The sequence below is a fragment of the Streptomyces sp. NPDC001617 genome, assembly GCF_053596855.1.
This window is the reverse complement of sequence record NZ_JBSFHA010000026.1, coordinates 1-52878: the sequence shown is the minus strand read 5'-3', so window position 1 is coordinate 52878 and position 52878 is coordinate 1. Positions and strand designations below refer to the sequence as shown.

Below are 52878 nucleotides of genomic sequence, written 5' to 3'. Positions count from 1 at the left end.
GTCGAAGCCGACGCCAGGCCAGCCCACCGACCCCGAGCCCGAGGAGCCGAGCTACCCCACCCCGGGGCAGCCCACCGACCCCCAGCCCGAGGAACCGACCAAGCCCACGCCAGGCCAGCCCACCGACCCCAAGCCGGAACAGCCCTCCCAGCCCACGCCGGACGAGCCGAGCAAGCCCGTACCGGACGAGCCGAGCAAGCCCGCGCCGGAACAGCCCACTGATCCCACTCCGGGCGAGCCGCCCGTGACGTCCCCGGGAGGAACCGATCACGCTCCCCCGGCTACAGGAGGAGGGGAAAGCGACCCGCAGACTCCGACGGCACCCACGGCACCCACGGCACCCGATGCTCCGACAACTCCGGCCACCCCGAGCACCCCGGACACCCCGAGCACTCCCAGTGCCCCGGACACTCCCAGTGCCCCGGCCACCCCGGACACCCCCAGCACCCCGAACCCCGGCTCCACCCCCACCGATCCGCCCGCCGGAACCGACACCCCCGCCGCCCCCGAACCCACCACGCCCCCGGCCTCCCCACACGACGAGGACGGCTGTGCGGGACAGCACGGTGGTGGAGGACACGACGCGGAGTAGGCGCGAAGCAGCGGCGGGCGGACTTCACCGTGTCCTTGGCATAGGGCACGGTCCCGTACCGCTCAGGGGCTACCCGACCTTCGACATCCGAGCCGTGGGATTCCCCTCCGCCTCGCTCTCCGCCACGTACCTCAGGTCGTCCCCCACCCGGGACAACCGCACCGTGTGGGCCGACGGATCGCACCCCGCGTGGTTGTTCCCGGCGCCCACCGACGTCGTGACGAGCTCCGACTTCGTCACCTTCTTCAGGGTCAGTACGTCGCTGCAGACCCCGCCGAGCTGGTCGGTCTGCCGGAGTCGGCCCAACTCCTCGCCCACGCCCGCCTGATGCACGGTCAACCGGAACGTCCCGTCCGGCAGCGCGCCGTTGAGGGCGGTCGCCTGGCCCTCCCACGTACCGATGTAGGAGGCCGGGACGGCCCCCGACGGGCCGGGGACCTCGCTCGCCGTGCCGCCCGGCGTCGTACTCGAAGCGCTCGAAACCGAACTCGGCGCAGACGAGTAAGCCCCCTGGCCGCTGCTCCCCGACGCGTTGTCGTTGCCCTTGCCCGGCAGCAGGTCGAACAGGAACACCGACCCCACCGTCACCGCAGCCAACGCCCCCGCGACCGCCAGCGCGACCGTGCAGCTCAGCCGCCGCCCCCGCCCACCGTCCCCCGGCGCCGACGAAGCCGCCACGGAAACCGTCAACCTGCCGGGCCGCTGCTCCCCGGGCACCGCATCCCGCGGCTCGGGCACGGAACCGGCCGGAACAGAGGCAGCGGGAACAGCGACAGGCGGAGCTGTCGTCATGATCGGTGCCGGACCGAACATCCCCGGAGCGTCCCCCACCGTCGGCCGCCCGGCACCCTCTCCGCCGACCGTGACCCCGTCCCCCACCGACGGACTGCTGAACCCCACCGGCCCAGACGCCGCCTCCCCCGCCTCCTTCGTCTCCCCCGCCTCAAGATTCAGCAGCCGTACGGCACTCCGGCTCACCTGTTCCACCAACGCCCCCGGCAGCCACCCACCCGCCACCAACCGCGCCGCCCCCTCAGGAGCCAACCGCCGGGCCAGATCCGAGGGAGTGGGCCGCGCGGCAGGGTCCTTCGCCAGGCACGCCTCCACCACCTCCCGCAACTCCCCTACCAGCGGACCGAGTTCGGGCTCCTCGTGGACGACCTTGTAGAGCAGCGCCGCCGACGAGTCCCCGGGGAACGGCGCCTGGCCCGTCGCCGCGTACGCCAGTACCGCGCCGAGGGAGAAGACGTCCGCCGCTCCCGTCGCCCCTCTGCCGAGGATCTGCTCCGGGGACATGTAGCCGGGTGAGCCGATCGAAACGCCTGTCGAGGTGAGGGACGCCGTGCCGTCCGTCGCCCGCGCGATGCCGAAGTCGATCAGCAGAGGGCCGTCCAGGGTCAACAGGACGTTCGACGGCTTCACATCCCGGTGCACCAGGCCCAGTTCGTGCACCGCCGCCAGCGCCTCGCCCAGCCCGGCACCCAGCGCCCGTACGGAAGGAACCGGCAGCGGACCCTGGTCCGCGACCGCCGCCGCCAGCGACGGGCCCGCCGCATACCCGGTCGCGACCCACGGAACGGCCGCCTCCGGGTCCGCGTCGAGCACGGGGGCCGTCCATGCGCCGCCCACCCGCCGGGCCGCCTCGACTTCACGGCGGAAACGAGCGCGGAACTCCTCGTCGAGCGCGAAGTGCGGGTGGACGATCTTCACCGCGACCGTGCGGCCGCCGGCGCTGCGGCCCAGGTAGACGCGGCCCATCCCGCCGGAGCCGAGCCGGCCGAGCAGCCGGTAGGGCCCCACGGCGGTGGGTTCGTCGACTCCCAGCGGCTGCATGCTGCCTCCCCCATAAGGCCCCCGTGAAGTTCAGATGCAGGTTACGGCCGGAGCAGTTCCACCTTCACGTCCCCGGGGAAACCCGTGGTCGGGCCGACGCGGCGGGCGAACTCCGCCACCGCCTCCAACTGCGGGGCGCCGAAGCGGAAGTCCAGCGTCGTGAAGTACTGCTCCAGGGTCCGCTCGTCGAACTCCTCCCAGCGCGCCGCCTGTTCGGCGACCTTGCCGACCTCCTCCAGGGAGAGGTTGCGGGAGGCGAGGAAGGCCTCGTGGACGCGGCGGGTGATGACCGGCTCGCGGTCGAGGTAGTCGCGGCGGGCGGCCCAGACCGCGAAGACGAAGGGCAGGCCGGTCCACTCCTTCCAGAGTGTGCCGAGGTCGTGCACGTCGAGGCCGAAGCGCGGGCCGTCGTGCAGGTTGGCCCGCAGCGCCGCATCCCCGATGAGTACGGCCGCCTCGGCCTCCTGCATCATCAGGCTGAGGTCGGGCGGGCAGGTGTAGTAGTCGGGCTGGACGCCGTAACGCTCGGAGAGGAGCAGCTGGGCCAGGCGCACCGAGGTGCGGGAGGTCGAGCCCAGGGCGACCCGGCGGCCGTCCAGCTGGTCCAGCGGGACCTGCGAGACGATCACGCAGGACATCACCGGGCCGTCGCAGCCGACGGCGATGTCGGGGAAGGCGACCAGGTCGTCGGCGTTGCGCAGGAACTCGACGAGGGTGATGGGGCCGATGTCCAGGTCTCCCTGCACCAGCTTCTCGCTGAGCTTCTCCGGGGTGTCCTTCGTGAGCTCGAAGTCGAGGAGCGTGCCTGTTCTCGCGAGCCCCCAGTACAGGGGCAGGCAGTTCAGGAACTGGATGTGGCCGACGCGCGGCCGGGTGCGAGAATTGTCCACATCGCGACAGTAGACCCCGTGGGGTAGGCTCCGGACTTCGACCCCGGGGCAAGCACTCCGGTCAACCCCTCCACGATCTTCAAACGTCCGGGTGACGTGATCTTGGCCTCTATTGCTTTCGGCTGCCCGCGTGCTAGGCTCGCCGCAAGTTGCAGTTTGGTTTCCCTTGCAGTACAGAGCCTGCGGAGCATGTAACCGCGGGCTCTAGTCGTTTTCAGACGTATGCAGTAGTGCGGGACTTGTTTTCACACTTGCAGGGTTCTGGAGCAGGGCAACCCTTTGGGCCCAAGGAGGGCTTATGGCTACCGGAACCGTGAAGTGGTTCAACGCCGAAAAGGGCTTTGGCTTCATCGCCCAGGAAGGCGGCGGCCCCGACGTCTTCGTTCACTACTCCGCGATCAACGCGAGCGGCTTCCGTTCGCTGGAGGAGAACCAGCAGGTCTCCTTCGACGTGACCCAGGGCCCGAAGGGCCCGCAGGCGGAGAACGTCACCCCCGTCTGATCACACTGATCATTCGGTCCTCGGAGCCTGGTGCTTTGATCCGGAACGAATAGCAGTACCCAAGGAGCCCCGTGCCGCTAGGCAGCGGGGCTCCTGCCTTTCCGCCCGCCGAGTGGACCTACACGTGCTGCATGACCAGCACGAACGTCGTCCCCGGCGCGAGCGCCTCGTACGAGTGCGCCACATCCCCGCGGTACGTCATGTAGTCGCCGGGCCCGAGCTCCTCGGTCTCCCCGGCCGGGCCGGCCTTGAGCCGTCCCGTGGACACGATCAGATGCTCCACCGAGCCCGGGATATGCGGCTCCGATTCCCGTACCGCGCCCGGCTCGGCCCGCAGGTGGTAGATGTCCCGGCGCGCGCCGGGCGGACTCGCGGACAGCAGGGTGGCCGCGTACTCGGCCTTCTCGGAGGCGACCGTCGGGCCCTGACCGGCCCGGATCACCTGTACGGACGAGACGGGCGGTTCGACGAGCACGCTGAACGGCACCCCGAGCGCCACCCCCAGGGCCCACAGCGTCTCCACGCTCGGATTCCCGCTCGCCGCCTCCAGCTGGGACAGCGTGGACTTCGCGATTCCGGCCCGTTTGGCCAGCTCGGAGAGGGACAGCCCGGCACGGGTGCGCTCACGCCGGAGCGCGGCGGCGATCCAGTCCAGGGGAAGCCGGGGTGGTACATCGGACGTCATGTTCGCTCCATCGGTACGACTGTTCGCCTTGACGAACGCAACCTCTCCTGTTCATTGTAGAGAACATGCGTACGGCAGAGCGAACACCTCCCGGCGGGACGGCTCCCACCGGCTACCCGGAACTGATCAGAGACGCCTCCCTCGTGGCACGGGGGCTGAACAACGTGGAGGCGGCGGGCTTGCTGGACTGAGGGGCGGGGCGGTTGTCAGTAGGGGTGGATAGGGTCGCCCGCCATGACCGACTTCATCGCCGAGACACGTACGTTCTACGACGCCGTCGCCGAAGACTATGCCGAGCGGTTCCGGGACGAGCGGCCCGCCACCAGTCCGCTGGACCGGGCGGTGCTCCGGGGGTTCGCCGAACTCGTGGGAGGGGACGGGACGGTGGCCGATCTGGGGTGCGGTCCGGGGCGGGTGACCGGGCACCTCGCCTCCCTCGGGCTGTCCGTCTTCGGGCTGGACCTGTCGGAGTCGATGCTCGCGATCGCGCGGCGGGAGAACCCCGGGCTGCGGTTCGAGCAGGGGTCGATGCTGGAGCTGGACCTTGCCGACGGGGCGCTCGCGGGTGCGCTGTCCTGGTACTCGTCCATCCACACCCCTGTGGATGAACTGCCCTCCCTCTTCCGCGAGTTCCACCGAGTACTCACGCCCGGCGGCCATCTCCTGGTCGCCTTCCAGGCCGGCGACGAGGACCGGCACCACGACCGGCCCTGGGGCCACCCGGTGGCGCTGACCTTCCGGCGGCGCCGACCGGAGCAGATCGTCGAACTGCTCCGGTCGGCCGGATTCGAGCTCGTCTCACGGACGGTGCGCGAACCCGACAGCCGGGAGGTCTCGCAGCAGGCGTCCCTGATCGTCCGCAAGCCGGCTGAGGCCTAGAGCACCCCGGCGACATCCATCGCCGCGATGTACCCGAACGTCATCGCGGGCCCGATGGTCGACCCGGCGCCCGCGTAACTGTGGCCCATCACCGCGGAGCTGGCGTTCCCGGCGGCGTAGAGCCCCGGGATCGCCGTCCCGTCGGCGCGCAGCACCCGTGCCCGTGCGTCCGTCACCAGCCCGCCCTTGGTGCCCAGGTCGCCGGGGACGATCCGGAAGGCGTAGTACGGGGGCAGCCACAGGGGTGCCAGGCAGGAGTTCGGGAGGATCGAGGGGTCCGTGTAGTAGTGGTCGTAGGCGCTGTCGCCACGGTGGAAGTCGCTGTCGGTTCCTTTCAGGGCAAGGGAGTTGAAGCGGTCGACCGTGGCACGGAGGGCGGCGGCCGGGACGCCGATGGAGCCCGCGAGGGAGTCGAGGGTCCAGGCCTTGTAGGCGGCGCCGGAGCTGTACCAGTTGTCGGGGAAGGTGAGGGTCGGGGAGACGTCCTTGAAGAGGTAGCGGTCGCGGTAGTTCTGGTCGACGACCAGCCAGGCCGGGATGTCGGGGTCGGTCGGGTTGCGCCGGTACATGGTGTGGACGACGTCGCTGTACGGGGCGCCTTCGTTGACGAACCGGGCACCGGCGGCGTTCACGATCAGCCCGCCGGGGAGCGTGCGTTCGGCGAGGCAGAAGTAGGGCTGGTCAGGGAGTGGAATGGCCGGTCCCCACCAGGCGTCGTCCATCAGCCCGAGCGCACCGCCGACCGCTGCCCCGGCCCGTATCCCGTCCCCCGTGTTCTCCTTGGCGCCCACCGTCCAGTCGGTCCCGATGGGCTGCTGCTGGTACTGGGCCCGCATGGCCGCGTTGTGCTCGAAGCCACCGGACCCGACGACGACGGCACGCCGGGCGCGCACCAGCCCGGAGGCCCCGTTCTTCGTCACCACGGCCCCCGTGACGGCACCGCTCTCGACGTACAGATCGGTCAGCGGAGTGCCCAGCCACACCGGCACCCCCGCGTCCAGCAGACCCTTCCGCAACCCGGCCGCCAGTGACTGCCCCATCGTCAACGGCGTCTGGCCCAGCACCGCCGCCTTGGTCCCCCGCGCCAGGCACTCGGCGGCGACGGCGGCGCCCTTGACGCTCACCGCGGCGAGGGCGAGCCACTTGTAGTCGGCGCTGAACACGACCATGCCGGACGGCACTTGCATGTACGGCGGGTTGAGGTGGGCGAGTTCGGCGCCGAGGAGGTTGCCGTCGAACTGGTCGGGTTCGATGGAGCGCCCGCCCGGCAGGCCGCCCGGCAGCTCGGGGTAGTAGTCGCTGTACCCCTCCATCCACCGGAAGCGGAGCGGGCTGTTGGCCATGACGAAGGAGATCATGTCGGGGCCGTGGGAGAGGAAGGCACTCTGCCGGGCGGCCGGTACGTCCGAGCCCACCACCGCCGCGAGGTAGGCGGCGGCCTTGGCGGGCGTGTCCGGGACGCCGGCCGCGAGGATCACGGAGTTGTTCGGAATCCAGATCCCGGCACCGGAACGGGCGGCCGATCCGCCGAAGGTGGGGGCCTTCTCCACGACGACCGTGCTCAACCCCTGTTTGGCCGCGGTGAGCGCGGCCGTCATCCCCGCGGCCCCGGCGCCGATGACGACGACGTCGTAGGTGCCGAGGAGGGGGAGGTCGGCGGCGGATGCCGTCGGGGTGACGCCCCCGGCGGCCAGGGCGAGGCCGGTGGCTGCCGTGGTGCCCAGCACCTGTCGCCGGGAGGGAAGTCGGGTCGCTGGTGCTGTACGTCTCGCGGGGTCCGCTCTCTTGGCCATGGCAGGTCGCTCCAACCGCGCTGGGGATGGGGTGAGTTGCTCGGGTGCGGAGGTGCGGGGTGGGGAATGTCGCGCGGGGGTCTTGTGAAGTCAAGAGCCGTGACCGGCGGGGGCCAGCACCGTCAGGCAGTCCTGCCAGGCCGCGGTGGACAGGAGGGGCCTGAGGCGGGTGAAGAGTGCCAGGAGGTCCGGGGCCCAGCGGTCGCGGAAGGCACGGTCCCTGCGGGCGAGGTCGAGTTCGTTGGCCGCGGTCAGTTCGGCGAAGGCCTGCCGGAGGGGGAGGTCGGGGACGTAGGTGCGGCCGGTGAAGCGGTCGCGGAAGGAGAAGACCGCCGCGGAGCCGGGGCCCGCGAGGCAGGGGTAGGTGGCCTTGCGGTCGCAGCTCGCGTAGAAGTACACGATCCCTTCCGCGTCCGGGCCGATCGTCGCGGTGAGTTCGGCGCGGCGGTCCAGCGGGAGCAGGGCGGTGGGGAAGCCGTCGGTGCCGTAGGCGGCGTGGCAGAGGCCGGCGAGTTGCAGGGCGGGACGGGCGCGCCAGAGGGCGAGCCCTTCGCGGACTCGGGCGAGGTGCGTGAGGAGCGTGCCGCCGGGGTGCGGGGTGGTGTCGGCGCCGAGCCGTCGTAGGAGTGCCTCGGCTGAAGCGGTGGACGTGATCTGCACGGGAGGCTCCTTTCGGGGACGGCGCCCATGCGGTCGGCACCCGCTCCCCCACTCCCCCGCCTGGTCCGGACGCCGGCTGGAGGGTGTGGAGCGGGTTGCCGCCTCGGGCTGCCCTGCGAGAGATCGTCGTACGACCGCACGGGGACAGTCAATCCTTGGTATTTGTCGTCAACTCCAAGTGTTAACTTGGGGGTTGTGACCCTTGATGACCTGCGGGTGTTCGTGGCGGTGTGCCGGGCCGGGAGTCTGAGTGCGGTGGCCCGGGACCTGGGCTGCACCCAGTCGGCGGTGAGTCAGCACGTGAAGCGGCTGGAGCGGGAGACCGGGGTCGTGCTGCTGGAGCGGCAGGCTCGGGGGGTGGCGGCGACGGCGGCCGGTCGGGTGCTGGAGGCCGCGGCGACCGAGGGGCTCTCGGGGCTGGATCTGGCGCTGCGCCAGCTGCGCGATCTCGTCGACGGCGAGAGCGGGTACGTACGGGTGGCGACCGGGGCGACGACCGTACGGCACTTCATGTCGGACGCGGTGGTGGAGTTCCGCCGACGCCATCCCAAGGTCAACCTGGAGTTCCGGACGGTGAGTTCGGGGCGCGGCAGCTTCGACGCGCTGATCGACGGCACGCTCGACCTGGCGTGGATCACGCTGGGCCCGCCCGCCCGGGGGATCGAGCAGCGGGCGGTGGCGGAGCTGCCGTGGGTGCTGGCGATGCGGGCGGACGATCCGCTGGCGGGGCGGGAGTCCCTGGAAGCCGGGGAGCTGGACGGCCTGCGGGTGATCCGGCTCCCTCCCAACTCCGCCTCCGCTCTCCAACTCGACAGTGCTTGCCAGGAGTTGGAGGTAGAGCTCCGATACGACACCAGCATCGCCGACTGGGACACGGCCCTCCTGCTCGCCGAGTTGGGGGTCGGACGGGCGGTCGTGCCCGCGCTGTCGGGGCTGGCCGTCCCGGGCGAGGGGACACTGCGGTTGGTTCCACTGCCCGCGTTGCGAGGGTTGCGGGTCGGGTGGGCCGTACGGCGGTGGGACGCGCTCAGTCCGGCGGCGCGGGCGTTCGCGGACACGGTGGCGGACAGACGCGGACGGACGGCCGGGCGGTAGCTCCGGCCGTCCGTTTCGGCGCCTCGCGCTGTCACGGCGGTCACTTCGGGTCGTGGTGGAACTTCGCGGCCGACCAGAAGTAGCCGAGGACCGCGAGGCCCACGCACCAGGCGACGGCGAGCCATCCGTTGTGGCCGATCCCGGTGCCCAGCAGCAGGCCACGCAGGGTCTCGATGGCCGGGGTGAAGGGCGAGGTCGTGACCGTCGACCTGCGCCTGTCCGCCGTCGGCGGAGATCAGCGTGGACAGGATCTGCACGGTGGTGGTCTTGCCGGCGCCGTTGGGTCCGAGCAGGGCGAACACGGACCCCGCCGGGATGCTCAGATCGATGCCGTCGAGGACGAGCTTGTCGCCGTAGGACTTGCGCAGCCCGTCCGCTGCGATGGCCGGATTGCCGGTCATGGTGGTTGCTCCTCGGGGTCTGCGGGTCAGAGGCTGCGGGCGGTGATGTCGCCGTAGGAGGTGGTGGCGCGGATGTCGAGTTCGGCGGTGCCGTCGTTCCTGAGGGCGTTGCTGATCCGGCCGTAGGAGGTGCCGGCGTCCAGGGAGGCGGAGGAGCCGCGGGCGGCGCCGACCGAGATGTCGCCGGACCGGGTGCGCAGCACGACCGCGCCGCGCACGGCCTCGGCGACGGTGAGGTCGCCCTGCTGGGTGCTGATCTCCGCGTCGCCGCCCAGGCGGCCGACCGAGATGTCGCCGTCCTGGAGGGTCAGGCAGGCCTTCCTGGTCTCGTCGAGCTTGACCGGACCCTGCGCGGCCTCGACGGTGACGTCACCGAGCCGTCCCACACCCCGGAACTCGGCGGCGGCCGCCTTGGCCTCGACGCGGGAGCCGGCGGGCAGTCGAACGGTCACCTCCACGGCACCGGAGGGACCGAAGAGCTGGTTCTTCGCGGCCGGGGCCGCGATCCGCAGGACGCCGTCCGCGTAGGCGACCTCGATCTGCTCGGCGGCCTTCACGTCCCGGCTCCTGGAGGGCTTGGCGGGCAGGACCTCGACCACGGTGTCGGACCGGTCGGCGGCGATGAACTGGATGCGGCCGGCGGGAATGTCGAGGACGGCGGCGATCGGGGCGGGGGTCTTGAACTTCTGCATCGTGGTCTCCTGCGACTCGTGGTCGGCTCATGGCCGGCTCGTCGTTTCCGATGAAGGAAAAGCTACGTTGCATTCAAAGAGTCAGCAACATACATGTTGCGCTAGACCACAGTAAGCGCAGGTGAAAGCCAGGAAATCATTGCAACGATTCTCGAAGTTAACGCAACAGCGACCAGGAATCCGTTGCAATGAAATGGAAGTGAACGCTATACTCGACGCACGACGGACCACCACGGGCACGAAGGAGACCGCGATGCCGGGAGGCAGGCTCACTCAGCAGGAGCGCCAGCAGATCGCACTGGGGCTGGGCGACGGCCTCGCCTACGCGGAGATCGCCCGGCGCCTCGACCGCCCGACATCGACCGTCACCCGCGAGGTCATGCGCAACGGCGGCCCGACCTCCTACCGCGCCGACCTCGCCCACCGGGCCACCGAACGCCGCGCGCACCGACGTCGGCAGTCCACGCCCCGGGGGGCCGGGGCACCCGAGCAGGCCTACGGGCGCGACGCCGAGGCGGTGCGCGAGTACGAGGAGACGTTCACGACGATCCTCATGCAGTCGGGTCTGTCCACGATGCAGGCCCGGGTGATGGCCTGCCTCACCCTCACCGACACGGGCATCCTCACCGCCGCCGAACTCGTCCAGCGCCTCAACGTCAGCCCGGCGTCCATCTCCAAGGCGATCGCGTTCCTCGAAAGCCAGGGCCTGGCCCGCCGGGAGCAGGGCGAGGGCCGCCGCGAGCGCTACATCGTCGACGACGACATCTGGTACCAGTCGATGATGGCCAGCGCCCGCGCCACCGCCCAGCTGGTCGGGATCGCCCAGCAGGGCGTCGGCATCTTCGGCTCCGGCACCCCGGCCGGCGTCCGCCTGGAGAACGTCGCCCGCTTCCTGGAGTTCGTCAGCGAGAACACGGCCCGCGCGGCGGAACAGGCCCGCGAGATCCTCCACACGAAGGCGGAGACGCCCGCTGAGAACTCCTGACGGAAGGGGCGGACGCCGTCCGCCCTCGAAGTCACCACCTGACCTGCCTTCTTGCGGACCGGATCGGGCGGGACGGGCCTGGAGACTGCACAGCCCCGTCCAAGAACCGTCGCCGAACCCGCACCAACTCCCCACTCCCGCACCGTACGATCACGGTCGTAACCGCCGGTAACCCTCCAGAAACCCTCCAGTCGCACACCACCGGTGAACGAATCGGTACGCACTGCCCGTATCAACAGCAGAGCGGAACCGAGCTGCATGCCTCAGGGGAGCTGCCATGTCCGTGCCCGTGCCCTACCCGTCCGCGTCCGACTACGACGGTGTGCCCCAGCTGGTACAGCCCGAGATCCGGCGGCTGGACGGCGAGGTGCGCGAGACCTCGGTCCCGCCGCTCGTCCCGCCGCCCACCCACGGCTCGCTCGCCGACCTGCCGTTCGAGAACGCGGAGGCGGCGCCGGACGCACGGGTCCTCAGCCGCCGTTCGCAGGACGGCGACTGGACGGACGTGACGGCGGCGGAGTTCGCGCAGCAAGTGCACGCGCTGGCCAAGGGGTTGATCCAGGAGGGCCTGGTCCCCGGCGACCGTGTCGCCGTCATGGCGCGCACGATCTACGAGTGGACGCTCCTCGACTTCGCGGCCTGGGCCGCCGGACTGGTCACCGTCCCGATCTACCCCACCTCCTCGGTCTACCAGACCCGTTGGATCCTCCAGGACTCCGGCGCGGTGGCGCTGGTGACCGAGACGGCGTCCCAAGCGGCGGCGATGGGCCCGGAGTTGAGCCGCCTGCCGGATCTGCGGCACCTGTGGATCGTGGAGAAGGGGCACCTGGAGCGGGTGGCGGAGCTGGGCGCGCCGGTCCCCGACCAGGAAGTGGCCGTACGCCGCGGCATGCTGGTCCCCGACACCCTCGCGACGATCATCTACACCTCGGGCACGACCGGCCGCCCGAAGGGCTGTGTGCTGACGCACGGCAACTTCCTCGCCGAGGTCGACAACGCCATCGAGCTTCTCTACCCCATCTTCAAGTCCAAGGCGGACGACCCCTCCACCCTCCTCTTCCTCCCCATCTCGCACGTCTTCGGCCGCATGGTGGCGATCGCCTGTATCCGGGCGCGGGTCCGCCTGGGCCACGCGCCGAGCCTGCAGTCCGAGGACCTCCTGGCGGACCTGGGCACCTTCCGCCCGACCTTCCTGCTCTGCATCCCGTACATGCTGGAGAAGGTCTTCAACAACGCACGTGCCAAGGCGGAGGCGGGCGGCAGGGCCAGTGCCTTCGACCGCGCGGCGAGCGTGGCGGTGCGCTACGGCGAGGCGTTGGAGGCACGGGCCGCGGGCACGGGGTCGGGCCCGAGCGCCTCCCTGAGAACGGCCCGGGCCTTCTACGACCCCCTCGTCTACCGCCGTATCCGCAACGCCATGGGCGGCCGCATCCGCCACCTCATCTCCGGCGGCTCCCCGCTGGGCCGTCGCCTGGCGGCCTTCTACGCGGGCGCGGGCATGGAGATCTACGAGGGCTACGGTCTGACCGAGTCGACGGCCGCCGCGACCGTCACGCCGCCGCTCAAACCCCGGCTGGGCACGGTGGGTTGGCCGATGCCCGGCACGAAGGTCCGGATAGCCGCCGACGGCGAGATCCTGCTCGCCGGCGGCCAGGTCTTCCGCGGCTACTGGGACCCGAACGGCGGCGGTGTCATCCCGGCACACACGGACGGCTGGTTCCCGACGGGCGACATCGGCCGCCTGGACGAGGAGGGGTACCTCACGATCACCGGCCGCAAGAAGGAGATCCTCATCACCGCGGGCGGCAAGAACATGGCCCCGGCCCCGCTGGAGAACTGGCTGCGCGCGCACCCGCTCATCTCCCAGGTGATGGTCGTGGGCGACGGCCGCCCCTACATCGCCGCGCTCATCACCCTCGACCTGGAGGGCGTCTCCCACTGGCGCCGGATGAACGGCAAGCACCCCGTCCCCGCGGAACTCCTCGTCGACGACGAGGAGTTGAGGGCCATCCTCCAGCGGGCGGTGGACGAGGCGAACAAGCTGGTGTCCCGGCCGGAGTCGATCCGCCGGTTCGCCATCCTCCCCCGGGACTTCACGGAGGAGGCCGGGCATCTGACGCCGTCGATGAAGCTGCGGCGGGAAGCGGTGATGCGGGACTTCTCCGCGGACATCGAGGTTCTGTACCAGCGGTGAGCCGCCGCTGGTGAATCTTTTCGTACGTCCCTGTGGTCACCATGGCGCCCTGTCGGATGTACCACTCGGTGGACATCGCCCGAGCCCGTGCCGCCGGCGGGAGCGCGGCGAGCCGCCCCGGCAGCGCCCCGCGCACCACCTCACTCCGGTGGGCCATGACCGCGTCCAGCTTCCGCTCCACCCACGGCCCGACGTCCACCACCGCCGACACCCACTCGTCCGGCACCGCGAACATCTCCCGGCCCGGACGGAGCAGGACCTCGCGGCCGAGGGTGCGGACGGCGGACTCGGGATGCGTGGCCAGGTAGAGAGCCCTCGGCTCCCACGGCGCCCCCGCCCCCGGATACAGCCGCCCCCACCCCGCCGCCTGCACCGCGAGCACGGTCACCCGATGGGCGTGCACATGATCCGGATGCCCGGACAGATTGCCGTACGCGTCATGCGTGACCACGATCTCCGGCCGGAACTCCCTTATATGCGCGACCAGTTGCCCTACGGCCTCGTCCAGCGGCGCGTCACAGAAGCGGACGGCGCCGGGCGCGGACTCGGGTACGCGCGCATCGGCGTACCCGAGCATCCGTGGCTCCCCGGCGCCCAGAATCCGTAGCGCCTCCGCCAACTCCCCGGCCCGCCCGGTCCCTTCGGCCCAGGTCGCCGTGACGACCGCGGTACGGGCCCCCGAGGCGGCGTGCTGGGCGAGCACCCCGCCCGCGGCCAGGGACTCGTCGTCCGGGTGGGCGAAGACCGCGAGGAGGCTGGGGAGCGTGGTCATGGGCGCCAGCGTGTCAGCAGCGGCGTAGGTCCTTCGTCAACACGCCCTGCTCGGTCGCGAGGGCATGGTCGTAGCACACACCGTCCCCCCGCAGCCGGTACAGCTCACTCGTCGTGGCCACCGCATGCCGCTCCTCACGGGCCACGCCGAGCGTGAAGGTCGCGTCGCCGCTGTAGGTGTCGTCGAGCCGCGGCCCGTCGCTGTTCCGGGCGTGGTCCCCGAGGGACATGACGACCCGCAGCCGGTTGTCGGCGTCGATCGTGGCGCGCCCGTCGAGGGTGTACGTACGGTCGGTCCGGGTGGCCCGCCCGTTGACGGTGACCTTCTGGTCGTCGGTCCAACGGCCGCTGAGGTCATCGGTGTTCTCGTCGGGCGTCCACTGGTGCGTGATGCCGGTGGTCAGCCTCCGGTCGACGGTGGTCGTGACCCGCCCGTGGGAGGTGTCGACGTACCCGGAGACCTTGAGCCGATGACCGCCGTCGGTCACGAGGTTGCGCAGGGAACCGTCCTGGTACGTGTTCCCGATCGTCGGAGCGCCGCTCTCGTACGACGTCACGGCCCCCGTCACCACAGCCCGATGCGCGTCCTGCCACACGAGGATGTTCGTCGGCGCGCTCCACCCGGTCTGCCCGGCCGGCACCCCGACGACGGTCACGTCCACCGTGTGCGCCTTCCCGTCGTTCAACTCCCCGGCGAACGGGGTCAGATCGAACGTCAGAGGATGCACGTCGAAGGCGCGTGGGGCCGGTATCACGGACCACAGATACGGCGACCACCCCCCGGTCCACACGTTGGGGAAGGGAGACGCGATCCCGGCGACCCGTCCGTCAATGCTGACCTGCACCTCGCGGTACGGCCCGTCGTCCCCGCCCTTGCAGGAGTACGACGCCGACGAGGAGACCGCCGTGTACCAGAACTCCTCGCAGCCGCCGCCCGATCCGGTGGCGTACACCTCGGCGAGGATGCGTTCGGAGTTGCGGGGCGTGGTGAGCTGCGCTCCGGTGGTCACGCTGTCGCCGTCGCTGAGGGGGATGACCTGGTCGGGGGCGTCGGTGGTGCGGTGGCCGGGCTGCGGCGCGTAGAAGGTGAGCGTGACCTTGACGTCCAGCACTCCGGTGTACGTGTCATTGACAACGTTGCCGATCAGCATGTCGACAGCCTGCGGACTGCTGAGCGTCTTCGCGTACTCGGTCACGTCCTTCTCGACGTGCCAGTCGATGCCCTGGGGGGACGGCTCGGGGGTCGAGGTCCGGAACACCTGCACCCCACCGATGTCCAGATACCCGAGCCGGTCGTACTGCCTCCCGGCCACGTTCCCGTCCATCTTCAGCACGACCTTCGACCAACGGCCGGGCGTGCCACAGGAGTTCGGCGGGGTGTACGTCCCCGTGTACGGCGTGAAGTCCTTGAACCGCGCCTGCGCGACAGTGACCGTGCAGGACTTGGTGTGGGGTGTCTCGATGGGCGGGGCCGCGGTGACCGGGTCGTGCCAGTCGGTGCCGAACTCGGTGGGGACGGCGTCGGCGGAGGCGGGGCCCAGTGCGAGGCCGAGGGCGGTGAGGGTGGCGGCGATGACAGTGGCGGTCCGTCTCAGACGGAACGGTGGCATGGTCATGCCGCGCAGTGAACACGCGTGCGGGGGGCTCCGCCAAGAGGGCAGGGAGAGTCTTGACCATGAGTGGCGGCCACTAGCGCGCCTCGCCGACCAACTCCCCTGAGACGAACGCCGACCAGGTGGCGGGGGCGACGGCGAGGTGGGGGCCGGTGGGGTTCTTGGAGTCGCGGATGTGGATGGTGAGAGCGCAGGCGGCGACTTCTACGCACTCGCCGCCTTCGCCGTCGCTGTAGCTGGACTTGAACCAAACGAGCGTCTCGGTTGTCATAGATCCCCCAGCTTCTTCTCGATCAAGGCTCGGGACTCCGCAGGCGGGAGTGCCATCGCCCGCATGATTCCATAGCGGTCGGCGATCTTCCGGACCTCCTCCGGATCGGTGATCAACCGGGGATGCCCCTGGACCTCCGTGTAAGCCACCTGCGGGTGCTTCTTGGGCGTCAGCAGGTTAAACGCGCCGCCCATGTTGGGATGTTCCTCAAGGTTGGTCGGCATCACCTGGATCGCAACGTTCCGCCTGCCCCCGACGTGTAGCAACCGCTCCAGCTGCCCCCGCCTGACCGTGAGGCCGCCAATCGGCCGATCCAGAACGACCTCTTCAAGCACGTAACTACACATGGGAGGCGGCCACCTGTCGAAGATCTGTTGGCGGTCCAGCCGGTCCGCCAGGCGCCTCTCGATGGTCTCGTCGTCCAGCAGCGGTCGGCGATGGGAGAACATGGCCTGCGCGTAGTCCTCGGTCTGCAACAGCCCAGGCACACCCTGGTTGGCGTAGAAGTGCAGCTCCACGGACTCCGCTTCCAAGGCGGCGTAACTCCGATACCACTCCGGATGCCGCGTCCGAGACTTGCTCATCGCCCGCTCGACATCCGGGATCACCTCCTTCAACAACCCCCCGGCATCCAGCAGTTCATCGGCCGCCTCCAGAAACTCAGGCCGAGGCGTCCGCACCCCCCGCTCCATCGCCGAGATCTGATCAGGCCCATACCCCACCAGCTGCCCGAACTCCTTCTGCGTCAGCCCCTTCCGCTCCCGCAGCAGCTTCAGCATCTTGCCGAGCGCGCTGAAGAGTTCCGTCGTCCCCTCGGCCTCCGCGGGCGTCTCCGCCCTGCGCTCCCGCTCCTCCGTCACGTACCGCCACCGCCTTCACGTCCTCGTGGTCACGGCCGACACCCGCACAACCAACCCGCCGCACTCGTACGGTCACCCAGAGTCGCGCGGTCGCCCCTGGCCAGCGTAGATACAACCCACCACGCTCAGTCACGTGAACGCAGAAATCTCCACCCCCACAAACACCCCCGCCCCCAGCGCCGAACTCGCCCAGCGCCTCAGCGCAACCCCTCGCGGCGCCCGCCTGGCGAGGTACCTCACCGCGACCCAACTCGCCACCTGGGGCTACCCCGCCGACACCGACGCGAACGACACCGCCCAGCACCTCGTCGCCGAACTCGCCGCCAACGCCGTCACCCACGGCCGTGTTCCGGGACGGGACTTCGAACTCCGCCTGCTCCTCCTCCCCGACCACACTCTCCGTATCGAAGTCAGCGATCCCCGCGCCGACCGCCCGCTCCGCTTCCTCAACCAACCCGACGGCGAACACGGAAGAGGTCTGATCCTGATCACCCTTCTGGCCCGCACCTGGGGGGTGGCGGAGCGCACCGTCGGCAAGACCGTCTGGGCGGAGATCAGCCTGAGGTAGCCGTAGCCCGCAGCCCGTCAGGGACCCAAGGCCCCGTAAGGGTCGTACAACGCCTCGATCCGCTCCCCGAACTCCTCCGCGATCGCCTCCCGCCGCAGCTTCATCGACGGGGTGAGATGCCCGGCCTCCTCCGTGAAGTCGACGGGGAGGATCGTGAAGCGGCGGATCGACTCGGGTCGGGACACCAGCTTGTTCGCCTCGTCCACCGCCCGTTGCAGGACCTGCCTCAACTCGTCGTCGTCCACGATGAGTTCGGCGGTGACGGCGGGGTGCTTGCCGTGCATCCGGCGCCAGTGGGCGATGCCCTCCATGTCGAGGGTGATGAGGGCGGCGACGTACGGGCGGCGGTCGCCCACGACCATCGCCTGGGAGATCAGGGGGTGCGCGCGCAGCCAGTTCTCCAGCGGGGCCGGCGCCACGCTCTTGCCGCCCGCCGTGATCAGCATCTCCTTCTTGCGGCCGGTGATGTAGAGATAGCCCTCCTCGTCCAGGCGGCCGATGTCGCCAGTGGGCAGCCAGCCGTCGGCGGTCGCGGGGACGACCCCGCCGGCGTTCGGGTCCCAGTAGCCGCGCAGGACATGGCCGCCGGAGAGCAGGATCTCGCCGTCGGCGGCTATCCGGACCTTCGTGCCGGGAAGCGGCCAACCGACCGTCCCCAGACGGGGCTTCAAAGGGGGCGTCACGGTCGCCGCGCCCGTCGTCTCCGTCAGGCCGTAGCCCTCGTAGATCTCGATCCCCGCGCCCGCGTAGAACGAAGCCAGCCGCCGCCCCAGCGGTGAGCCGCCGCAGATCATGTAACGGACCCTGCCGCCCATGGCGTTGCGGATACGGCGGTAGACCAGCGGGTCGTAGAAGGTGCGGGCCGCCTTGAGTGCGGCGCCGGGGCCGGGGCCCGTGCCCGCCGCGCGGGCCTCCCGTGCCTCGCCGTAGCGGCAGGCCACGCCCACCGCGCGGTCGAAGGCGGTGACCCGGCCGCCGGTCTCGGCCCGCGCGCGGGCCACGTTGAAGACCTTCTCCAGCATGTACGGGATGGCGACCAGACACGTAGGCCGGAAGCTCGCCAGGTCCGGCAGCAGCTCCTCCGACTTCAGGCTCGGCGCGTGGCCCAGGCGGACCCGCGCCCGGATACAGGCCACCGCGACCATCCGGCCGAAGATGTGCGACATGGGGAGGAAGTGCAGGATCGCCGCCTCCTCGCTGGTCCGCGCCCGGAAGACGGGGTAGAGCAGCTCGATCGCGTTGTCGACCTCGGCGAAGAAGTTGCCGTGGGTGATCACACAGCCCTTGGGCCGGCCGGTCGTGCCGGAGGTGTAGACGACGGTGGCGAGCGTGTCGGGGCCCAGCATCCCGCGCCGTACGTCCACCTCGTGCTCGCGCACCTCCGCCCCGCGCTCGGCCAGTCGCTCCACATGCCCCTTCTCGATGACCCAGAGGTGGCGGAGGTCGAGCAGTCGGCTCAACTCCGGCCCGAGCGCACCGGCTTGGGCCGAGGTCTCGGTCACCAGCGCCACCGCGCCGGAGTCCTGGAGGATCCAGCGGGTCTGGAAGACGGAGGAGGTGGGGTAGATCGGGACGGTCACCAGGCCGCAGGCCCACGCGGCGAAGTCGAGGAGCGTCCACTCGTAGACCGTGCGCGCCATGATCGCGATCCGGTCCCCCGGCACCAGCCCCTCGGCGATCAGCCCCTTCGCCGTCGCCAGCACCTCGGCGGCGAACTGCGCCGCCGTCACATGGGTCCACTTGCCCGATTCGGCACGACGGCTCAGCACCCGGTCCTCGGGCGCGGTGCGCGCGTTGTCGAACGGCAGGTCGGCGAGCGAGCCGTGCGTCAGCGGCGGGACGAAGGGCGGCACGGAGACCTCGCGCACCTCCCCGTCCAGCCGCCGCACCACGGGCTCCACGAGAACCGGGGTGCCGTCGTACGTCGTGGAGTGGACCGCCATGGCGACGGCGGGTGCGTGGGGGGTGGACACGGGCGACTCCAGAGGTTCAACGGAGCTGCCCTGCGGGGGAGTTGCCGCAGGTCAAGGGAGGAGATCGTACGGCGCCCGCGTGATGGGTCGGTGAGGGTTCGGAGGTCGTCCGGTGGCGGGGATGCGTCGGGGATGTGCAGCATCGTCGCTTTTCTGGCCGACAGTACCCTACCGACCGGTTTGCTGAACAATTTTCACCTCCTGACCTAGCCTTACCTCGGGTAACCTGACTCTGGAGTAAGCACGCATTCGCCTGGGGAGTATGGACATGGCCGACGGCTATCTGCGTTTCACCGGCACCGCACCCGGCCGCTTCCTGACCCGCAGACTCGGGCTTCCGCAGCCGGCTCCGCTGCAACGCGAGTCGCTGACCGGGCAGTTGCTCCACGTCACCGCCGGCAAGTCCGATCTCGATCTCGAACCCGTCCTCTCCCGCACCGGGCTCCCCGCGGGCGGCGACTCCCCCGTCGCCGTCGTCCTCGACGCCACCGGCGTCCGTGACGTCGACACGCTCGCCGAGGTGCACGCGGCCCTCCACCCCGTCGTGCGGTCGGTCGCCGAGAGCGGGCGCGTGGTGGTACTGGGCGCGCCGCTCGACCCCGGGGACCATCACCAGGCCGCTGCGCAACAGGCGCTGGAGGGGTTCGTGCGCTCCCTCGGCAAGGAGATCGGGCGCGGGCGGACGGTGAATCTCGTACGGCTGACGGAGGCGACGGCAGCCGAGTCCACGCTGCGGTTCCTGCTCTCACCGAAGTCGGCGTACGTGAGTGGGCAGGTGATCGGCGTCGGGGAGACCGCCGCTCGGGAGGCCGAGGTCGAGGTCGAGGTCGAGGTCGAGGTCGAGGTCGACTGGGAGCGTCCGCTCGCCGGGCGCACCGCGCTCGTGACCGGTGCCGCGCGCGGTATCGGGGAGGCGGTCGCCGAGACCTTGGCGAGGGACGGGGCCCAGGTCGTCGTACTGGACATACCGCAGGCCGAGGAGGATGCGCGGCGGGTGGCGGAGCGGATCGGGGGCATGGCCCTGGCGCTCGACATCACCGCCGCCGACGCGGGCGAGCGGATCGCCGCCGAACTCCCGGACGGGCTGGATGTGTTGGTCCACAACGCGGGGATCACGCGTGACCGGCGGCTGGTCAACATGCCTGCGGAGCGCTGGAGTTCGGTGCTCGACGTCAACCTGGCGAGCGTGCTGCGGACCACGGACGCGCTGCTGGGGGCGGGGGTTCTCAGACGGGGCGGCCGGATCGTGGCCACCGCCTCCATCGCGGGACTGGCCGGCAATGCGGGCCAGACCAACTACGGGGCCGGCAAGGCCGGGATCGTCGGGCTGGTGCGCTCGCTGGCGCCGCGGGCGCTGGCCGAACACGGGGTGACGGTGAACGCGGTGGCACCGGGGTTCATCGAGACGAGGATGACGGCTTCGATCCCGCTCCTGATCCGTGAGGCCGGGCGCCGTATGAACTCCCTCGCGCAGGGCGGTCTTCCGGCCGACGTCGCCGAGACCACGGCCTGGCTCGCGCATCCGGCGTCGGGTGCGGTGAACGGGCAGATCGTACGGGTCTGCGGGCAGAGCCTGCTGGGGGCGTGAGGTGACCGTCGTACTCGCGGGATCCCCCGCCCTCGCCCCTCTCCTCGCGCGCGGCGCCCTGCTGTCGCCCTTCAAACGGCCGCGTCCGGACGCCGAGTTCCCTCGCGACCGGCTGGTCCTGCCCGCCCTGCGCATCGATCTGGCGCGGTTGGCCGCGTACGAGCGTGTGTGCGGCTTCGCGACCGGCGAGGACGCGCTGCCACTGACGTACCCGCATGTCCTGGGCTTCCCGCTGGCCATGCGGCTGATGAGCTGCCGGGACTTTCCGCTGCCGCTGCTCGGGCTCGTCCACACGTCGATCGAGATCACCCGACGCCGGGAGCTGACGGCGACCGGGGAGTACGAACTCGCCGTGTACATCGGCGGGTTGGAGCCGCACCGACGCGGGACGGAGGCCGCGGTGATCACCGAGATGCGGGCCGACGGGGAGGTGGTGTGGGAGTCGCGGAGCACGTATCTGGCGCGGCATCGGACGGTGCAGCGGATCGGTGAAGCACCCGCCGGCGAGCCGGAACTCGTGGCCACCGACAGCACGGGGCGGCCGCGCGCTGACGAGAGGGACCGGCCGGGCGCCGCCACCAGGAATCAGCCGAACCCCGACACCGAGAACCGGCCAGACGCCGACGCCGGGCAGCGGCCTCCCGCGCGCGCCGGACAGCGACCGGACGCCGACGCCGACGCGGAGCCACACACCGACGCCGAGAAGCAGCCAGGCACCACCACCAGGAATCAGCCGGACCCCGACACCGAGAACCGGCCAGACGCCGACGCCGGGGAGTGGCCTCCCATGCGCGCCGGACAGCGACCGGACGCCGACGCCGAGCCGGGGCCACACACCGACGCCGGAGAGCGGCCTGCCGCGCGCGCCGGGCAGCGACCGGACGCCCACGCGGGGCCGCACGCCGACGCCGAGAAGCAGCCAGGCGCCGCCACCAGGAATCAGCCGGACCCCGACACCGAGAACCGGCCAGACGCCGACGCCGGAGAGCGGCCTCCCGCGCGCGCCGGACAGCGACCGGACGCCCACGCGGGGCCGCACGCCGACGCCGAGAAGCAGTCAGGCGCCGCCACCAGGGATCGGCCGGACCCCGACACCGACAATCGGCAGGACGCCGATGCCGGGGAGTTACTGCCCGTCGTCGCCGAGTGGCGGCTCGCGGCCGATATCGGGCGGCGGTACGGGACCGCGTCCGGAGACCGCAACCCCATCCACCTGCACCCGCTCACCGCCCGTCTCTTCGGCTTCCCGCGCGCCATCGCCCACGGCATGTGGACGGTGGCCCGCTGCCTCGCCGCACACGGGACACCCCAACAGGCGTACGTGCGGGTCGAGTTCAGGGCACCGGTACTGCTGCCGGGGACGGTCACCTACGCGGCGGAGGGTGGGCGGTTCGAGCTGCGCGGAAGCGAAGGGCGCCGTTTGCATGTGAGCGGGATCGTGGACGGGCTCCGGCGCGGCTGAGGTCGGCGGGGCCCTGGGCGGGCTCAGCCCCGCGTGACGCTCACCCCGCCCACCAGCCCCCACGCGTCGATCCGCACCGTCGGTCCGCCCGGCTCGCTCGGGCCGTCGTCCTTCACTCCGCCCAGGCGGATGCCGTGGACCTCCACGCGGACGTCGGGGCGGACCTTGAGGCTGACGCCGCCGATCAGGCTGAGCTTGGTGATGCGGAGTTCGGCGCCGTCGGGGATGTCGATGTCGGTGAGGTCGATGTTCGCGCCGCCGATGAGGGACGCCGCGAGGGTGCGCTCGTGGAGGGTCTCGCCCTTGAGGCGGTGGCCGCCGATCAGGCTCACCTTGATGTCGGTCTTCCGCGGGTCCGTGCCCTCGCTCTTCGTCATGGCAAGGACGGTACGGGCCACGGCATACGCTCCCCCAGTGCCCGGCGTCCGCCTTCGCGCATGACAGTTGTCATGCGAGGGCCCCTTCTACCCACGGGTTCGGCGAGCACCCGTGAACATCAGGCGAACACTGGGCGACACGCGCTCCTCGGCCGATCGCGAACTCCCAGGAAGAAAGGGGATGTCAAGAAAACGCTCACAGTGACCCCCCAGCTTGCCCAAGGCTCCTTCAAGGGATCACTCATCCGACACTTAGACACGGTCCTTACCCTCGGCTCACCTTCCCCCACTTCCTGATCCCCTGCACGAAGGGCGCCGAGAGCCATGCCTCCCAGACGTATCGCCGTACTCGCGGACTCGGACACCCGTTGGAAGTGGGGCGCGTCGGTGGCGCGGCAGATCGCCCCCGGGCACGCGCTCGACGCCTACTTCCTGCGGGGCCGGTCCACGCCGACCGAACGGCAGCTCGCCGAGGTCGGGATCGAGCCGGACACCCAGCGCGTGGTGTCGGCGACCGAGCTGGTCGACGACCCGGAGCTGGCGGAGGCCGACGTCGTCGTCCTGGCCGTCCTCGGCGGTACGGTCCTGGCGCTCACCCACAGCCTCGGGCTGGCGTGGGAGGGGCGGGAACACAGGCCGGTCACGGTCAGCGGGTACGTCGGGGTCGTCTACGAGAAGATGGTCGACGGGCTCATGACCCGCGCGGGCACGGACCTCGTGCTCGCCAACTCGGCCTACGACGCCGGGCGTTTCCGTGCCGTCTTCGAGAACGTCGGGATCGACCCGGAGTCGGTGGTGGAGTGCGCGCTGCCGTTCCTGGGCGGTGAGCCGTACCGGCCGTCCCGGGACCGCCCGTTCACGGTCACCTTCGCGGTCCAGCCGTCGGTGCCGAAGGAGCGCAGCGGCCGCCTGAAGCTCCTGGAGCGCGCGGCCGGTCACGCCCGCCGCCACCCCGAGCGCCGGGTGCTGATCAAGCTGCGCAGCCTCCCCGGCGAGCAGACCACCCACGTCGAGTCGGATCCGTACCAGCTGCTGGTCGCCGACCTCGCCGAGCCCGCCCCGCCCAACCTCCAGCTGGTCTACGGCAACATGGGCGAGGTTCTCGACCGCACCGACCTCCTGGTCACCGTCAGCTCGACGGCCGCCCTGGAGTCCATGCACCGCCGTATCCCCACCGCGATCCTCACCGACATCGGCGTCCGCGAGGCCCACGGCAACCACTACTTCGTACGCTCCGGCTGCCTGGCGTCCTGGGACGACATCGACGCGGGCGCCCTTCCGCAGCCGGACCCCGCGTGGGCGGCGGCGCAGGGCATAGGCAAGTCGGACCCGTACGCGGCGGCCCGCACCCGGATCGCCGCACTGCGCGCCGCCGGCCCTCTGACCCCGCTACGGCCGTACTACTCCCCGCAGACCGCCGAGATCTACCTCACCAACATCCTCCGCAACAACGGCTTCGACGAGAAGGGCCGCCCCCTGCCGCTCCCGCTGGGGGCGGGAGGTTCGGGGCGCGCCAGGCGGGTCGTCCGGAAGGTCGCGGGCCGGGGCGCCATGAAGCTGTACCGCATGGGCCATCAGCGGGTGGCGCCGGCGCTGCGTCGGTGGGGTGCCGTATGACCACGGCCGGCAGCGGGACGGTGCTCTCATGAGCCGCGTCCTCGCCCTCGTCGAATCCCCCGCCCAGCTCCCGTACTCGCCCCCGCCCCCGTTACCGTCCCGTCGGTGTGGACGGCGGGGTCCAGGGCCGCCCCTCCATGAGGTTGCCCAGCCCCGCCCAGGCGAAGTTCATCAGAGTGGCCGCCGCCTGCCGGGCCGTGATGCCCGGGGTGGCGTTGGCCCAGGCGGCGAGGGACTCGGCGGCGCCGACCAGCGCCTCGGCGAGCCCGGCGACCTCGCGCTCGGGCAGGTCCGGGTCGCGGTGGGCCTCCCGTGCCGCGACCACGATCAACTCCGTCACGAACGCGACGATCTCCTCGCGCATCGCCGTGACCTCGGCGGCGAACGGTTCGCGGGTACGGGCCTGGAGGTGCAACACCGCCCAGCCGTCAGGGTTCTGCCCGGTGTGCGTGAAAAACGCCCGCAGCCCTTCCCAGAGTCGGCGGTCGGCGGGCAGCTCGGGCTGCACACCGGCGCGCACCGCGCCGACCAGCGCGGTGGCCTCACGGCGGATGCAGGCCGAGAAGAGGTCTTCCTTGGAGTTCAGGTACAGATAGACCAACGGCTTGGACACCCCGGCGAGTTCGGCGATCTCGTCCATGGACGCGGCCATGTACCCCCGCCGCCCGAAGGTCTGCACGGCGGCGTCCAGCATCTGCTGCTCACGGACCGCGCGCGGCATGCGCTTGGTCTTCACGGCACCCATGGGGGCAAGACTAGATGCTGTCCGCAGGATCAGTACGGCCGAGGACTGCCCCGGGGCCGCCCCGGACCGTCGGACCGCCGGTGAACTAGGAGGTCTGACCCTGCGCCCGAGCCGCCGCCTCGTCGATGACCTCGTCCTCCTGGGACCGGTTGGCCTCGATGTTGGCCTTCATCCGGTCGACCCGCTGCGCGACCTTGACGGACGCCCGGTCCCGCTCTCCGCGCAGCACCACGAAGCTGATCGGGGCGGAGACCAGCAGGGCGAGCAGCACCATCCACATGCCGTTGGAGGCGCCGAAGCCGCGCGGGACGATGCCGAAGTAGACGAGACCCCAGACAGCCACGAAGCAGCCCGCGAAGATCCCGAGGCGCATCAGCGTGTAGCGGAACATCTCAATCCACTCTTCCGTAACGAACAGTCCCACCCAGTGAAGCACGCACCGCGGGGGATCTTGGAGGGGGGTGCGGGGCTCACGTCAGCGGCAGCAGCATGAAGATGTCGTCCCGGTCGTCACCGGGGGCCACCCGTATGGCATCCGGCACCCGCCCGACCTCCTTGTACCCGCAGGAGCCGTAGAACCGCTCCAGGCCGTTGCCGCCACGGCAGGTCAGCCGGATCGCCTCGATGCCGTCGAGGGAGCGCGCGGCCTCCTCGGCGGCGGCCAGCAGGTCACGGCCGTAGCCCTTGCCCTGGTGCCGTGGGTGGACCATCACCGTGTACAGCCACAGCCAGTGGGTCATCAGCCGGTGGGTGTTGAAGGCGAGGAAGGCCGTCGCGGCCACCCGCCCGTCCTGATCATACCCGACCAGCAGCCGAGTCCGCCCCTCCGCCATGCCCACCATGTGCTTCACCAACTCGGGGCGGACCACTTCCCGCGTCACCGGCGGCACGAAGCCGACGGATCCACCGGCGTTGGACACATCCGTCCACAGGTCGAGGAGGCCGTCACGCAGGTCGGGAGTGACGGCGGGGTCGAGAGTAAACGTAAGGGACACGCGGCCATTGTAGTTATTACCTCGGCTCACACCCTCATCGGCTGCGGCGCCTCCCTGCGCGCCGGGTCCGGACCCTCGTACTCCCGGATGATCTCGTACCGAGTGTTCCGCTCCACCGGCCGGAACCCGGCATCCCGGATCAGGTCCAGCAGGTCCTCGCGGGTCAGCTTGTTCGGGGTGCCGAAATTGTCCGCGTCATGGGTGATCTTGTACTCGACCACCGATCCGTCCATGTCATCGGCGCCATGCTGCAACGCCAACTGCGCGGTCTGGACGCCGTGCATGACCCAGAAGACCTTGACGTGCGGGACGTTGTCGAACAGCAACCGGGACACCGCGAAGGTCTTCAGCGCCTCCGCGCCCGTCGCCATCTGGGTGCGCGCCTGCAGACGGTTGCGTACCTTGCCGTCCTTCATGTCCACGAAGTCGTGCTGGTAGCGCAGGGGGATGAAGACCTGGAAGCCGTTCGTCTCGTCCTGGAGTTCGCGCAGGCGCAGGACGTGGTCCACGCGGTGCCGCGGCTCCTCGATGTGGCCGTACAGCATGGTGCACGGGGTCTTCAGACCCTTCTCGTGCGCCAGCCGGTGGATACGGGACCAGTCCTCCCAGTGGGTGCGGTGGTCCACGATGTGCTGCCGGACCTCCCAGTCGAAGATCTCGGCGCCACCGCCGGTCAGCGACTCCAGCCCCGCGTCGATGAGCTCATCGAGGATCTCGGACGCCGACAGGCCGGAGATCGTCTCGAAGTGGTGGATCTCCGTCGCCGTGAAGGCCTTCAGCGAGACGTTCGGCAGCGCGGCCTTCAGCTCCCGCAGGGACCGCGGGTAGTAGCGCCACGGCAGGTTCGGGTGCAGCCCGTTGACGATGTGCAGCTCGGTGAGGTTGTCGCTCTCCATCGCCTTCGCGAGCTTCACCGCCTCCTCGATGCGCATCGTGTACGCGTCCTTCTCCCCCGGCTTGCGCTGGAAGGAGCAGTAGGCGCAGGAGGCGGTGCAGACGTTCGTCATGTTGAGGTGGCGGTTGACGTTGAAATGAACCACGTCGCCGTTCTTGCGCGTCCGCACCTCGTGGGCGAGACCGCCGAGCCACGCCAGGTCGTCCGACTCGTACAGCGCGATGCCGTCCTCGCGAGTCAGCCGCTCGCCGGCCCTGACCTTCTGCTCCAGCTCGCGCTTGAGCCCGACGTCCATGCCCACACCTTTCTACGAAACCCGACCCCACCGTACGCCTAAGCGCTCACACCTCTTCGGGCAGCTCTCCGACGCGGTTCTCCCATTTGGTGGAGAGCACGATGGTGGTACGGGTCCTGGAGACCCCCTTGGTCCCGGACAGCCGCCGGATGATCTTCTCCAGCCCGTCCACGTCGTTCGCCCTCACCTTGAGCATGTACGAGTCGTCGCCCGCGATGAACCAGCAGTCCTCGATCTCGCCGAGGTCCTTCATCCGGCGGGCCACGTCCTCGTGGTCGGCCGCGTCGGAGAGCGAGATGCCGATCAGCGCGGTGACGCCGAGTCCGAGCGAGGCGGCGTCGACGGTGGCCCGGTAACCGGTGATGACGCCGGCCGCCTCCAGCCGGTTGATGCGGTCGGTGACGCTGGGTCCCGACAGGCCGACGAGGCGCCCCAGCTCAGCGTAGGAGGCCCGGCCGTTCTCCCTCAGGGCCTGGATGAGCTGCCTGTCCACCGCGTCCATGCGATTCGATGCCTTCCGCTGAAAGTTTCCCGAAGTGATGCGAAGTACTGGATTACTGCCGAACTACTGCTGGGATGCGCCCAGTTCGCCCTGCCACCGCCGGTACAGCCCATGCCCGACACCCGCCGCGTCCAGCACGCGCCCGGCGACGAAGTCCACGAGGTCCTGGATATGGGTGGCACCGGCGTAGAAGGCGGGCGAGGTGGGGACCACGGCGGCGCCCAGGTCGTCCAGGGTCACCAGATGACGCAGGGTCTGGCCGTTCAGAGGGGTCTCGCGTACGGCCACCACGAGCGGGCGGCGCTCCTTGAGCGTGACGCTCGCCGCCCGTTGCAGCAGGTCCTTCGACAGGCCGAGCGCGACGCCCGCCACGCACGCCGTCGAGGCCGGCACGATCAGCATGCCCTTCGTGGGGTACGAGCCCGAGGACGGGCCCGCGGCCAGGTCACCGGCGGCCCAGTACCGCACCCGGTCGAGTCCCTTGCCGGCCTCGAAGACGCCGGGCTTTCCGTCCGCCCCCCGCGACAGCCATTCCCGCAGGTCGTCCCGCCAGTGCGCGTCCCGGAAGGAGATCCCCGTCTCGTCCAGCAGGGTGAGCCGGGAGGCCCGGCTGACGACCAGGTCCACGCTCTCGCCGGCGTCGAGGAGTGCGCGGAGCACCGACGCGGCATAAGGCGTGCCTGAAGCGCCGGACACCCCTACGATCCAAGGTGTACGCGGCGTCTCTCCTGGCTTGACTGGGTTCACGACACCGAGCCTATCCGGCGTCGCAGGGTGGGAACCGGCCGAGGGGGCCCGACCGTTCCTTATGAGGGACGGGCGAACACTGGGGGACGTCATGTCGGAAACCGGACTCGAGTGGTCACGCGGCGATCGTGCGAAGGCCGCGGCCAAGCTCATGGTGGGCTGGGTCGCACTGTTGTGGCTGCTGGAAGTGGTCGACGCGGTCAGCGGCCACGCCCTGGACAGCCTGGGCATCATGCCGCGCCGGGCATCCGAGCTGGTGGACATCGTCCCGGCCGCGTTCATCCACTTCGGCTTCGCCCATGTGGCCGCCAACAGCATCCCGTTGCTGGTCATGGGCTTCCTGGCGGCCCTCGCCGGCCTGCGCCGCTTCCTCGCCGTCTGCGCGGTGATCATCGTGGCCGACGGCCTGGGCGTCTGGCTGATATCGCCGGCCAACAGCAACACGGCGGGCGCCTCGGGCCTGATCTTCGGCCTCTTCGGCTTCCTCCTGATCACCGGCTTCGTGGAGCGCCGCCCCGTGGGCATCGCGGTGGGGCTCCTGGTCGGCGCCGTCTGGGGCACCTCGATCCTGCTGGGCCTCTCCCCCCTCCAGACGGGCGTCAGCTGGCAGGGCCATCTGATCGGCCTGCTGGCGGGTGTGGGGACGGCGTTCTGGTTCCGGCGCCGCGGTGGACGTGCCGTCGTTCAGGCCTGAGAGCGGGCTTCCGGATCCACGGGAAGCCGGTCGGTGTCGATGGTGAGCCGACCGATCTTGGTCTCCACAGCGACCTTGCCACCGTACGGAAGTGTGTCGCGTCCGAGGTAACCCTCAGGGCCCGGATTCCAGAGCGTGACGACATGCCCCTTCCGGGGATCGAAGATCAGGTAGTTCGGAATACCGCGGGCGGCGTACTGCCTGTTCTTGACCTCGTAGTCGTTGCGGACGCTGGCCGGTGAGACGACCTCGATGGCGAGCTCGATGAGGTCAGGCGCATAGGCCGTCAGATTCCGGTTCTTCTCCGCTGCCGGGATCAGCGCAAGATCGGGGCAGAACTCGAAGTCGTCGCTGAACGGGATCGCGACATCGCTGATGAAGCCCCACTCCTGGCCGAGCTGCGTTTCCAGCTGGGTCCAGAGCCTCACGATGGTCTCGTTGTGGAACGGCCTGAGCGGACTCATCACGATGTTGCCCTCGACAATCTCCATCCGGTAACCGCGGAACATGTCCTCGTACCGGGCGAGCTGCGAGTGCAGGCGGTCGCTGTCCGAGATGGTCACGTCGGCCTCCCTCTCTCTGCACTCGATGGTAGGCCGCACCGTAGTCACACGGTCAGACCCCGAACCAGAAGATCGAGCAGCGCACACACGAACAGGGCAATCCCGATGAAGCCGTTGACGCTGAAGAACGCCCTGTTCAGCCGGGACAGGTCATGGGGCCGCACGATGTTGTGCTCGTACACGAACGCGCCCGCGACGATCATCAGGCCGATCCAGAAGAAGGCGCCGGCATCGGTGGCGACGGCGTACCAGACGAGCAGGGCCATGGTCGCCGTGTGGCAGACGCGGGCGCCCCAGATCGCCGCCGGGATGCCGAAGCGGGCCGGGACCGACAGGACGCCGATCTCTCGGTCGGTCTCGACGTCCTGGCAGGCGTAGATCAGGTCGAAGCCGCCGATCCAGATGCCGACGGCGAGACCGAGCAGCACCGCGTCCCAGGACCACTCACCGGTGATGGCGAGCCAGCCGCCGACCGGGCCCATGGCCTGGGCGAGGCCGAGGATGGCCTGGGGGAAGTTCGTGAAGCGTTTCCCGTAGGGGTAGACCACCATCGGGATCACCGCGACGGGCGCGAGGGCCAGGCACAGCGGGTTGAGCAGGGCCGCCGAGCCGAGGAAGATCACGACCGCGACGAGGGCACCGGTCCAGGCGTGCTTCACCGACATCGCACCGGTGACCAACTCCCGGTGCGCCGTGCGCGGGTTCCTCGCGTCGATCTCCCGGTCGATGATCCGGTTGACCGCCATCGCGAAGGTGCGCAGGCCGACCATGCAGATGGTCACCAGGAGCAGCCGGCCCCAGTGGATGTTCCTGTCCCACTCGAACATCGCGGTCAGCGCGGCGATATAGGCGAAGGGCAGCGCGAAGACCGAGTGCTCGATCATCACCAGGCGGAGAAAGGCCTTGGTGCGTCCCGGCTGCGGGATCGCGGCAGACGCAGAACTCACAGGCCGTACTCCTTCCAGCGGCGGTCGACCTTCGCCGCCGTCTCGGGGTCGGACAGAACCATGTCGGGCCAGCCGCCGTCGCGCGTATAGCCCTCCTCGGGCCACTTCTTCGTCGCGTCGATGCCCGCCTTGCCACCCCAGAACTGCTGGTAGGAGGCATGGTCGAGATGGTCGACGGGGCCTTCGACGACGCTGAGGTCACGGGCGTAGTCCGTGTTGCCGAGGGCGCGCCAGGCGACCTCGTGCAGATCGTGGACATCGCAGTCGGAGTCCACGACCACGATCAGCTTCGTCAGGGACATCATGTGCGCCCCCCAGACAGCGTGCATCACCTTTTGGGCGTGCTTGGGGTATTTCTTGTCGATCGAGACGATCGCGCAGTTGTGGAAGCCCCCCGCTTCGGGCAGGTGGTAGTCCACGATGTCCGGCACGATGATCTTCAGCAGCGGGAGGAAGAACCGCTCCGTCGCACGCCCCAGCGGTCCGTCCTCGGTCGGAGGCCGTCCTACGACGATCGACTGAAGCAGCGGCCGCTTCCGCATCGTCACGCAGTCGATCTTCAGGGCGGGGAAGGGCTCCTGCGGGGTGTAGAACCCGGTGTGGTCGCCGAAGGGTCCCTCGGGCAGCATCTCGCCGGGCTCCAGCCACCCCTCGATGACGACCTCCGCCTGCGCCGGGACCTGCAGCGGCACCGTCTTGCAGTCGACCATCTCGATCCGCTTGCCGGCGATGAACCCGGCGAAGAGGTACTCGTCGATGTCGCCGGGGAGGGGGGCCGTGGAGGCGTAGGTGACCGCGGGCGGGCACCCGAAGGCGATCGCGACCGGCAGCCGCTCGCCCCTGCGCGCCGCGACCTGGTAGTGGTTCCTGCTGTCCTTGTGGATCTGCCAGTGCATGCCGATGGTGCGCTTGTCGTGGCGCTGGAGGCGGTAGAGCCCGAGGTTGCGGATGCCGGATTCCGGGTCCTTGGTGTGCGTCAGACCCAGGTTGAAGAAGGAGCCGCCGTCCTGCGGCCAGGTGAACAGCGCGGGAAGAGCGTCCAGGTCCACGTCGTCCCCGGTCAGCACGACCTCCTGCACCGGCGCGTTGTCGGACTTCACCTTCTTCGGCGGTACGTGCGTCATCGCGCCGAGCTTCCCGAAGGCCTCGCGCACGCCGACGAACCCGTGCGGCAGCTCGGGCCGCAACAGCCCGCCGATCTTGTCGGAGATCTCCCCGTACGACTTCAGCCCCAGCGCTTTGAGCAGCCGCCGGTCGGTCCCGAAGACATTCATCGCGAGGGGCATGGCGGAGCCCTTCACGTTCTCGAAGAGCAGCGCGGGCCCGCCCGCCTTCTGCACCCGGTCGACGATCTCCCCGACCTCCAGATACGGGTCGACCTCGGCCTTCACGCGCTTGAGGTCGCCCTCGCGCTCCAGGGCCCTGAGCAGGGAGCGAAGATCGTCGTAAGCCATGCGTCCCAGTATCTGTCACCCGCTACCCTGACCCCGTCACCGGGGCCGCCGAGCCCCCGTCACCGTCTCCTGGGGGATCGCACCACCATGTTCCGGTATCTGCCGTTCCTGCTGGTCCTGGCGCTGTGGATCTACGCCTTCATCGACTGCCTGAACACGCCCGAGGAGCAGGTGCGCGGGCTGCCCAAGGTGGTCTGGGTCATCATCATCCTGCTGTTCGGCGAGGTGCTGGTCGGTCCGATCGCCTGGCTGGTCGCCGGCAAGTACCGCGTCGCCCCGCCCTCTGGGGGAGGTTCGACACCCTCCGAGTGGCACCGCGACCACCGCACGGAGTTCGTCGCCCCCGACGACAATCCCGAGTTCCTGAAGTCCCTCAAGGAAACCAACAAGAAGGACGAGGCGCTGCTCAAGGACTGGGAGGCCGATCTGCGGCGCCGGGAAGAGGAGTTGCGGCGGCGGGAGCGCGGGACGGACAGCGACCGCTGATGGAACTGCGGCTGCTCGTCACCTTCGAGAAGGTCGCGACCGTGCTGAGCTTCACGCGGGCCGCGGCCGAGCTGAAGTACGCGCAGTCCAGCGTGACCAGTCAGGTACGGGCCCTGGAGTCGTCCCTGGGTGTCGAGCTGTTCGACCGGCTCGGCAGCCGTATCCGGCTGACCGAGGCGGGTGAGCGGCTGCTCCCGTACGCCCGCCAGATCATCGAGCTGACACAGGAAGCACGGGCCGCGGTCACCGGTACCGAGGAGCCCACCGGTTCGCTGGTCGTCGGGACGATGGAGTCGCTGACCTCGTACCGGCTGCCCCCGCTGCTGGAGCTCTTCCACCACCGCTATCCCAGGGTGCGCCTCTCCCTGCGCACCACCATCGGCGACGAGACCCGGCAGGCGCTGCGCCAGGGCACGTACGACCTCGGCTTCCTGATGGAGGAGGCGACCGAGCACCCGGGCCTGGAGAGCGTGACGCTGTGCGTGGAGCCGCTCGCGCTGGTCGCCGCACCCCGACACGCCCTCGTGGGGCGGGCGTTCGGCACCGCCGATCTCGTACGGCAGCCCCTCCTCGCCACCGAACCCGGCTGCGCCTACCGGGACCTGTTCGAGCTGGAGCTGAAGTCCCCTGACGGGCCGGTCGACTTCATGGAGTTCGGGACCATCGAGGCCACCAAACGCGCGGCGGCGGCCGGTCTCGGGATCTCCTTGCTTCCCGAGGTGACGGTCGCCGCCGAACTCGCGGAGGGGTCTCTCGTACGGCTGCCGTGGGAGCCGCCGTTCACGCTTCGCACGCAGCTGGCGTGGCGGGCCGGGAAGCGGCTTCCGGCGCACGTACGGCTGTTTCTGGAGCAGGCGCGGAGACTCGCGGACGAGCGAGGGTGACCTTCAGGCTCGCCAGCACGATCAGCGGCACGCCCAGCGCCTGGACGGGGCCGATGTGGTGGCCGTACACCGCCCAGTCCATGACCATCGCGACCGCCGGGTAGACGAAGGCCAGGACGGCGATCTTCGAGGTCGGCAGCTTGGCGTAGGCGGCGTACATGAGGACGTACATCACGCCGGTGTGGAGGAGACCGAGCCCGACCAGCCAGCCCCAGTCCCACCCCGTGCCGGCCATCGCGCCGAAGTCGGCGAAGGGGAGCAGCAGCGGGATGCCGACCAGGACCTGGACGAGGGCGATGAGGTGCGGGCGAACGCCGGTGACGCGCTTGGTGACCAGGGTGGACAGTCCGTACAGGAGGGCGGCGAGAAGGGCCTGGCCGACGCCGAGCAGATACGTCCCTCCGCTCGCGAAGTCGGCCGGTGTCACGCCCGAGACCAGGATCAGGCCCGCGAAGGCCAGGGCGATCCAGCCGACCTTGGCCGCGGTGAGGCGCTCGCGGAAGAGGAGGGCGCCGAGCAGGACCACGTAGAACGGCTGGGTGTGGTAGACGACCGTGGCGACCGAGATCGACGTGTTCTCGTACGACTCGAACAGGAACACCCAGTTGAAGACGATGAACACACCGCCCAGGACGGCGAGTCCGAAGGTGCGCGGGGTGAAGCCGTGGTCGCGGAGCCAGCCGCGGGACAGGACGTAGGTGCCCAGCGCGAGGGCGCCGAAGACGACGCGGAAGAAGACGACGTTGAAAGGCGAGGCGCCCGACTCGACCACGAAGACGCCGAGGGTGCCGGACAGCACCATCGCGGTCATCAGCTGGGCCGTGCCCTTGTTCTCTGAGGTCATGCCCATGAAGCTAGGAGCGAGCGCCGTCGCGGGTCCACGCGCCGGTGGGGCGTCCTGCCGATGCCCCCATCGGCCCCGGCGATGACCCCAGGTCGCTACCGGGTGCCTACAGGTTGTACGCCGTCGGGGCTCAGGAAGCGGACAATGCGCCCCTGTGCCCGGACCGGCGGGAGCCGGACACTTACCTCGCATGACGACTGCACCCGCCGACTCCTCCGGCACCCTCGCGCCCGCCTACGGTGACAAGGTCATCGCCGTCGAGACGGCGGGCTCCGAGCCCATCCCCGATGCCGAGCGCCATGGCTCCCCGCTCCAGCTGCTGTGGACCTGGGCCTCCCCGAACATCGAGTTCGCGACCGTCTTCATCGGCGTGATCGCGGTCCTGTTCTTCGGGCTGAGCTTCTGGGAGGCGACCGCCGCCATCGTCCTCGGCACCGCCGTCGGCGCGATCACCCAGGGCTACCTCTCCCTGGACGGCCCGCGCTTCGGCGTCCCGCAGATGGTGATCGGCCGGTTCTCCTTCGGCTACTTCGGCAACATCCTGCCGTCCGCGGCCAACGGCCTGATCGCGGGTGTGGGCTGGTTCGCGGTGAACAGCGTGAGCGCCGCCTTCGCACTCAACACGCTCACGGGTCTGCGACCGCTCCCCTCCCTTCTCCTGGTCGTGGTCGCCGAGATCGTGATCGGCTTCATCGGCCACAACTTCGTGCACACCTTCGAGAAGTACGCGTTCCCCGCGCTCGCCGTGATCTTCCTGCTCGCCGGGGTGTGGACCTTCAAGGACGCGCACCTGAGCGGGGGCGGCTCGGGCGGCGGCATCGGCGGCTTCCTGCTCGCCTTCAGCGCGGCCTGGGGCTACGCGGCCGGCTGGAACCCGTACGCCACGGACTACTCCCGCTACCTGCCGCGCACCGCGAACCGGATCAAGACGATCATCTATCCGGCGGTCGGCCTGTTCGTGTCCGTCGCGGTGGTGGCGGTCATCGGCGCGGCCTCGGCGACCATCGTGGCCCCGAAGGACGCCACCCCGACGGCGGCCTTCACCGGTCATCTGCCCGGCTGGCTGGGCGACCTGGTGCTCCTCGCCATCATCCTCGGCGCCATCTCCGCGAACGCCCTCAACATCTACTCGGGCGCGATCTCCATCGCCTCCTTCGGCCTGAGGCTCCCCACCTGGCTGAGCCGCAGCGTGCTGGTCGTGGTGTCGGGTGTGGCCGGTACGGCGGCGGCGTGGGCGTCGCTCGACGACGCGGGGTCGGCCTATGAGGCGTTCCTGCTGGTGATCGCGTACTGGGTGGCGCCGTGGCTCGGCGTGGTCCTGGTCGAGCGGTGGCTCCAGACCCGTACGGCCACGGACGCGGAGCTGTCGGCCCGCCTGACCGACCGCACCTTCGCCAACTGGCCCGGTGTGGCGGCCCTGTTGATCGGCGTCGCGGTGTCCGTCCCCCTCTTCTCCAACCAGGAGGACTACGTCGGCTACGTCCCGAAGCACTGGCCGTCCTTCGGCGACATCACACCGCTGGTCGGTTTCGTGGTGGCCGCGGTGCTGTACGCGGCGCTGCGACGGGGGCCGAAGGGTCAGCCGACGTCGGCGGCCGAGGCCTGATCGACGACCTCGACCTTGACCTATCTGCTGTCGGCCGTGGGGGGTGCGCTGCTGCTCAGGGTGAATCGCTGGGCAACTCGGTGGTGCAGGTGAGTGGTTGGTCCGTGGGTACCAGCCGCTCCACGGAGCCGGGGCGGCCGCCGGTGATCGCCAGCTGGGCGGAGTCGAGATACCCGATGAACAGCTCGGTGTGGGCGGGCATCGCGTCCGGGAAGAAGTCGAAGGTGACCTTGTCGTCCGCGACCCGGCGGCCCTTCATGACCTGGTCCACACCGGTGCCGACCCCGTGCTCCAGTTTCCCGTCGTCGTTCGGCCCCTTGCAGAACTCCCCGACCTTCATCTGCACCGGGAACCCGGCCTCGTGCAGGGCCTTCTCCAGCCCCGCGTGGTCGTCGAAGTAGGCCTGCTTGTCCCAACTCACCCGCAGCGCCCCGCTCTTGAGGCTGTCGATGGTGTAGGCGGCGGTCCGGATGTGCACGGTCCCCGCGCCGGTCGCGAGCGCGCCGGAGGAGGTCGGCGGCGCCGTGGACGGATGGCCGTACGACGGCACACCGAGCGCGAGTCCGGCGGCCACGGCCGTGGCCCCGGCGGTGAGGGCGATACGGCGCCCGCGCCGCCGGGCACGTCCGTCGGCGACGATCGTTTCGAGGGGCGTGTCGAGGGTGACGTCGGCGAGCGATGCCCGCAGTGCGTCGAGTACGTCCGTGTCGTGCTCGTTCATTTCCCGGCCTCCGGGGTGTTCTTGGCGTCGGCGGTGACGAGGTGGCCGCGCAGGGTCGCGACGGCCCGTGCGAGGTGGGCGGTGACGGTGCCCGGCGCGATGCCGAGGGCCTTCGCGGTGGCCTCGGTGTCGAGGTCCAGGAAGACCCGGAAGGCGATCACCTCCCGCTGGCGGCGCGGGAGTCGGCGCAGCAGCGCGAGCAGCGCCGGGTCGAGACCGGGCTCGGTGACCGGCGGTACGACGACGTCGTGTCCGTCGGCCAGGGCGACCTCGCGTCGGCGTCGCCGCCACCAGGAGATCCGGGTGTTGAGCGCCGTACGCACGACCCAGGCCCGTGGCGCGGGGTGCCGGGCGACCTTCGGCCAGGCGACCCAGGCCCGCGTGAACGCCTCGGCGACCAGGTCCTCGGCCAGCTGCCGCTCGCCGACCCCGGCGAGCACCGCCCGCAGGCACACGTCCCGGCTGCTGCGGTAGAACTCCGCGAACTCCAGCTCCTTCACACCCCCTATACGCCGGGGGCCGGGGATTCGCTTACCTGCTCCGCCTGCCCACGGCGTCCACTGCCGGGACCAGTGCTGCGTCGATGTCGACGGCTCGCAGGTCGAGAAGGCCGGCCAGGTGGCGCTCTCGTCGAGGAACATGCTGTTGTGGAGGTTCACGAGCGTGGTGCTGGTACCCGTACGCCAGTCCTGACCGGATCCGGAACCGCAGTCCGTCATGGCCAGTTGGTTGACGTTCGCGGTCAGGCACTGGCCGGTGTACTCGTTGTACAGCTTGTAGCCGCCGTTCGACCCGGCCTCGGTGGTCCAGTTGGTCGTCGGGCTGTCGGTGGAGGTGCCGCTTCCGGTGGAGCCGGAGGAGCTGCCCGAGCCCTTGGAGCCGGTGCTTCCGGAGCCGCCGCTGCCTGAGCCGGCAGAACGCCCCGAGCCTTGGGAACCTGCCGTTTCCGGCCCCCGCGGCCCGAGCCCCGCCCGCCTCATGGCCCGAAGCCGACGCAGGATGCGGGAGCCGCGCCGTTCCCACTTCTCGGGTTCCGCCTCAGGCCTCTCGTCCTCAAGAGGCGACGTCGGCACGGACGCGGGTCACGCCTCCTCCGGGTCGACCTCCAGCCACGTCAGCTGCATGTCGTCGAGCAGGGCCTCCAACGGCCGCCCCGATGTATGCGCGTTGATCTCGACCTGGACCGTCGCCCAGCAGGTGAGGCTCATGACGAGGACGCGGAGCCCGTCCGCGCCGTACCGCTCCAGGACGTCGTCGGCGCAGTCGAGGGCCTCCTGGGCGACGCGTTCGGCCGGGAAGGTGCCGACGGAGCGGCGCAGAAGCGCGATGGAGAGCCGGGACACCTCAGGGGCGAGGGCGGCCAGCCGCCGGTCCTCGTCGTCCCCGTCCTCTTCGTCCACACAGTTCAGCCTATGCCCCGGGGTTCGGCCTCGTACGGGTTCCCACCCGAATCCCCCGTTCGTCGGCTACGGCGTCCGGGCCGCGCACGCGGTCATCGCCCTCGCCGCTCTCCCGCGCCCCGTGGACGGCCGCCCTGAACAGCCCTCGACTCCTGGACAGATCCCGGCGGATTTTGACACGGTGGGCCTCACCGACCCGTATTCGAACACGTGGTCGACGACGCCCCCAGGGAGGCCGGCCTTGTCCCTCGACTTCTACGCCGCCCAGAGCCCCTTCTCGGACCCCGGCGAACTCACCCACCTCTACGCCGCCTTACCGCGCGACCCCGCCCAACTGGCCCGTATCGCACGGGACTTGCTGATCCACCGGTTGGAGGGCGAACAGTTCGGCCACACCCATCCCACCGACCGCCTCCACAACGACGCCGAGACCCGCTACATCGACGACATCCTGCGCCTCCTCGTCGACCGCAACGACGCGCCTCTGGAGCGGCGTCGTGAGCCGGCCGACCGGTTCGTCGGAACCTGCCGGGACTTCGCGCTGCTGCACTGCTCGTTCCTGCGGCACGTCGGCATCCCGGCCCGCATCCGCTCCGGCTTCGCCGACTACTTCGACCCCGGCGGCCGCAGCGACTTCCACTGCGACCACGTCGTCACCGAGTACCGGGACGAGCAGCGCGGCGCCTGGCTGCTCGCGGACGCCCAGCTCGCCGACCCGTCCGTCACCGCCCGCTGGAAGACCGCCTTCGACCCGATGGACGTACCCCGCGACCGCTTCCTCGTCGCCGGCGAGGCCTGGCAGGCCATCCGCGCGGGCGAGGCGGACCAGCGGAGTTTCGGACTGCACCCGCCCGAGGAAGGCCCGTTCTGGGGCGAACGCTTCGTGGCCGGCAACATCCGCCTCGACCTCGCCGCCCTCAACAAGGTCGAGACCCTGCTGTGGGACGAGTGGGGGCTGGACGAGGGCCGCCCGGGCACGCCTCTCTCGGAGACCGCCCGTGAGCTCTACGACCGAGCCGCCCTGGTCTCCGGCAACGAGGTCCCCTTCGCGGCCGCACGCGCACTCTTCACCGAGGACGCCACCCTGCGCACCCCGGGGACGGTCCTGTGCTCGGCCCCCTACAACGGCCCCAGCCAGGTAACCCTCCGCCGCTAGGGTTCCTAGGCCACCGTCCTGAGCCCCCGCACGGCCGCCGCCCCCATCCCCCGTACCACCCGATGCGCACAAGCCGCCGCCAGCAACTCCCCCAGCAGATCAGGGTCGTCGATCTCCAGGCCGAGCAACGACTCGATGCGTTCCAGGCGTTGGTAGAGGGACTGGCGGCCGATGTGGAGCAGGGCGGCCGTGCGGGTCGGGGAGCAGCCGTTGCGGAGGTGGACCTCCAGCGTCCGTACGAGATCGCTCGGGTGGGCCGCCTCCCAGGCCAGCAGTGGGCCGAGGGTGTGCTCGACCAGTCGGGCGAGGCGGTCCCGGTTGGTGTCGACACCGCCCCGGGTCAGCTCCCGTTCCAGCGCGAGCGCTCGGGCGGACGTCACCAACGGGCCTTCGGGGACGGAGGGTTCGGCGGCCGGCACGGTCAGGGCCAGCTCCAACGTCGTACGGGCCGCACGCAGTGTGTCGCTCCAGCGCAGCCATCCGCCGCCCGCGTCGACGGCGTGGCCCACGGCGACGGTGAGACCGGGCTCGGCGGCGGCACGGAAGGCTTCCTGGACGGCGCGGATGGGGTCACCGGAGCGTGCGCGGGTCGCCGGGCCGGAGCGGGAGGCCGGGCGGGAGCCGGAGCCGGCACCAGGGCCGCTGCCGCTCGGCAACGCGATCAGCGCCAGCACATCCCCCGGGAACGCCGCCCGCATCACCCCCGCCCCGCCCAGCACCCGTACCGCCCGGTCCACCGCCCCCACCTCGCGCGTCCCGTGCACCGACACGCCGATCAGCCGGGCCCCGGGGCCGGGATGGAACCCGGCGAGGGCGGACCGCGCCTCCACCTCCGGCTGGTTCAGCGCCGCCCGGTCGGCGAGGTCGGCCAACAGTGCCGCCGTATGGTCGTCGCCCCATGGCCGTACCACCGAACGACCCGACAGCCCGCGCGCGACGATCGCCCGGTTCGCCGCCTCCGTGATGCGGACGAAGGGCACGACACGGTGCAGGGCGAACAGGGGCAGGCCCAGGCGCCGCGCCTCGTCGGTCACCTCGTCCGGCATCCGCGGCAGCGACCGCCCCACCTCCACCGCCAGCCCCGCCGCACCGCGCGCGGCCAGTTCACGGACGTACCGCCGCCGGGTCTCCTCGTCGGCGTCGGTCAGGCCGAAACCGTTGGTGAGCAGGAGCTCGCCGCCGTCGAGGTAGTTCGCGCCCTCGTAGACCTCGCTGGAGTGCACCCAGCGCACCGGGCGGTCCAGCGCGCCCTGCCCGGCCAGCAGCTCGGGCTCGGAGGCCCGTACGGGATCGAGGTCCAGGACCTCGCGGAGGGTGAGGGCGGCCACGGGCACCTCCAGGGACAGCGCGTGGACAGTTCGTCCGGCGGCGGGATCCCCGGAGAGTACTTTCCGCACGTTGCCCTCGTGTTTCGGCCACAGGAGAGTGGGACGTATGGATCAGGCACAGGCACGCACCTGGCTCGCCACCGCCGTCGCGGAGGCCCGCGCCGGCCTCGCGGCGGGCGGCATCCCGATCGGCGCCGCGCTCTACGGCGCCGACGGCACCCTTCTCGGCCGCGGCCACAACCGGCGCGTCCAGGACGACGACCCCTCGATGCACGCGGAGACCTCGGCGTTCCGGAACGCGGGACGGCAGCGTTCGTACCGCGGGACGACCATGGTCACCACCCTCTCCCCCTGCTGGTACTGCTCCGGTCTGGTCCGGCAGTTCGGCATCTCCCGGGTGATCGTCGGCGAGGCGGCGACCTTCCACGGCGGCCACGACTGGCTGGCCGAGCACGGTGTGGAGATCGTGCTGCTCGACGACCCCGAGTGCGAGGCCCTGATGCGCGACTTCATCAAGAACAATCCGGCCCTGTGGAATGAGGACATCGGTGAGTAGCAGTCCCAGCAATCCGCGTATCCCGACCATCGATCTGCGCCCCTGGCTGGACGGCGACGAGCAGGTCCGCGCCACCATCGCCCGCACGGTCGACGAGGCCCTCCAGACGGCCGGGTTCCTGCTGGTCACCGGGCATGGCGTGGACCCGGAGCTGCGTTCCGCGATCCGGGAGGCGGCCCGCACCTTCTTCCGGCTTCCCGTCGACGTCAAGCAGCCCTACGAGGCGAAGGTCGGCGGCCGCGGCTGGCTCGGGCCCGGCGCCGAGGCCAACGGCTACTCGGAGGGCACCGAGACCCCGCCGGACCTCAAGGAGTCGCTGACCTTCGCGACCCACGAGCCCTTCGAGGACCCGGTGACCAACGCGGAGTGGTACGCGCCGAACGTCTGGCCGCAGGAGGTTCCCGAGCTGAAGACGCTGTGCGAGGAGTACCTGGACCGGATGGGTGAGCTGGAGAAGCAGCTGCTGTCGCTGCTGGGCGAGGCCCTGGGCCTCGACCCCGACTTCTTCTCCCGGCACATGGACCATCCGACCTACGGCTTCAACATCAACTGGTACCCGGGCACCGAGGTCATCGGCGAGCCCCAGCCGGGCCAGTTCCGCATCGGCCCGCACACCGACTTCGGGACCGTCACCATCCTCGACCGCCAGGCCGGCAAGGGCGGCCTCCAGGTCTACACGGACGAGGGCGGCTGGGAGGACGCGCCCTTCGACGCGGACGCCTTCACCATCAACATCGGTGATCTGATGGCCCGTTGGACCGGTGACCGGTGGCGGTCGGGCCGACACCGGGTTCTCCCGCCGCCCGCCGACGTGCCCGCCGAGGAGCTGATGTCCCTCGTCTACTTCGGCGAGTGCACCCCGGGGACGACGGTGGAGTCGGTGCCCGCGCCGGTGGGGCGGGTGGCGTACGAACCGGTGGACTCGCACGTGTACTTGCGGGCGAAGCTGGACTCGATCACCGTCGACTGACGAGCCGCTCGAAGCGGGAGCGCCAGCTCGGCTCGGTGTCACCCTGGTACTCATGGGTGAAGCGGAGGGTCGTGGCGTCGTCCCCGTCCCGCTCCAGATGGAACCGGACACGGTCGCCGCCCTCCACCGTGTACTCGGCGACCCGGTCCACGTCCCAGGCGGTGACCCGCCCGCTCCCCAGCTCACGCAGCGTGACCGCGCCGCCGAGCCGGGGTTCGAGGACGTCGGCGGCGGTGAACCACTCCGCGAGCCCCTCCGGGGTGGCCACCGCCTGCCAGACCTCGCCCATGGGACGGGGGACCCGCACCAGGAAGTGCAGGATGGAACCAGTCATGACACCAGCGTGACCCGAAGGGGCGACTTCCGCACCCGTCAGGGCCGCTGACCTGCACGATCGACGACCGCCCGGTCCAGGATCGCGTCGCTGCCCGACAGCTTCCCGTCGGCGTCCAGCTCGCGCTCGCCCAGGAACACATACGTCTTCGGGTCGAAGACCAGCTCCTCGCGCTCGCCGTCGGTCCCGTCCCGGGTCACCGCGACGCCCTCCCGGCCCACCGCGTCCTTCACCCGCGGGACCACCGTCACACCCGGGATCTTCGCCGCCGCCCGGTACAGCGCCGCCGTCACCTCCGGCGGCATCAGGGACTCACGGATCAGATCGCCGAAGAGCGTGAAGGCGGCGGCGTCCTTGTCGGGACGCTCGGCCTCGACGTTCCGGGCACTCATCCGGTAGAGCCAGGCGAGCATGCGGTCCGGGTCGGTGGGCAGCTCGGACAGGGCGCGGTAGTTGGTGGGGGTCTTGTTCTTCGGGTTGTCGGGGCGCAGCTTCTCGTGCCGGTTCCCGTCCCGGTCCTCCTCCAGCAGACCCCAGCGGGTGCCGTCGACCGAGAGCCAGATCTCCCGGTCGTGGACGGGGTCGAGCTTCGCGGGACCGCCGATGACCTGGGTCGTGTAGGCCCCCCGGCTCTTGATGTAGACGAACTGGTCGTCACGGATCGTCCTCGGTACGGCGTCGGAGTGCTCGGCCGCCAGCGCGATGTGCTCCAGGAGCGCGGTCGCGCCGCTCTGTGACGGTGCGCCGGTGGCGTCGCCGTGGGACGGCAGGACGGCCACCGTGACCACGGCCGCCGTCGCGATCGCCGCCGCGGCCATCGCGGGGCGCAGCCAGGCGGCACGGGCACGCGCCGGCTGCTCGGGTTCCCGCCGGATCTCGGTCAACAGATGCTCCTTGAGGAGTCGGTGACGGGCCGGCGGAAGGTCCTTCTCGGGCAGTTCGTTCATCGGTTTCCCTCCTTCGGGGGCCCGACCGCGGGAGTGCGGTCACCTCTCATCTGTCCGGCGGATTCGGCTGGTTCCATATATTTCGCGAGCTTCGCTCTGGCCCGGGACAGCCGTGAGCGCACGGTCCCCACCGGCACCCCCAGCGCCTCCGCCGCGGCCGCGTACTCCAGCCCCGACCACACGCACAGCGCCAGCACCTCCCGCTCGGCCCGCCGCAGCCTCGCCAACGCCGTTCGTACGACGGCCAGTTGCGCGGCGTCGTCCAGGCGCCCGGCGACTTCGTCGGCGAAGTCGCGCACCGTCTCGTCACGCGGTAGGCGGGCGACGGCGGCCGTGTGTCTTCGGGCGGCGCGGCGGGTGTTCCGGGTGACGTTGGTGGCGATGCCGAGCAGCCAGGGGCGCAGCGAACCGCCCTCCTCGTCGAGCCGCTCGCGCAGCCGCCAGGCGTCCAGGAAGGTCAGCGAGACGACGTCCTCGGCCACCGACCACTCGCCGGTCAACCGGAAGGCATGGTTGTAGACGGAGCGTGCGTACGCGTCGAAGAGGTCACCGAAGGCGTCGTGGTCCCCCGCGCGGATGCGTTTCCGCAGAGTCGTGTCCACGCCCCTCTATCTGTCCGTACGACGAAGGCCGGTTCCGGTGACCTGAGTCACACGGAACCGGCCTCTGCCGGAACGCGGTCTACACGCCCGCGTAGGAGTGCTTGCCGGAGACGAAGATGTTGACGCCGTAGTAGTTGAACAGCCAGCAGCCGAAGGCGATCAGGGCCAGGTAGGCGGCCTTGCGGCCCTTCCAGCCGGCCGTGGCGCGGGCGTGCAGGTAGCAGGCGTAGGCGACCCAGGTGATGAACGCCCAGGTCTCCTTGGGGTCCCAGCCCCAGTAACGGCCCCAGGCCGACTCGGCCCAGATGGCGCCCGCGATGATCGTGAACGTCCACAGCGGGAAGACGGCCGCGTTGAGGCGGTAGGAGAACTTGTCCAGGGACGAGGACGCGGGCAGCCGCTCCAGGAAGGACGTGGCGAAACGGCCGGGCGTGCCGCCGTTCTCCAGCTTGGACTCGTAGGAGTCCTTGAAGAGGTAGAGGAACGTGCCCGCCGCGCCGACGTAGAAGACCGCGCCGCACAGGATGGCGGTGGAGACGTGGATGTAGAGCCAGTACGAGTGAAGGGCGGGAACCAACTGGTCGCTGGCGGTGTACAAGACAGTGACGGCGATGCCGAGATCGAGGAGGACCGTCGTGACCAGGAACAGTCCGAGCCAGCGCACGTTCTTCTTCAGCGCGAGCAGCGTGAGGTACACCGCGACCGCGACCGTCGAGAAGGTGATGTTGAACTCGTACATGTTGCCCCACGGCGCCCGCTCCACCGAGGCCGCGCGGGCGACCACCCCACCGAGGTGGATGAGGAAGGCGAGCACGGTGAGCGAGATGGCGATACGCCCGTAGAGGTCACCCTGCTCGTCCCCGCCGTGCGCCCCGGGCCCGTCGGGCACGTCCCGCGACCCGGCCGACGTCCGTACGACGACCTTGGGCCGCTCCAGCACGGCGGTCCCGCCGGCCGTCTGCACGGTCACAGCCGGTGCCTTCGCCGCCTTGGCCTTCGCCTCGGGGGTGAGCGCGGCGGCGGTCCGTCCGATCTTGCTGCGGCTACCGAAGATCCACTCGGCGATGTAGGTGAAGAAGGCCAGGGTGTAGACGGCCATCGCGGAGTAGATCAGCGTGTTGCTGATGTTCGCGAGGTGTTCGTTGGTGGCCGTGGCCAACGCGGTTCCGGCGGCGAGAGTCACTTCTCAGCCCCTTCGGCAGGCAGGACTTGGGGGTCGGGGGTGGTGGTGTCGTCTTGGTCTGCGGAGCCGGCGTCGGAATCGGCGTCGGTGTCTTTGGGATCGCTGTCTTCGGAATCGGTGTCTTCGGAATCGGTGTCTTCGGAATCGGTGTCTTCGGGATCGGGCGCGCCCGGCGTCCGGTCGTAGAGGATTCCGGCGAGGTCGCCGAGTTCCTCGGGCACCTTGGCGGACTCGCTGCGGCCGAGGCCGGCCATCTCGACGACCGTCACCCCGTCGGCGCCGCGCACTGCCCGCACCCAGACGCGGCGGCGCTGGATGAACAGGGAGCCGGCCAGGCCGAAGATGGCGACGAGGGCGCCGCCGAGGGCCCAGGTGGTGCCGGACTGCTGGACGACCTGGAAGTTCGCCCACTCCTTGGTGGACTCGTAGGTGATGGAGCCGGCGCCGTTCGGGAGCTTCATGGTCTGACCGGGCTTCAGGTTGTCCCGAAGCTGCTGGCCCTTGGCGTCCTTGTATTCCTTCACATGCGACTTGTCGAGCTGGTACACGCTCTGCGGGATACCGGAGTCGACGCCGAGGTCGCCGTGGAACGGCGTCAGGTTGAGGACCGGGTTGTTCAGCGCCGGGAAGGTGGACGCCGTCTCGCTGCCCTTGGTGTAGGTCGGCAGGAGGAAGGCCGAGATGCCGATCTGCTCACTGACGCCCTTGGCGTTCTTGTAGCCGTCGAGCACCTTGACCACACCGGTGGAGGTGACGTTGGAGTCGAGCGGGAGGAGGGGCACGGCATCGCGGTAGACGACGTTGCCCTTGCCGTCGCGGACGGTGATGACGGGGGCGTAGCCGTGGGCGGTGAGGTAGACCTTGGCGTCGCCGATGTGCAGCGGCTCGTTGACCTTGACGAGGTCCGTCTTGTCCTTGCCGTAGGCGCCCTTGGCGTAGGTGAGGGCGGCCTGGTAGGTGCGGGGGGTGCCCTTGTTCGGGCCGCTCGTCTCGTACGTGCCGGTGAACTTGTCCAGGACGAAGCTGAACGGCACCAGGTCGTCGGTGGTGAAGAGGTTGCCGGACTTGAAGTCGTCGTACTGGGTGATGGTGTTGGAGAAGCCGTCGCCCTCGACGATCAGCTTGTTGCCCTCGGACTTGTAGAGCTGGCCCCAGGCGAAGGCGATCAGCATCACGATCAGCGCGATGTGGAAGGCGAGGTTGCCGACCTCGCGCAGATAGCCCTTCTCGGCGGCGACGGCGTCACCGGCGAGGTGGGCGCGGAAGCGGCGCTTCTTGAGCAGGGCGAGCGCGGCCTCGCGGACCTGCTCGGGCTCGGCGTCGGTGCGCCAGGTCGTGTAGGCGGGCAGCCGGGTCAACCGCTTGGGGGCGCCCGGCGGGCGGCCGCGCAGCTGGCCGACGAACTGCCAGGTGCGCGGGATGATGCAGCCGACGAGGGAGACGAACAGCAGGATGTAGATCGCGGAGAACCACACCGAGCTGTAGACGTGGAAGAGGCCGAGCTTGTCGTAGACCGGCGCCAGGAAGGTGTGGGACTTACGGAAGTCGGCGACCTTCGTCGCGTCGATGCCGGACTGCGGGATGAGCGAGCCGGGGATCGCGCCGAGGGAGAGGAGCAGGAGCAGCAGCAGCGCGACCCGCATCGAGGTCAGCTGCCGCCAGAACCAGCGGGCCCAGCCGATGACGCCGAGTGAGGGCAGACCCGGCAGCTCCTCCTTGGGGGCGGTGGACAGCTGCGAGCCGGCGGCACCGAGGTCCGGGTCCTCGGCCCGCTCGGCGGGCGTGCCGGTGGCTGTGGTCTTGCTCATCGATCAGATCCCCACGGTGAAGCCGGCGGACCAGGACTGCATGTCCTGCACGAGTTGGTCCCAGACGCCGGTGAGCAGCAGCAGACCGGTCACGATCATCATCGTGCCGCCGATCCGCATCACCCACACATAGTGGCGCTTGACCCAGCCGAAGGCGCCGAGCGCCTTGCGGAAGGCGACCGCGGCGAGCACGAAGGGCACGCCGAGGCCGAGGCAGTAGGCGATGGTCAGTACGGCCCCGCGGCCGGCGCTGCCCTGCTGGGAGGAGAGAGTCAGCACGGAGCCGAGGGTCGGGCCGATGCACGGGGTCCAGCCGATGCCGAACAGCGCGCCGAGCAGCGGAGCGCCGACGAGTCCGGTCGCGGGCTTCCTGTGGAAGCGGAACTCCCGCTGGGTCATCCAGGGCATCAGGCCCATGAAGAAGACACCCATGAGGATCATGAGCGCGCCCAACACCTTGTCCAGGATGCCCTTGTTGTCCTGGAGGGTGTCGCCGAAGTAGCCGAACAGCGCACCGCTGGAGACGAACACGGCGGTGAAGCCGAGCACGAAGAGCGAGGCCCCCGCGACCATCCGCCCCCGACGGGCCTCGGCCAGATCGGTGCCGGCGACTCCAGTGACGTACGACAGATAACCGGGGACGAGCGGGAGGACGCAGGGGGAGAAGAAGGAAACGAGTCCGCCGAGCAGGGCGATGGGCAGGGCGAGCAGCAGGGCGCCGTTGAGCACCGTGTCGTTGACGCCCGCGGCGGCGAGCGTGGTGACTGAGGTCACGTCACTTCTCCGCGAGGACCGGGGCGATCATCTTGCGCAGCTTGTCCTCGCTGAGCGCGGCCAGCGATCGGGCGGCGATCTTCCCCTCGCGGTCGATGACCAGGGTGGAGGGGATCGCCTGCGGGTTCAGCGTGCCCTTCTTGAAGCGGAGCATCAGCTTGCCGGTGGGGTCGTACAGGCTGGGGAAGCTGACGCCGTACTGCTTCTCGAAGGCTTGGGCGTTGGAGGTCTTGGTGTCACGGGTGTTGATGCCGACGAACTGGACGCCCTTGGACTTGAGGTCCGAGTAGACGGTCTCCAGGTTGGGTGCCTCGGCGCGGCAGGGTGCACACCAGGAGCCCCACACGTTCAGGACGACGATCTTGCCCTTGTAGTCGGCGGCGACGTCGAGCTGCTTGCCGTCGACGGTCTCGCCGGACAGGTCGGGCGCGTCGGCCCGCTCCCCCTTCTTGACGGTGGAGATGCCGTCCTTGCCCATGACGAAGTTGGTGTCACCGCCGCCACCCGAGGTGCCGCCCGAACTGCACGCGGACAGGGTGAGAGCGGAGGCCGCCGCCACTGCGGCGAGCAGGGTGGCACGGCTTCGGTTCGAGCGCAGGGGGGTGCGGCTGATGGCACTCATGTGAAAAGTTTCGCATGCCCGTTCTGAGGATCTTGGCCACCCCCCTCAAGGGCGCCCGAGGGGCCGAAACCCGCATTTCAGGCGGCCTGCCCGGTGGGCGAGGAGGAGCTGGACGGGGAGGTCGAGGAGCTCTCCCGCAGGAACGTCTTCCAGCCACCGGCCGGCGCCTGCCCGACATCGAGGGTGCGCAGCTTGGCGAGCACCTCCGGCTTCTGAACGTCCATCCAGTCGACGTACTGCCGGAAGGAGACCAGCCGCACGTCCGCACCCTTCTCCTTCTCGGCGGCGATGTGCTTGAAGGCGGCCTCGACGGCGTCCATGTAGATGCCGCCGTTCCAGTGCTCGAAGTGGTTGCCGACGAAGAAGGGGGCGCGGTTCGTCTCGTATGCCCGCCTGAAGCCGGATATGTAGGCCTGTGCGGACTGGGTGCGCCAGGCCGGGTAGTTGTAGGCCGGCGCCTGGGTCGAGTTGATCGACTGGTTGGCGAGCATGTTGTAGTCCATCGAGAGCACCTCGAAGGACCGCCCGGGGAACGGTATCTGCTGCAACGGCAGATCCCAGATGCCCAGCTTCTTCTCCGGCCAGACCTGGCGGCCGCCGGGCGAGGAGGCGTCGTAACGCCAGCCGAGCTCCTTGGCGGTGGGCAGCAGGTTGTTCTGGCCGAGGAGACAGGGCGTACGGCCGCCGACGAGTTCCTTCTCGTAGTCGAAGGGCAGGGAGGGCATGTCGGTCCAGCCGGTGTTCGTCCGCCACTCCTTCACGAACGCCTTCGCCTGCTGGATCTCGCTCTGCCACTGCGCGGCCGTCCAGTTGCCGACGGTGCCGTAGCCGGAGCAGAAGTGGCCGTTGAAGTGCGTGCCGATCTCGTGGCCTTCGAGCCAGGCGCGGCGGACGTTGGTCAGCGTCGCCTTGATGTGCTCGTCGGTGAGGTAGCCGATGTCGGAGGCGCCGCGCGGGTTGTTCGGCGGGTTGTAGAGGCGCTTCTTCGACTCGGGGAGCAGATAGAGGCCGCTCAGGAAGAAGGTCATGGATGCGCCGTGCTGCTTCGCCAGGTCGAGGAAGCGGGGGAAGAGGCCGTTGCCGACCTCACCGGCGCCGTCCCAGGAGAAGATCACGAACTGGGGCGGGGTCTGGCCGGGCTCCAACGGCTCGGGGTGGGACGGCTGGTGGGGCTGCTTGCCGGTGAAGGAGGTGGAGCCGTCGCCGAGGGGCTTGGCTGCGGAGTGCGACTTGCCGCCGCTTTTACCGCTGCCCTTGGAACCCGAGGAGTGGGTCGACCCCTCTGACGGCTTGAGGGTGCCGCAGCCGACGAGTCCGGCGGCCGCCGCGGCACCCGCGCCCAGACCGAGCATTCCCCTGCGCGAGAGAGCGCTACGAGTGCGCATTCCAACCCCGATTCGTCATGTGCTCTGGTGGTCACCCATTCAGAGGACATGACGAAGGGGGAGGTTCCTCTCGATCACGGCGATCCAGTAACAAATGTAACGAACACAACTCGGGCCTCGGTAAGGCCTTCTTGTGCGGCCGTCCTAGGCGCCGAAGGCCTTGTCCTTGCCCTTCACCGGCTTGGCGCCGGCGTGCAGATGGGCGGGGACGAGGTCGATGGCCGGTTCGCCGTAGCCGACGGACACGAGCCTGTCGCCCTGGTACGTGAAGGACGTGAGCGAGGCGAGCGTGCACTGCCGCTTGCGCGGATCGTGCCACAGCCGCCGCTTCTCGACGTACGACCGCACGGTCCAGATCGGCAGCTGATGGCTGACGAGCACGGCCTCGTGCCCCCGCGCCTGCTCCTTCGCGGCGTCCAGCGCCTGCATCATCCGTACGACGATGTCGACGTACGCCTCGCCCCAGGACGGCTTGAACGGGTTGGTGAGGTACTTCCAGTTCCCGGGATTGCGCAGCGCCCCGTCGCCGACGCCGAAGGTCTTGCCCTGGAAGACGTTGTCGGCCTCGATGAGCCGCTCGTCGGTGGCGAGGTCCAGCCCGTGCGCCTTGGCGATCGGCGTCGCCGTCTCCTGCGCCCGCTCCAGCGGGGAGGAGCAGACGTACGTGATGTCGCGCGACGCCAGATGCTCGGCGACCCGGTCGGCCATCTGCCGTCCGAGCTCGGACAGGTGGTAGCCGGGCAGCCGGCCGTACAGCACCCCGTCCGGGTTGGCGACCTCACCGTGCCGCATGACGTGTACGACGGTGATGTCGCCGTTGGTGTTCTCGCTCACGCGGTTGCCTCCGCCGCCGCTCGGGCCGCCGCCGGGAGGGCGTCGGCGATGCGCTGTACGGCCTGTTCGTCGTGGGCCGTGGACACGAACCAGGACTCGAAGGACGAGGGCGGGAGGTAGACGCCCTGCGCCAGCATCGAGTGGAAGAACGCGGTGAAGCGGAAGGACTCCTGCTTCTTGGCGTCCTCGTAGTCACGGACGTCCCGGTCCGCGAAGAAGACGGAGAACATGTTGGAGGCGTTCTGCAGCCGGTGCGCGACGCCTTCCTTGGTGAGCGCCTCGGTGACGAGCGCCCGGATCTGCTCCGAGACCGCGTCGACCTTGTCGTAGGCGGCGTCGTCGAGGAGCCGGAGCTGGGCGAGGCCGGCCGCGGTGGCGATCGGGTTCCCGGAGAGGGTGCCGGCCTGGTAGACGGGCCCGGCGGGGGCGAGGTGCCCCATGACGTCGGCGCGACCACCGAAGGCGGCGGCCGGGAACCCACCCCCCATGACCTTGCCGAACGTCATGAGATCGGGCCTGACCCCGTCGATGCCGAACCACCCTGCCCGGCTGGTCCGGAACCCGGTCATGACCTCGTCGGAGATGTAGAGGGCGCCGTTCTTGGAGCAGGCGTCCTTCAGTCCCTGGTTGAAGCCGGGCCGGGGCGGCACGACGCCCATGTTGCCGGGCGAGGCCTCGGTGATCACGCAGGCGATCTCGCCGGGGTGCCGGTGGAAGGCCTCGTTGACGGCTTCGAGGTCGTTGTAGGGGAGGACGATGGTGTCGCCGGCCTGGGCGCCGGTGACACCCGGGGTGTCGGGCAGCGCGAAGGTGGCGACGCCGCTCCCCGCCGCGGCCAGAAGCGAGTCGACGTGGCCGTGATAACACCCGGCGAACTTGATCACTTTGCTGCGCCGGGTGAACCCACGAGCAAGCCGGATGGCACTCATCGTGGCCTCGGTCCCGCTGCTGACGAGCCGCACCTGCTCCACGGGCTCGACCCGGGCGACGATCTCCTCGGCGAGCGCGACCTCTCCCTCACCGGGCGTACCGAAAGAGGTACCGCGCGACACGGCGTCCTGGACAGCGGCGATGACGTCGGGGTGCGAGTGCCCGAGGATCATCGGACCCCACGAACAGACGAGGTCGACGTACTCCCGGCCATCGGCATCCGTCAGATACGGACCACGACCGGACACCATGAACCGGGGCGTACCCCCCACGGCGCGGAAGGCGCGCACCGGGGAGTTCACACCGCCGGGCGTGACGGCGGACGCACGGTCGAACAGCGCCTGCGAGACAGGGGCTTCATAGGAATATGGCAGTTCGCTCATGACCAGCGACGTCTCCGACCTTCTCTGACTTCTCGGACTCCGGTTGGCTGTGACCTCCTCAGGGTAGGCCAGGGGGCACGGACGGCAGGGGGCGCCGTTCCCCACCGTCACCGGCGGTCACTGCTGACCCGAGGAACAGTGGCGTCCTCCGCCGATCTGCGAAACTGGGACGTGAAACACACAGCTCGAACGGCCTTCTCGTACGTATGCATGTACGGAAGCTTGTTCAGAGACTGCGAAGATCCTGCGGACAGGTGTTTCAGCGCACGTTTCGGCGGGCGGCCGCGGGGGAGGTCACTGACACGATGATCGGGTTGCGCGGCGGGGGCCACGCGTCCTAGAAAAGCAGTCGGGTGGAGATATGCATCGCGGTGGCGGACTGGGCGAGGGGACCGATGACCTCGGTCCTCGTCGTGCCCGGCAGGGCAGGCACCGACGCGAGGCGGAGGAAGCGACCGAGACACGTCAGGGCCAGGGTGTACCGAATGAACCCGAACGGATCGACCGGCGAGTCGACCGCCGGGTCGATCGCCTCCGGGCGGGGAGCAGGAATGGTGGTCGGGTGGGGGTGACGTACAAGTACTTCGGCGCGCCGGACGGCGCGACCGCGGCCCGCGTCCCGATCTCGATGCGCCCCGAGGAACTCGGCGGCGACGAGCTCGGCATGAACGGCATGTTCACCAAGATCAAGCCGGAGACGATGGCAGCGATGGTCCTCACGGGCATCGAAGGCGTCCCCCTCCACAAGGTCCCGCCCCTCGAACTGGTCGTCCTGCACCCGGACTACGCGGTGGTCAAACTCCCCATGACGGTCGTCGACCCCCTGCGCGGCATAGGCGAGGAGGCGGTGGGCGCGGCGGCGTTCATCTGGTCGACGGTGCCGGACCGGGGTGGGCCTCGGGACGCGTTCAACGTGTATCAGCTGCTGCACGAGTGGCAGGACTTCTCGCACCGGCTGCATGAGGCGGGGCATCAGCCCTATTGCCT

Annotated in this window: 53 protein-coding genes and 5 pseudogenes; 20 read left to right on the top strand and 38 right to left on the bottom strand. The window is 70.1% G+C overall.

Annotation, left to right across the window (positions count from 1 at the left end):
* Positions 1-592: pseudogene (locus ACWC09_RS20995) on the top strand (hypothetical protein); the annotation flags it as partial.
* A 69-nt stretch (positions 593-661) separates the two neighbouring features.
* On the opposite strand, the gene ACWC09_RS20990 reads toward ACWC09_RS20995, so the two are convergent.
* Both ACWC09_RS20990 and ACWC09_RS20985 read right to left on the bottom strand, forming a co-directional pair.
* The gene (locus ACWC09_RS20990) at positions 662-2425 is read right to left on the bottom strand and encodes a serine/threonine-protein kinase (RefSeq protein ID WP_450852067.1); all 1764 of its coding nucleotides are present in this window, start codon (positions 2423-2425) and stop codon (positions 662-664) included.
* Between the two features lie 41 nt (positions 2426-2466).
* Positions 2467-3315 (bottom strand): menaquinone biosynthetic enzyme MqnA/MqnD family protein, encoded by an 849-nt coding sequence (locus tag ACWC09_RS20985; RefSeq protein ID WP_450852066.1) that lies wholly within the window; start codon positions 3313-3315, stop codon positions 2467-2469.
* Between the two features lie 298 nt (positions 3316-3613).
* Here ACWC09_RS20985 and ACWC09_RS20980 point away from each other — a divergent pair, with 298 nt between their 5' ends.
* Entirely contained in the window at positions 3614-3817 is a 204-nt protein-coding gene (locus ACWC09_RS20980) for a cold-shock protein (RefSeq protein WP_003992177.1), read from the top strand.
* Positions 3818-3935: 118 nt separating this feature from the next.
* On the opposite strand, the gene ACWC09_RS20975 is transcribed toward ACWC09_RS20980, so the two are convergent.
* On the bottom strand, positions 3936-4502 hold the full coding sequence (locus ACWC09_RS20975; protein WP_450852065.1) for a helix-turn-helix domain-containing protein: 567 nt from the start codon (positions 4500-4502) through the stop codon (positions 3936-3938).
* 65 nt (positions 4503-4567) lie between these two features.
* On the opposite strand from ACWC09_RS20975, the gene ACWC09_RS20970 reads away from it, so the two are divergent.
* Together ACWC09_RS20970 and ACWC09_RS20965 are read left to right on the top strand one after the other, a co-directional pair.
* Entirely contained in the window at positions 4568-4693 is a 126-nt protein-coding gene (locus tag ACWC09_RS20970) for a hypothetical protein (protein WP_450852064.1), read from the top strand.
* A gap of 43 nt (positions 4694-4736) precedes the next feature.
* The gene (locus tag ACWC09_RS20965; protein ID WP_450852063.1) at positions 4737-5381 is read left to right on the top strand and encodes a class I SAM-dependent DNA methyltransferase; all 645 of its coding nucleotides are present in this window, start codon (positions 4737-4739) and stop codon (positions 5379-5381) included.
* Here ACWC09_RS20965 and kstD read toward each other — a convergent pair.
* Positions 5378-7174 carry a 3-oxosteroid 1-dehydrogenase gene (kstD, locus tag ACWC09_RS20960; protein WP_450852062.1) on the bottom strand — a complete coding sequence of 599 codons (1797 nt, stop codon included), beginning with the start codon at positions 7172-7174 and terminating at the stop codon, positions 5378-5380. The genes ACWC09_RS20965 and kstD overlap by 4 nt on opposite strands.
* A gap of 90 nt (positions 7175-7264) precedes the next feature.
* Positions 7265-7834 (bottom strand): DUF6817 domain-containing protein, encoded by a 570-nt coding sequence (locus ACWC09_RS20955; RefSeq protein ID WP_450852061.1) that lies wholly within the window; start codon positions 7832-7834, stop codon positions 7265-7267.
* A gap of 195 nt (positions 7835-8029) precedes the next feature.
* Between ACWC09_RS20955 and ACWC09_RS20950 the strand changes: the two genes are divergently transcribed.
* Entirely contained in the window at positions 8030-8929 is a 900-nt protein-coding gene (locus ACWC09_RS20950) for a LysR family transcriptional regulator (RefSeq protein WP_450852060.1), read from the top strand.
* Positions 8930-8969: 40 nt separating this feature from the next.
* On the opposite strand, the pseudogene ACWC09_RS20945 reads toward ACWC09_RS20950, so the two are convergent.
* From ACWC09_RS20945 to ACWC09_RS20935, 3 genes and pseudogenes are all read right to left on the bottom strand, one after another.
* Positions 8970-9119 (bottom strand): annotated as a pseudogene (locus ACWC09_RS20945) (ABC transporter permease); the annotation flags it as partial.
* Positions 9109-9330: pseudogene (locus ACWC09_RS20940) on the bottom strand (ATP-binding cassette domain-containing protein); the annotation flags it as partial. The pseudogenes ACWC09_RS20940 and ACWC09_RS20945, both read right to left, overlap by 11 nt.
* 26 nt (positions 9331-9356) lie before the next feature.
* Complete coding sequence (locus ACWC09_RS20935; RefSeq protein WP_450852059.1) at positions 9357-10022, bottom strand: DUF4097 family beta strand repeat-containing protein; 666 nt, start codon at positions 10020-10022, stop codon at positions 9357-9359.
* Positions 10023-10275: 253 nt separating this feature from the next.
* Here ACWC09_RS20935 and ACWC09_RS20930 point away from each other — a divergent pair, with 253 nt between their 5' ends.
* Positions 10276-11007: a helix-turn-helix domain-containing protein gene (locus ACWC09_RS20930; protein ID WP_450852122.1), complete on the top strand. Its 732-nt coding sequence runs from the start codon at positions 10276-10278 to the stop codon at positions 11005-11007.
* 277 nt (positions 11008-11284) lie between these two features.
* The gene (locus ACWC09_RS20925; RefSeq protein ID WP_450852058.1) at positions 11285-13201 is read left to right on the top strand and encodes an AMP-dependent synthetase/ligase; all 1917 of its coding nucleotides are present in this window, start codon (positions 11285-11287) and stop codon (positions 13199-13201) included.
* Here the strand turns inward: ACWC09_RS20925 and ACWC09_RS20920 are convergent.
* The 4 genes from ACWC09_RS20920 to ACWC09_RS20905 form a co-directional block, all read right to left on the bottom strand.
* Complete coding sequence (locus ACWC09_RS20920; protein WP_450852057.1) at positions 13101-13973, bottom strand: PIG-L deacetylase family protein; 873 nt, start codon at positions 13971-13973, stop codon at positions 13101-13103. The genes ACWC09_RS20925 and ACWC09_RS20920 overlap by 101 nt on opposite strands.
* A 13-nt stretch (positions 13974-13986) precedes the next feature.
* Complete coding sequence (locus ACWC09_RS20915; RefSeq protein ID WP_450852056.1) at positions 13987-15588, bottom strand: peptide-N4-asparagine amidase; 1602 nt, start codon at positions 15586-15588, stop codon at positions 13987-13989.
* Between the two features lie 73 nt (positions 15589-15661).
* Positions 15662-15856 carry a DUF397 domain-containing protein gene (locus ACWC09_RS20910; protein WP_450852055.1) on the bottom strand — a complete coding sequence of 65 codons (195 nt, stop codon included), beginning with the start codon at positions 15854-15856 and terminating at the stop codon, positions 15662-15664.
* A complete protein-coding gene (locus ACWC09_RS20905) occupies positions 15853-16716 on the bottom strand; it encodes a helix-turn-helix domain-containing protein (RefSeq protein ID WP_450852054.1) in 864 nt (287 codons plus the stop codon). The genes ACWC09_RS20910 and ACWC09_RS20905 overlap by 4 nt, the downstream gene beginning before the upstream one ends.
* A gap of 133 nt (positions 16717-16849) precedes the next feature.
* Between ACWC09_RS20905 and ACWC09_RS20900 the strand changes: the two genes are divergently transcribed.
* A complete protein-coding gene (locus ACWC09_RS20900; RefSeq protein WP_450852053.1) occupies positions 16850-17284 on the top strand; it encodes an ATP-binding protein in 435 nt (144 codons plus the stop codon).
* A gap of 17 nt (positions 17285-17301) precedes the next feature.
* Here ACWC09_RS20900 and ACWC09_RS20895 read toward each other — a convergent pair whose 3' ends face one another.
* The gene (locus ACWC09_RS20895; RefSeq protein ID WP_450852121.1) at positions 17302-19227 is read right to left on the bottom strand and encodes an AMP-dependent synthetase/ligase; all 1926 of its coding nucleotides are present in this window, start codon (positions 19225-19227) and stop codon (positions 17302-17304) included.
* A 298-nt stretch (positions 19228-19525) separates the two neighbouring features.
* Here ACWC09_RS20895 and ACWC09_RS20890 point away from each other — a divergent pair, with 298 nt between their 5' ends.
* The 3 genes and pseudogenes from ACWC09_RS20890 to ACWC09_RS20880 all read left to right on the top strand — a co-directional run.
* Positions 19526-20845 (top strand): 3-oxoacyl-ACP reductase, encoded by a 1320-nt coding sequence (locus tag ACWC09_RS20890; RefSeq protein WP_450852052.1) that lies wholly within the window; start codon positions 19526-19528, stop codon positions 20843-20845.
* A 1-nt stretch (position 20846) separates the two neighbouring features.
* Positions 20847-21443: pseudogene (locus tag ACWC09_RS20885) on the top strand (hypothetical protein); the annotation flags it as partial.
* A gap of 525 nt (positions 21444-21968) precedes the next feature.
* Positions 21969-22307: pseudogene (locus tag ACWC09_RS20880) on the top strand (MaoC family dehydratase); the annotation flags it as partial.
* Positions 22308-22330: 23 nt separating this feature from the next.
* Here ACWC09_RS20880 and ACWC09_RS20875 read toward each other — a convergent pair.
* Positions 22331-22684: a hypothetical protein gene (locus ACWC09_RS20875; RefSeq protein ID WP_450852051.1), complete on the bottom strand. Its 354-nt coding sequence runs from the start codon at positions 22682-22684 to the stop codon at positions 22331-22333.
* Positions 22685-23008: 324 nt separating this feature from the next.
* Here ACWC09_RS20875 and ACWC09_RS20870 point away from each other — a divergent pair, with 324 nt between their 5' ends.
* A complete protein-coding gene (locus ACWC09_RS20870) occupies positions 23009-24301 on the top strand; it encodes a DUF6716 putative glycosyltransferase (protein ID WP_450852050.1) in 1293 nt (430 codons plus the stop codon).
* Between the two features lie 91 nt (positions 24302-24392).
* Here the strand turns inward: ACWC09_RS20870 and ACWC09_RS20865 are convergent, their stop codons facing one another.
* From ACWC09_RS20865 to ACWC09_RS20840, 6 genes are all read right to left on the bottom strand, one after another.
* Positions 24393-25046 carry a TetR/AcrR family transcriptional regulator gene (locus ACWC09_RS20865; RefSeq protein WP_450852049.1) on the bottom strand — a complete coding sequence of 218 codons (654 nt, stop codon included), beginning with the start codon at positions 25044-25046 and terminating at the stop codon, positions 24393-24395.
* Positions 25047-25131: 85 nt separating this feature from the next.
* Positions 25132-25437, bottom strand: a complete 306-nt coding sequence (locus ACWC09_RS20860; protein ID WP_450852048.1) for a DUF4229 domain-containing protein — start codon at positions 25435-25437, stop codon at positions 25132-25134.
* Positions 25438-25516: 79 nt separating this feature from the next.
* Entirely contained in the window at positions 25517-26041 is a 525-nt protein-coding gene (locus tag ACWC09_RS20855; protein WP_450852047.1) for an N-acetyltransferase family protein, read from the bottom strand.
* Between the two features lie 26 nt (positions 26042-26067).
* Entirely contained in the window at positions 26068-27231 is a 1164-nt protein-coding gene (gene mqnE, locus ACWC09_RS20850) for an aminofutalosine synthase MqnE (RefSeq protein ID WP_450852046.1), read from the bottom strand.
* A 46-nt stretch (positions 27232-27277) separates the two neighbouring features.
* Positions 27278-27733: an Lrp/AsnC family transcriptional regulator gene (locus tag ACWC09_RS20845; RefSeq protein WP_353697563.1), complete on the bottom strand. Its 456-nt coding sequence runs from the start codon at positions 27731-27733 to the stop codon at positions 27278-27280.
* A 63-nt stretch (positions 27734-27796) separates the two neighbouring features.
* Positions 27797-28480 carry a UbiX family flavin prenyltransferase gene (locus ACWC09_RS20840; protein ID WP_450852045.1) on the bottom strand — a complete coding sequence of 228 codons (684 nt, stop codon included), beginning with the start codon at positions 28478-28480 and terminating at the stop codon, positions 27797-27799.
* Between the two features lie 91 nt (positions 28481-28571).
* Between ACWC09_RS20840 and ACWC09_RS20835 the strand changes: the two genes are divergently transcribed.
* A complete protein-coding gene (locus ACWC09_RS20835; RefSeq protein ID WP_450852044.1) occupies positions 28572-29174 on the top strand; it encodes a rhomboid family intramembrane serine protease in 603 nt (200 codons plus the stop codon).
* On the opposite strand, the gene ACWC09_RS20830 is transcribed toward ACWC09_RS20835, so the two are convergent.
* Genes ACWC09_RS20830 through ACWC09_RS20820 form a run of 3 tightly spaced genes read right to left on the bottom strand, consistent with a single transcriptional unit; the run spans position 29165 to position 32138 of the window.
* Positions 29165-29785 (bottom strand): Uma2 family endonuclease, encoded by a 621-nt coding sequence (locus ACWC09_RS20830; RefSeq protein ID WP_450852043.1) that lies wholly within the window; start codon positions 29783-29785, stop codon positions 29165-29167. The genes ACWC09_RS20835 and ACWC09_RS20830 overlap by 10 nt on opposite strands.
* Positions 29782-30684, bottom strand: coding sequence for a menaquinone biosynthesis prenyltransferase MqnP (gene mqnP, locus ACWC09_RS20825; RefSeq protein WP_450852042.1), 903 nt, complete (start codon positions 30682-30684; stop codon positions 29782-29784). Before mqnP ends, ACWC09_RS20830 begins: the two co-directional genes overlap by 4 nt.
* Positions 30681-32138, bottom strand: a complete 1458-nt coding sequence (locus ACWC09_RS20820) for a menaquinone biosynthesis decarboxylase (protein WP_450852041.1) — start codon at positions 32136-32138, stop codon at positions 30681-30683. The genes mqnP and ACWC09_RS20820 overlap by 4 nt, the downstream gene beginning before the upstream one ends.
* Positions 32139-32225: 87 nt before the next feature.
* Here ACWC09_RS20820 and ACWC09_RS20815 point away from each other — a divergent pair, with 87 nt between their 5' ends.
* Both ACWC09_RS20815 and ACWC09_RS20810 read left to right on the top strand, forming a co-directional pair.
* Positions 32226-32624: a PLD nuclease N-terminal domain-containing protein gene (locus tag ACWC09_RS20815; protein WP_450852040.1), complete on the top strand. Its 399-nt coding sequence runs from the start codon at positions 32226-32228 to the stop codon at positions 32622-32624.
* On the top strand, positions 32624-33508 hold the full coding sequence (locus ACWC09_RS20810; RefSeq protein WP_450852039.1) for a LysR family transcriptional regulator: 885 nt from the start codon (positions 32624-32626) through the stop codon (positions 33506-33508). The genes ACWC09_RS20815 and ACWC09_RS20810 overlap by 1 nt, the downstream gene beginning before the upstream one ends.
* Here ACWC09_RS20810 and ACWC09_RS20805 read toward each other — a convergent pair.
* The gene (locus ACWC09_RS20805) at positions 33405-34352 is read right to left on the bottom strand and encodes a DMT family transporter (protein ID WP_450852038.1); all 948 of its coding nucleotides are present in this window, start codon (positions 34350-34352) and stop codon (positions 33405-33407) included. The genes ACWC09_RS20810 and ACWC09_RS20805 overlap by 104 nt on opposite strands.
* A 190-nt stretch (positions 34353-34542) precedes the next feature.
* Here ACWC09_RS20805 and ACWC09_RS20800 point away from each other — a divergent pair, with 190 nt between their 5' ends.
* Entirely contained in the window at positions 34543-35958 is a 1416-nt protein-coding gene (locus ACWC09_RS20800) for a purine-cytosine permease family protein (RefSeq protein ID WP_450852037.1), read from the top strand.
* 55 nt (positions 35959-36013) lie between these two features.
* Here the strand turns inward: ACWC09_RS20800 and ACWC09_RS20795 are convergent, their stop codons facing one another.
* From ACWC09_RS20795 to ACWC09_RS20785, 3 genes are all read right to left on the bottom strand, one after another.
* A complete protein-coding gene (locus ACWC09_RS20795) occupies positions 36014-36679 on the bottom strand; it encodes a hypothetical protein (RefSeq protein WP_450852036.1) in 666 nt (221 codons plus the stop codon).
* On the bottom strand, positions 36676-37659 hold the full coding sequence (locus tag ACWC09_RS20790; RefSeq protein WP_450852035.1) for a sigma-70 family RNA polymerase sigma factor: 984 nt from the start codon (positions 37657-37659) through the stop codon (positions 36676-36678). The genes ACWC09_RS20795 and ACWC09_RS20790 overlap by 4 nt, the downstream gene beginning before the upstream one ends.
* 102 nt (positions 37660-37761) lie before the next feature.
* Positions 37762-38079, bottom strand: a complete 318-nt coding sequence (locus tag ACWC09_RS20785; protein WP_450852034.1) for a hypothetical protein — start codon at positions 38077-38079, stop codon at positions 37762-37764.
* 241 nt (positions 38080-38320) lie between these two features.
* Between ACWC09_RS20785 and ACWC09_RS20780 the strand changes: the two genes are divergently transcribed.
* On the top strand, positions 38321-39235 hold the full coding sequence (locus ACWC09_RS20780) for a transglutaminase domain-containing protein (RefSeq protein ID WP_450852033.1): 915 nt from the start codon (positions 38321-38323) through the stop codon (positions 39233-39235).
* Positions 39236-39240: 5 nt separating this feature from the next.
* On the opposite strand, the gene ACWC09_RS20775 is transcribed toward ACWC09_RS20780, so the two are convergent.
* Positions 39241-40563 carry a PucR family transcriptional regulator gene (locus ACWC09_RS20775; RefSeq protein ID WP_450852120.1) on the bottom strand — a complete coding sequence of 441 codons (1323 nt, stop codon included), beginning with the start codon at positions 40561-40563 and terminating at the stop codon, positions 39241-39243.
* 106 nt (positions 40564-40669) lie between these two features.
* On the opposite strand from ACWC09_RS20775, the gene ACWC09_RS20770 reads away from it, so the two are divergent.
* Together ACWC09_RS20770 and ACWC09_RS20765 are read left to right on the top strand one after the other, a co-directional pair.
* A complete protein-coding gene (locus tag ACWC09_RS20770; RefSeq protein WP_450852032.1) occupies positions 40670-41119 on the top strand; it encodes a nucleoside deaminase in 450 nt (149 codons plus the stop codon).
* Positions 41112-42089, top strand: coding sequence for an isopenicillin N synthase family dioxygenase (locus tag ACWC09_RS20765; RefSeq protein ID WP_450852031.1), 978 nt, complete (start codon positions 41112-41114; stop codon positions 42087-42089). The genes ACWC09_RS20770 and ACWC09_RS20765 overlap by 8 nt, the downstream gene beginning before the upstream one ends.
* Here ACWC09_RS20765 and ACWC09_RS20760 read toward each other — a convergent pair.
* The 10 genes from ACWC09_RS20760 to hemL all read right to left on the bottom strand — a co-directional run bounded on the left by ACWC09_RS20760 (position 42076) and on the right by hemL (position 51891).
* Positions 42076-42423: an SRPBCC domain-containing protein gene (locus ACWC09_RS20760; protein ID WP_450852030.1), complete on the bottom strand. Its 348-nt coding sequence runs from the start codon at positions 42421-42423 to the stop codon at positions 42076-42078. The genes ACWC09_RS20765 and ACWC09_RS20760 overlap by 14 nt on opposite strands.
* A gap of 38 nt (positions 42424-42461) precedes the next feature.
* Positions 42462-43370 (bottom strand): CU044_5270 family protein, encoded by a 909-nt coding sequence (locus ACWC09_RS20755; RefSeq protein WP_450852029.1) that lies wholly within the window; start codon positions 43368-43370, stop codon positions 42462-42464.
* Positions 43367-43972: an RNA polymerase sigma factor gene (locus tag ACWC09_RS20750; RefSeq protein WP_450852028.1), complete on the bottom strand. Its 606-nt coding sequence runs from the start codon at positions 43970-43972 to the stop codon at positions 43367-43369. The genes ACWC09_RS20755 and ACWC09_RS20750 overlap by 4 nt, the downstream gene beginning before the upstream one ends.
* Positions 43973-44051: 79 nt before the next feature.
* Positions 44052-45155 (bottom strand): c-type cytochrome biogenesis protein CcsB, encoded by a 1104-nt coding sequence (gene ccsB / locus ACWC09_RS20745; RefSeq protein WP_450852027.1) that lies wholly within the window; start codon positions 45153-45155, stop codon positions 44052-44054.
* A complete protein-coding gene (locus ACWC09_RS20740) occupies positions 45152-46963 on the bottom strand; it encodes a cytochrome c biogenesis protein ResB (protein WP_450852026.1) in 1812 nt (603 codons plus the stop codon). Before ACWC09_RS20740 ends, ccsB begins: the two co-directional genes overlap by 4 nt.
* Positions 46964-46966: 3 nt before the next feature.
* Positions 46967-47737, bottom strand: coding sequence for a cytochrome c biogenesis CcdA family protein (locus tag ACWC09_RS20735; protein WP_450852025.1), 771 nt, complete (start codon positions 47735-47737; stop codon positions 46967-46969).
* A 1-nt stretch (position 47738) separates the two neighbouring features.
* Positions 47739-48359, bottom strand: coding sequence for a TlpA family protein disulfide reductase (locus ACWC09_RS20730; RefSeq protein ID WP_450852024.1), 621 nt, complete (start codon positions 48357-48359; stop codon positions 47739-47741).
* 77 nt (positions 48360-48436) lie between these two features.
* Positions 48437-49744 (bottom strand): hypothetical protein, encoded by a 1308-nt coding sequence (locus ACWC09_RS20725; protein WP_450852023.1) that lies wholly within the window; start codon positions 49742-49744, stop codon positions 48437-48439.
* Positions 49745-49888: 144 nt separating this feature from the next.
* Positions 49889-50536, bottom strand: a complete 648-nt coding sequence (locus ACWC09_RS20720) for a histidine phosphatase family protein (RefSeq protein WP_450852119.1) — start codon at positions 50534-50536, stop codon at positions 49889-49891.
* Positions 50537-50574: 38 nt separating this feature from the next.
* Complete coding sequence (gene hemL, locus ACWC09_RS20715; RefSeq protein WP_450852022.1) at positions 50575-51891, bottom strand: glutamate-1-semialdehyde 2,1-aminomutase; 1317 nt, start codon at positions 51889-51891, stop codon at positions 50575-50577.
* Between the two features lie 562 nt (positions 51892-52453).
* Between hemL and ACWC09_RS20710 the strand changes: the two genes are divergently transcribed.
* Positions 52454-52878, top strand: a 425-nt coding sequence (locus ACWC09_RS20710; protein ID WP_450852021.1) for a hypothetical protein, incomplete at its 3' end; no start/stop codon positions are given.

What these genes read in the sequence shown, in the direction of transcription:
- ACWC09_RS20795 (WP_450852036.1), bottom strand. Translation starts at nt 36,679, where the DNA reads ATGAACGAGCACGACACGGACGTACTCGACGCACTGCGGGCATCGCTC.
- ACWC09_RS20820 (WP_450852041.1), bottom strand. Translation starts at nt 32,138, where the DNA reads ATGGCTTACGACGATCTTCGCTCCCTGCTCAGGGCCCTGGAGCGCGAG.
- ACWC09_RS20895 (WP_450852121.1), bottom strand. Translation starts at nt 19,227, where the DNA reads ATGGCGGTCCACTCCACGACGTACGACGGCACCCCGGTTCTCGTGGAG.
- ACWC09_RS20845 (WP_353697563.1), bottom strand. Translation starts at nt 27,733, where the DNA reads ATGGACGCGGTGGACAGGCAGCTCATCCAGGCCCTGAGGGAGAACGGC.
- ACWC09_RS20930 (WP_450852122.1), top strand. Translation starts at nt 10,276, where the DNA reads ATGCCGGGAGGCAGGCTCACTCAGCAGGAGCGCCAGCAGATCGCACTG.
- ACWC09_RS20740 (WP_450852026.1), bottom strand. Translation starts at nt 46,963, where the DNA reads ATGAGCAAGACCACAGCCACCGGCACGCCCGCCGAGCGGGCCGAGGAC.
- ACWC09_RS20835 (WP_450852044.1), top strand. Translation starts at nt 28,572, where the DNA reads ATGTCGGAAACCGGACTCGAGTGGTCACGCGGCGATCGTGCGAAGGCC.
- ACWC09_RS20730 (WP_450852024.1), bottom strand. Translation starts at nt 48,359, where the DNA reads ATGAGTGCCATCAGCCGCACCCCCCTGCGCTCGAACCGAAGCCGTGCC.
- ACWC09_RS20755 (WP_450852029.1), bottom strand. Translation starts at nt 43,370, where the DNA reads ATGAACGAACTGCCCGAGAAGGACCTTCCGCCGGCCCGTCACCGACTC.
- ACWC09_RS20915 (WP_450852056.1), bottom strand. Translation starts at nt 15,588, where the DNA reads ATGACCATGCCACCGTTCCGTCTGAGACGGACCGCCACTGTCATCGCC.
- ACWC09_RS20725 (WP_450852023.1), bottom strand. Translation starts at nt 49,744, where the DNA reads ATGCGCACTCGTAGCGCTCTCTCGCGCAGGGGAATGCTCGGTCTGGGC.
- ACWC09_RS20770 (WP_450852032.1), top strand. Translation starts at nt 40,670, where the DNA reads ATGGATCAGGCACAGGCACGCACCTGGCTCGCCACCGCCGTCGCGGAG.
- ACWC09_RS20815 (WP_450852040.1), top strand. Translation starts at nt 32,226, where the DNA reads ATGTTCCGGTATCTGCCGTTCCTGCTGGTCCTGGCGCTGTGGATCTAC.
- ACWC09_RS20910 (WP_450852055.1), bottom strand. Translation starts at nt 15,856, where the DNA reads ATGACAACCGAGACGCTCGTTTGGTTCAAGTCCAGCTACAGCGACGGC.
- ACWC09_RS20970 (WP_450852064.1), top strand. Translation starts at nt 4,568, where the DNA reads ATGCGTACGGCAGAGCGAACACCTCCCGGCGGGACGGCTCCCACCGGC.
- ACWC09_RS20870 (WP_450852050.1), top strand. Translation starts at nt 23,009, where the DNA reads ATGCCTCCCAGACGTATCGCCGTACTCGCGGACTCGGACACCCGTTGG.
- hemL (WP_450852022.1), bottom strand. Translation starts at nt 51,891, where the DNA reads ATGAGCGAACTGCCATATTCCTATGAAGCCCCTGTCTCGCAGGCGCTG.
- ACWC09_RS20920 (WP_450852057.1), bottom strand. Translation starts at nt 13,973, where the DNA reads ATGACCACGCTCCCCAGCCTCCTCGCGGTCTTCGCCCACCCGGACGAC.
- ACWC09_RS20935 (WP_450852059.1), bottom strand. Translation starts at nt 10,022, where the DNA reads ATGCAGAAGTTCAAGACCCCCGCCCCGATCGCCGCCGTCCTCGACATT.
- ACWC09_RS20890 (WP_450852052.1), top strand. Translation starts at nt 19,526, where the DNA reads ATGGCCGACGGCTATCTGCGTTTCACCGGCACCGCACCCGGCCGCTTC.
- ACWC09_RS20790 (WP_450852035.1), bottom strand. Translation starts at nt 37,659, where the DNA reads ATGAGGCGGGCGGGGCTCGGGCCGCGGGGGCCGGAAACGGCAGGTTCC.
- kstD (WP_450852062.1), bottom strand. Translation starts at nt 7,174, where the DNA reads ATGGCCAAGAGAGCGGACCCCGCGAGACGTACAGCACCAGCGACCCGA.
- ACWC09_RS20925 (WP_450852058.1), top strand. Translation starts at nt 11,285, where the DNA reads ATGTCCGTGCCCGTGCCCTACCCGTCCGCGTCCGACTACGACGGTGTG.
- ACWC09_RS20990 (WP_450852067.1), bottom strand. Translation starts at nt 2,425, where the DNA reads ATGCAGCCGCTGGGAGTCGACGAACCCACCGCCGTGGGGCCCTACCGG.
- ACWC09_RS20975 (WP_450852065.1), bottom strand. Translation starts at nt 4,502, where the DNA reads ATGACGTCCGATGTACCACCCCGGCTTCCCCTGGACTGGATCGCCGCC.
- ACWC09_RS20875 (WP_450852051.1), bottom strand. Translation starts at nt 22,684, where the DNA reads ATGACGAAGAGCGAGGGCACGGACCCGCGGAAGACCGACATCAAGGTG.
- ACWC09_RS20810 (WP_450852039.1), top strand. Translation starts at nt 32,624, where the DNA reads ATGGAACTGCGGCTGCTCGTCACCTTCGAGAAGGTCGCGACCGTGCTG.
- ACWC09_RS20760 (WP_450852030.1), bottom strand. Translation starts at nt 42,423, where the DNA reads ATGACTGGTTCCATCCTGCACTTCCTGGTGCGGGTCCCCCGTCCCATG.
- ACWC09_RS20805 (WP_450852038.1), bottom strand. Translation starts at nt 34,352, where the DNA reads ATGACCTCAGAGAACAAGGGCACGGCCCAGCTGATGACCGCGATGGTG.
- ACWC09_RS20965 (WP_450852063.1), top strand. Translation starts at nt 4,737, where the DNA reads ATGACCGACTTCATCGCCGAGACACGTACGTTCTACGACGCCGTCGCC.
- ACWC09_RS20980 (WP_003992177.1), top strand. Translation starts at nt 3,614, where the DNA reads ATGGCTACCGGAACCGTGAAGTGGTTCAACGCCGAAAAGGGCTTTGGC.
- ACWC09_RS20860 (WP_450852048.1), bottom strand. Translation starts at nt 25,437, where the DNA reads ATGTTCCGCTACACGCTGATGCGCCTCGGGATCTTCGCGGGCTGCTTC.
- ACWC09_RS20800 (WP_450852037.1), top strand. Translation starts at nt 34,543, where the DNA reads ATGACGACTGCACCCGCCGACTCCTCCGGCACCCTCGCGCCCGCCTAC.
- ACWC09_RS20720 (WP_450852119.1), bottom strand. Translation starts at nt 50,536, where the DNA reads ATGCGGCACGGTGAGGTCGCCAACCCGGACGGGGTGCTGTACGGCCGG.
- mqnE (WP_450852046.1), bottom strand. Translation starts at nt 27,231, where the DNA reads ATGGACGTCGGGCTCAAGCGCGAGCTGGAGCAGAAGGTCAGGGCCGGC.
- ACWC09_RS20865 (WP_450852049.1), bottom strand. Translation starts at nt 25,046, where the DNA reads ATGGGTGCCGTGAAGACCAAGCGCATGCCGCGCGCGGTCCGTGAGCAG.